This window comes from Pseudomonas sp. PDM21 (assembly GCF_014852505.2).
Taxonomy (GTDB): Bacteria; Pseudomonadota; Gammaproteobacteria; order Pseudomonadales; family Pseudomonadaceae; genus Pseudomonas.
The window spans coordinates 3,919,088-3,976,610 of the sequence record NZ_CM181223.1 but is presented as its reverse complement, the minus strand read 5'-3'; the positions used below and the strand labels follow the sequence as shown (position 1 = coordinate 3,976,610).

The 57,523-nt window shown below is 66.0% G+C and carries 47 protein-coding genes (1 of these 47 only partly in view); 26 read left to right on the top strand and 21 right to left on the bottom strand.

Features of this window, described 5'->3' with window-relative positions; translation table 11 throughout:
- Nucleotides 1–990: the 3' portion of a DUF1254 domain-containing protein gene (locus tag IB275_RS18120; RefSeq protein WP_192294759.1), read on the top strand. Its footprint begins 402 nt before the window's first position; the window shows 990 of its 1,392 coding nt (coding positions 403–1,392); its start codon lies off the left edge, out of view; the stop codon is at nt 988–990.
- A 180-nt stretch (nt 991–1,170) separates the two neighbouring features.
- A complete protein-coding gene (locus IB275_RS18115) occupies nt 1,171–2,160 on the top strand; it encodes an AraC family transcriptional regulator (RefSeq protein ID WP_192294758.1) in 990 nt (329 codons plus the stop codon).
- Here IB275_RS18115 and IB275_RS18110 read toward each other — a convergent pair.
- The 3 genes from IB275_RS18110 to IB275_RS18100 form a co-directional block, all read right to left on the bottom strand.
- Complete coding sequence (locus IB275_RS18110; protein WP_192294757.1) at nt 2,157–2,690, bottom strand: GNAT family N-acetyltransferase; 534 nt, start codon at nt 2,688–2,690, stop codon at nt 2,157–2,159. The two genes, IB275_RS18115 and IB275_RS18110, sit on opposite strands and share 4 nt — an antisense overlap.
- Before the next feature lie 93 nt (nt 2,691–2,783).
- A complete protein-coding gene (locus tag IB275_RS18105) occupies nt 2,784–4,070 on the bottom strand; it encodes a glycosyltransferase (protein ID WP_192294756.1) in 1,287 nt (428 codons plus the stop codon).
- 86 nt (nt 4,071–4,156) lie between these two features.
- Nucleotides 4,157–5,089 carry a GntR family transcriptional regulator gene (locus tag IB275_RS18100; RefSeq protein WP_192294755.1) on the bottom strand — a complete coding sequence of 311 codons (933 nt, stop codon included), beginning with the start codon at nt 5,087–5,089 and terminating at the stop codon, nt 4,157–4,159.
- 199 nt (nt 5,090–5,288) lie between these two features.
- Here IB275_RS18100 and IB275_RS18095 point away from each other — a divergent pair, with 199 nt between their 5' ends.
- The 9 genes from IB275_RS18095 (at nt 5,289) to IB275_RS18055 (ending at nt 14,009) form a co-directional block, all read left to right on the top strand.
- Nucleotides 5,289–6,338 (top strand): polyamine ABC transporter substrate-binding protein, encoded by a 1,050-nt coding sequence (locus IB275_RS18095; protein ID WP_192294754.1) that lies wholly within the window; start codon nt 5,289–5,291, stop codon nt 6,336–6,338.
- A 182-nt stretch (nt 6,339–6,520) separates the two neighbouring features.
- A complete protein-coding gene (locus IB275_RS18090; RefSeq protein ID WP_081518266.1) occupies nt 6,521–7,393 on the top strand; it encodes an ABC transporter permease in 873 nt (290 codons plus the stop codon).
- Nucleotides 7,386–8,192, top strand: coding sequence for an ABC transporter permease (locus IB275_RS18085; RefSeq protein ID WP_192294753.1), 807 nt, complete (start codon nt 7,386–7,388; stop codon nt 8,190–8,192). Before IB275_RS18090 ends, IB275_RS18085 begins: the two co-directional genes overlap by 8 nt.
- On the top strand, nt 8,185–9,264 hold the full coding sequence (locus IB275_RS18080; protein WP_151187414.1) for an ABC transporter ATP-binding protein: 1,080 nt from the start codon (nt 8,185–8,187) through the stop codon (nt 9,262–9,264). The genes IB275_RS18085 and IB275_RS18080 overlap by 8 nt, the downstream gene beginning before the upstream one ends.
- Nucleotides 9,265–9,312: 48 nt before the next feature.
- Nucleotides 9,313–10,617 (top strand): nucleotide disphospho-sugar-binding domain-containing protein, encoded by a 1,305-nt coding sequence (locus IB275_RS18075; RefSeq protein ID WP_192294752.1) that lies wholly within the window; start codon nt 9,313–9,315, stop codon nt 10,615–10,617.
- Entirely contained in the window at nt 10,610–10,990 is a 381-nt protein-coding gene (locus IB275_RS18070; protein WP_151187413.1) for a cupin domain-containing protein, read from the top strand. Before IB275_RS18075 ends, IB275_RS18070 begins: the two co-directional genes overlap by 8 nt.
- A gap of 118 nt (nt 10,991–11,108) precedes the next feature.
- Entirely contained in the window at nt 11,109–11,453 is a 345-nt protein-coding gene (locus IB275_RS18065) for a cupin domain-containing protein (RefSeq protein WP_081518261.1), read from the top strand.
- 4 nt (nt 11,454–11,457) lie between these two features.
- Nucleotides 11,458–12,510, top strand: coding sequence for an aminoglycoside phosphotransferase family protein (locus tag IB275_RS18060; RefSeq protein WP_192294751.1), 1,053 nt, complete (start codon nt 11,458–11,460; stop codon nt 12,508–12,510).
- Nucleotides 12,507–14,009 carry an aldehyde dehydrogenase family protein gene (locus tag IB275_RS18055; RefSeq protein ID WP_192294750.1) on the top strand — a complete coding sequence of 501 codons (1,503 nt, stop codon included), beginning with the start codon at nt 12,507–12,509 and terminating at the stop codon, nt 14,007–14,009. The genes IB275_RS18060 and IB275_RS18055 overlap by 4 nt, the downstream gene beginning before the upstream one ends.
- Nucleotides 14,010–14,016: 7 nt before the next feature.
- Here the strand turns inward: IB275_RS18055 and IB275_RS18050 are convergent, their stop codons facing one another.
- From IB275_RS18050 to IB275_RS18035, 4 genes are all read right to left on the bottom strand, one after another.
- A complete protein-coding gene (locus tag IB275_RS18050; protein WP_192294749.1) occupies nt 14,017–14,613 on the bottom strand; it encodes a GNAT family N-acetyltransferase in 597 nt (198 codons plus the stop codon).
- 111 nt (nt 14,614–14,724) lie between these two features.
- Nucleotides 14,725–15,399 carry a polysaccharide lyase family 7 protein gene (locus tag IB275_RS18045; RefSeq protein ID WP_081518257.1) on the bottom strand — a complete coding sequence of 225 codons (675 nt, stop codon included), beginning with the start codon at nt 15,397–15,399 and terminating at the stop codon, nt 14,725–14,727.
- A 98-nt stretch (nt 15,400–15,497) separates the two neighbouring features.
- The gene (locus tag IB275_RS18040) at nt 15,498–16,178 is read right to left on the bottom strand and encodes a response regulator (protein WP_192294748.1); all 681 of its coding nucleotides are present in this window, start codon (nt 16,176–16,178) and stop codon (nt 15,498–15,500) included.
- Nucleotides 16,179–16,232: 54 nt separating this feature from the next.
- Complete coding sequence (locus tag IB275_RS18035; protein ID WP_192294747.1) at nt 16,233–17,555, bottom strand: CapA family protein; 1,323 nt, start codon at nt 17,553–17,555, stop codon at nt 16,233–16,235.
- A 283-nt stretch (nt 17,556–17,838) separates the two neighbouring features.
- Between IB275_RS18035 and IB275_RS18030 the strand changes: the two genes are divergently transcribed.
- The 6 genes from IB275_RS18030 to IB275_RS18005 all read left to right on the top strand — a co-directional run bounded on the left by IB275_RS18030 (nt 17,839) and on the right by IB275_RS18005 (nt 26,097).
- The gene (locus IB275_RS18030; protein ID WP_192294746.1) at nt 17,839–19,692 is read left to right on the top strand and encodes a DUF1302 domain-containing protein; all 1,854 of its coding nucleotides are present in this window, start codon (nt 17,839–17,841) and stop codon (nt 19,690–19,692) included.
- Between the two features lie 27 nt (nt 19,693–19,719).
- Nucleotides 19,720–21,078: a DUF1329 domain-containing protein gene (locus IB275_RS18025; protein ID WP_192294745.1), complete on the top strand. Its 1,359-nt coding sequence runs from the start codon at nt 19,720–19,722 to the stop codon at nt 21,076–21,078.
- Nucleotides 21,079–21,423: 345 nt separating this feature from the next.
- Nucleotides 21,424–22,341: a LysR family transcriptional regulator gene (locus tag IB275_RS18020; RefSeq protein ID WP_138216980.1), complete on the top strand. Its 918-nt coding sequence runs from the start codon at nt 21,424–21,426 to the stop codon at nt 22,339–22,341.
- Nucleotides 22,342–22,450: 109 nt separating this feature from the next.
- Nucleotides 22,451–23,659, top strand: coding sequence for a M20 aminoacylase family protein (locus tag IB275_RS18015; protein ID WP_192294744.1), 1,209 nt, complete (start codon nt 22,451–22,453; stop codon nt 23,657–23,659).
- Nucleotides 23,656–24,930, top strand: coding sequence for an MFS transporter (locus IB275_RS18010; protein WP_192294743.1), 1,275 nt, complete (start codon nt 23,656–23,658; stop codon nt 24,928–24,930). Before IB275_RS18015 ends, IB275_RS18010 begins: the two co-directional genes overlap by 4 nt.
- A gap of 57 nt (nt 24,931–24,987) precedes the next feature.
- Nucleotides 24,988–26,097, top strand: coding sequence for a M14 family metallopeptidase (locus tag IB275_RS18005; RefSeq protein WP_192294742.1), 1,110 nt, complete (start codon nt 24,988–24,990; stop codon nt 26,095–26,097).
- Here IB275_RS18005 and IB275_RS18000 read toward each other — a convergent pair.
- The 6 genes from IB275_RS18000 to IB275_RS17975 all read right to left on the bottom strand — a co-directional run bounded on the left by IB275_RS18000 (nt 26,067) and on the right by IB275_RS17975 (nt 33,070).
- Nucleotides 26,067–26,582 (bottom strand): GNAT family N-acetyltransferase, encoded by a 516-nt coding sequence (locus IB275_RS18000; RefSeq protein ID WP_192294741.1) that lies wholly within the window; start codon nt 26,580–26,582, stop codon nt 26,067–26,069. The genes IB275_RS18005 and IB275_RS18000 overlap by 31 nt on opposite strands.
- A gap of 96 nt (nt 26,583–26,678) precedes the next feature.
- Nucleotides 26,679–26,858 (bottom strand): hypothetical protein, encoded by a 180-nt coding sequence (locus IB275_RS17995; protein WP_024762799.1) that lies wholly within the window; start codon nt 26,856–26,858, stop codon nt 26,679–26,681.
- A 165-nt stretch (nt 26,859–27,023) separates the two neighbouring features.
- A complete protein-coding gene (locus IB275_RS17990; protein WP_081518247.1) occupies nt 27,024–27,470 on the bottom strand; it encodes a hypothetical protein in 447 nt (148 codons plus the stop codon).
- Nucleotides 27,471–27,799: 329 nt separating this feature from the next.
- Nucleotides 27,800–29,593, bottom strand: a complete 1,794-nt coding sequence (locus tag IB275_RS17985) for an acyl-CoA dehydrogenase family protein (RefSeq protein ID WP_192294740.1) — start codon at nt 29,591–29,593, stop codon at nt 27,800–27,802.
- A 229-nt stretch (nt 29,594–29,822) separates the two neighbouring features.
- Entirely contained in the window at nt 29,823–31,190 is a 1,368-nt protein-coding gene (locus IB275_RS17980; protein ID WP_192294739.1) for a DUF1329 domain-containing protein, read from the bottom strand.
- A 23-nt stretch (nt 31,191–31,213) separates the two neighbouring features.
- Nucleotides 31,214–33,070 carry a DUF1302 domain-containing protein gene (locus tag IB275_RS17975; protein ID WP_192294738.1) on the bottom strand — a complete coding sequence of 619 codons (1,857 nt, stop codon included), beginning with the start codon at nt 33,068–33,070 and terminating at the stop codon, nt 31,214–31,216.
- Between the two features lie 269 nt (nt 33,071–33,339).
- On the opposite strand from IB275_RS17975, the gene IB275_RS17970 reads away from it, so the two are divergent.
- The gene (locus tag IB275_RS17970; RefSeq protein WP_192294737.1) at nt 33,340–35,745 is read left to right on the top strand and encodes a helix-turn-helix transcriptional regulator; all 2,406 of its coding nucleotides are present in this window, start codon (nt 33,340–33,342) and stop codon (nt 35,743–35,745) included.
- Here IB275_RS17970 and IB275_RS17965 read toward each other — a convergent pair.
- Nucleotides 35,742–38,333: a winged helix-turn-helix domain-containing protein gene (locus IB275_RS17965; RefSeq protein WP_192294736.1), complete on the bottom strand. Its 2,592-nt coding sequence runs from the start codon at nt 38,331–38,333 to the stop codon at nt 35,742–35,744. The genes IB275_RS17970 and IB275_RS17965 overlap by 4 nt on opposite strands.
- A 317-nt stretch (nt 38,334–38,650) precedes the next feature.
- On the opposite strand from IB275_RS17965, the gene IB275_RS17960 reads away from it, so the two are divergent.
- From IB275_RS17960 to IB275_RS17930, 7 genes are all read left to right on the top strand, one after another.
- Nucleotides 38,651–39,778 carry a CaiB/BaiF CoA transferase family protein gene (locus IB275_RS17960; RefSeq protein ID WP_192294735.1) on the top strand — a complete coding sequence of 376 codons (1,128 nt, stop codon included), beginning with the start codon at nt 38,651–38,653 and terminating at the stop codon, nt 39,776–39,778.
- A 126-nt stretch (nt 39,779–39,904) separates the two neighbouring features.
- Nucleotides 39,905–41,092 (top strand): lipid-transfer protein, encoded by a 1,188-nt coding sequence (locus IB275_RS17955; RefSeq protein ID WP_192294734.1) that lies wholly within the window; start codon nt 39,905–39,907, stop codon nt 41,090–41,092.
- Nucleotides 41,093–41,102: 10 nt separating this feature from the next.
- Nucleotides 41,103–41,543, top strand: a complete 441-nt coding sequence (locus tag IB275_RS17950) for a MaoC family dehydratase N-terminal domain-containing protein (RefSeq protein ID WP_192294733.1) — start codon at nt 41,103–41,105, stop codon at nt 41,541–41,543.
- An 11-nt stretch (nt 41,544–41,554) separates the two neighbouring features.
- On the top strand, nt 41,555–41,974 hold the full coding sequence (locus IB275_RS17945) for a MaoC family dehydratase (RefSeq protein WP_192294732.1): 420 nt from the start codon (nt 41,555–41,557) through the stop codon (nt 41,972–41,974).
- A 39-nt stretch (nt 41,975–42,013) separates the two neighbouring features.
- Nucleotides 42,014–42,844, top strand: coding sequence for an SDR family NAD(P)-dependent oxidoreductase (locus IB275_RS17940; RefSeq protein ID WP_081518236.1), 831 nt, complete (start codon nt 42,014–42,016; stop codon nt 42,842–42,844).
- Between the two features lie 14 nt (nt 42,845–42,858).
- A complete protein-coding gene (locus IB275_RS17935; RefSeq protein WP_192294731.1) occupies nt 42,859–44,010 on the top strand; it encodes an acyl-CoA dehydrogenase family protein in 1,152 nt (383 codons plus the stop codon).
- Nucleotides 44,011–44,212: 202 nt separating this feature from the next.
- On the top strand, nt 44,213–45,781 hold the full coding sequence (locus IB275_RS17930) for a long-chain-fatty-acid--CoA ligase (protein WP_192294730.1): 1,569 nt from the start codon (nt 44,213–44,215) through the stop codon (nt 45,779–45,781).
- 44 nt (nt 45,782–45,825) lie between these two features.
- Here the strand turns inward: IB275_RS17930 and IB275_RS17925 are convergent, their stop codons facing one another.
- From IB275_RS17925 to IB275_RS17910, 4 genes are read right to left on the bottom strand one after another with little or no spacing between them, the layout of a single operon-like run.
- Complete coding sequence (locus IB275_RS17925; RefSeq protein ID WP_192294729.1) at nt 45,826–46,422, bottom strand: GNAT family N-acetyltransferase; 597 nt, start codon at nt 46,420–46,422, stop codon at nt 45,826–45,828.
- Nucleotides 46,419–47,486: an alpha/beta fold hydrolase gene (locus tag IB275_RS17920; RefSeq protein ID WP_225607781.1), complete on the bottom strand. Its 1,068-nt coding sequence runs from the start codon at nt 47,484–47,486 to the stop codon at nt 46,419–46,421. The genes IB275_RS17925 and IB275_RS17920 overlap by 4 nt, the downstream gene beginning before the upstream one ends.
- A gap of 3 nt (nt 47,487–47,489) precedes the next feature.
- Nucleotides 47,490–47,903, bottom strand: a complete 414-nt coding sequence (locus IB275_RS17915; protein WP_192294728.1) for a hypothetical protein — start codon at nt 47,901–47,903, stop codon at nt 47,490–47,492.
- Nucleotides 47,904–47,920: 17 nt separating this feature from the next.
- Nucleotides 47,921–49,183, bottom strand: a complete 1,263-nt coding sequence (locus tag IB275_RS17910) for an alpha/beta hydrolase (protein ID WP_192294727.1) — start codon at nt 49,181–49,183, stop codon at nt 47,921–47,923.
- A gap of 317 nt (nt 49,184–49,500) precedes the next feature.
- On the opposite strand from IB275_RS17910, the gene IB275_RS17905 reads away from it, so the two are divergent.
- Entirely contained in the window at nt 49,501–52,164 is a 2,664-nt protein-coding gene (locus IB275_RS17905; protein ID WP_192294726.1) for a winged helix-turn-helix domain-containing protein, read from the top strand.
- Nucleotides 52,165–52,203: 39 nt separating this feature from the next.
- Here the strand turns inward: IB275_RS17905 and IB275_RS17900 are convergent, their stop codons facing one another.
- Genes IB275_RS17900 through IB275_RS17890 form a run of 3 tightly spaced genes read right to left on the bottom strand, consistent with a single transcriptional unit; the run spans nt 52,204 to nt 57,367 of the window.
- Nucleotides 52,204–53,388 carry an acetyl-CoA C-acyltransferase gene (locus IB275_RS17900; protein WP_192294725.1) on the bottom strand — a complete coding sequence of 395 codons (1,185 nt, stop codon included), beginning with the start codon at nt 53,386–53,388 and terminating at the stop codon, nt 52,204–52,206.
- 46 nt (nt 53,389–53,434) lie between these two features.
- Nucleotides 53,435–55,546, bottom strand: coding sequence for a 3-hydroxyacyl-CoA dehydrogenase NAD-binding domain-containing protein (locus IB275_RS17895; protein ID WP_192294724.1), 2,112 nt, complete (start codon nt 55,544–55,546; stop codon nt 53,435–53,437).
- A gap of 36 nt (nt 55,547–55,582) precedes the next feature.
- Nucleotides 55,583–57,367, bottom strand: a complete 1,785-nt coding sequence (locus tag IB275_RS17890) for an acyl-CoA dehydrogenase (protein ID WP_192294723.1) — start codon at nt 57,365–57,367, stop codon at nt 55,583–55,585.
- Between the last annotated feature and the right edge of the window lie 156 nt (nt 57,368–57,523).

Genomic DNA, 57,523 nt, shown 5'->3' with positions numbered 1-57,523 from the left:
AGCAAGGCCGGGCGCTTCCTGATCGCCGGCCCGCACTGGCAGGGCACTCTGCCGGAGGGCATGCAGCTCATCCGGGTGCCCACGCAGATGGCATGGATCATCGGCCGCTTCAAGAGCCACGGCCCGAGCGACTACGCCGAGATCAACGCCCTGCAACGCCAGTTCGACCTGCGCCCGCTTGGACAGGAGCAGAACTCCGATGCTCCCGCGCAAGCCAGCGTGGCTATGGCCCATCTGCCAAGGCTGAGCGCCGACATTCCGCCGGACCAGCAACTGCAGACATGGACCCAGAATGAGTTCTTCTCGGCCTTCTGCCAGTTGCTCGCGGACAACCCGCCCAGTGGCATTGACGACGCGCAGATGCGCCGCATCAGGGATGCCGGTCTGATCAGTCAGGATTGTCAGCCGCATCAATCCGCCTGGCAGCGCCTGGGCAGTCGTTTCGGCTACCGCAAGGTCATCGACCTGATGGCGCATGCCGAGGAGTTGCGTGACAAGCTGCCCGCCGTCAACGGCTGGAGGGTCAGCTACGACATGGGGGCATACGCGGACCGTTATGCCCAGCGAGCGCTGGTGGCGAAAATGGGCCTGGGTGCCAACACGGCGGACGACGCGATCTATCCCAATACCCGTGCCGACAAGGATGGCCAGTTGCTCAGTGGACGGCATCGCTACCTGATCCACTTCGACAAGGCACAGCTGCCACCGGTGAAGGGCTTCTGGTCGCTCACGCTGTACAACCCCCAGTTGCTGCTCGCCGACAACCCGCTGAATCGCTATGCCGTCGGCGACCGTGACGACCTGCACTACAACGCCGACGGCTCGCTGGACCTGTACATCCAGCACGAAGCGCCCGAGCGCCCGGAGTTGCGCAACAACTGGCTGCCGGCGCCGGACAGCGAGTTCAGCCTGTTCCTGCGCCTCTACTGGCCGAAGCCCGAGGTCCTCCAGCGGGACTGGCAACCGCCGCTGGTGCAGCGGGAGTCCTGATTCATCGTGCGACCGCTCCTTTGTGCCCCGGCCCCCACCGGGGCTTTTTTTGCAGGGGAGGTTGAATGCGCTGCGCGCCGCGGCCATGCTCGTTTCAGAGCCACCGTCCGTCAGCCGATCATGAAGCGCACCTTCCCTGTCTCACTGCCGCCCAGCACACAGGCCACTGTCGTGCGCTGCATGGCAACCACCCTGGGCCAGCACTACGGGATCGACCCCATTCCGGTGCTCAGGCGCGCAGGGATCGATCCGGGCATCATGCAGGAGGTCGACGCACGCCTGCCCATCACCTCGCTCAGCCCTCTGTGGCTGCTCTGCGCAGAAGTGACTGGCGATGCGAACTTCGGCATCCGCGCGGCACGTTACCACCAGTCCGCCAACCTCTACGGGATGGACCTGGCGCTATACGCCTGCACAACGCTCGGCGAGGCTGTGCAGCGCCATGTGCAGCTGGTCAACCTGGCCAGCACCGTGGGCCAGCCGCTGTTGATACAGGACGAGCGGAGTGACTGGAGGATGGAGTTCCACCTCAATGGTGGTTACACGCCCACCGACATTGCCCGCGACTTCTACTGGCATTTCCACGTACGCATGTTCGAACGCCTGACGGGAAAGCCGGCTGCCACATTCATGCGCGGCATCGAGCTGGCCCGGACGAGCCCGGCGGACCGGCAGGAGTGGGACGCGCTGAATGTACGGGTCAGCTTCGATCAGCCGCTGAGCGCCTTTGTGTTCCACAATACTTCCTGGGATTTGCCTCTGCCGGGGGCCAACCCGCGCCTGCTTGCCCAGGTGGAACGCCCCATTCTGCAGTACCTGGCCCAGCACGGCATGCCGCTGCCGCTCAGCGCCCTGCGCGCGCGCCTGGCGGAATTGCTCACCGGCCCGAGTTCACTGGAGGAGCTGGCGGGGCATCTGGATATTGCCCGTGGGCAGCTCGAGACGGCCTTGCAGCAGCACGGCCTGAGCTTTACCCAGCTGCTTGACCAGACGCGGGAGGCGCAGGCGCTGCAGCTGCTACGCGATCCACAGTGGTCGATGGAGCAGATCGCCGAGCGAATCGGCTTCAGCAGCACCAGCAGCCTGATCCGCGCCTTCCGCCGCTGGCAGGACTGCACGCCGCTGGCTTGGCGCAAGCGCTGGCTGTCGCAGGAGTCGGGGCGGATCTAGGCGCTGCCCCAGCGCTGGCGCGGCAACTCATAGCAGAGCCAGGATGCGGGCGTGCCGGAGAGGTCCAGGTCCGCTTGATAAGACAACCTCGCGCCCAGCTTGGCCGTGCCTTTCTGCGAGCGGATATTGCTCGGCGCGATGTGGAACCACACGCGCTCGAAATGCTGGAAGGCATGGCCGAGCATCAGCGTCTTCAGCTCGCGGTTGGTCGCGCCGCCCCAGTAGCGGTGGTTGATGAAGGTGAAGCCGATGCCGATGTCGGCCGGCTGGTCCGGCACCGGGTAGTAGCGCGAGCAGCCGATGGCCTCGCCCGTCTGCCGGTCGAGAATCAGCAGGCAACCGCCGGCCTGCACCAGGAACTGGAAGTAGGGCTCGAAAACTTCGCGGCGATAGCGCTCGGTGGCCGGGTGGCCGGCCCAAGTTTCCGGCGCACTGGCAGCGGCGAACAACGAGTCGAAATCATCGGCGCGCAGCGGGCGCAATTGCAGGGTGTGGCCGAGCAGGGTCGGCTGGTCATCGAAGGCGGTCATGCCGGGCTCCAGGGTGGCTGGAGCCCAGCTTAAGGGGGGAATGGTCCGTCGCCGAGTGCCAATCGCCAGTACTTCGACAGAGCCAATCCGTTGTCAGTCGGCGCAGATGCGGAGGATCGCCCGCGCCGCCGTTTCGGTGCCGCGCGAGGCCTGCATCTGCTCGCGCACGGTGCTCAGGCGTTGCGCCATGGCCTTGTCCGCGAGCAGTTCGGCAAGGGCGGCGGGCAGCGCCGCCAGCGGATCCTCGAAGCGCGGCAGGTAGCGCGCCACGCCGACTTCCTCGGCGCGCCGGGCATTGTCGTGGCCGTCCCAGCAGTAGGGGATGATCACCGACGGCAGGCCGAAATACAGCGCTTCGCAGAAGCTGTTGTTGCCGCCGTGGTGGATGAACAGCTGGCACTCGCGCAGCACCGCCGGCTGCGGATACCAGCTGTCGAGGTAGACGTTGTCCGGCACCGTGTCGTAGTGCTCGCGGTAGGCGCCGACGTTGATCAGGAAGCGGTAGGGCAGCTGCGCCACGGCTTCGATCAGCCGGCGCATCATCGCCACGTCGGCGGCGCCCAGGCTGCCGAAGCTCACATAGATCAGCGGCGCGTCGTCATGCCGGGGGAACTGCGGCGGGATGTACGGCGCCTCGCTGCGCACGCAGCCATCGAGGTACAGGTAGCGCTCGGCCGGTAGCGGCTTCTCGCGCTCGTAGCGCACCGGCGTCGGCGACAGCAGCAGGTTGAGCCAGGGCGAGTCCTCGAGGAACTGGCCGGCGGGCAGGGCGGGGTGGCCGCACTCGGCGAGGAAGCGGGCGAAGCGCTCGTGTGCCGGCCTGGTCGCCTGCAGGTAGTGCTCGCGGTAAGTCGAGCAGGCCTGAGCATCGCTGCTGCTGGCGCCGGACAGGTAGGGCGGTACGGCGGCGTCGGGCAGCTCGGTTTCCGCGCAGGAGACCATGCGCACCCAGGGGCAGCCGGCGGCGGCGATGGCCGGGAAGCTGACCACGTTGTCCAGCACGATGGCGTCGGGCTTGAGCCGGGCGAGCAATTGCTGCAGCGGCTTTTCCGACTCGATGGCGGTGTCGATGATGGCTTCCCAGGCCGGCGCCACGTAGCTGTCGATCTGCGCCAGGGGCGGCTGGTCGAAGTACGGCACGTTGCGCTCGATGAAGCGCTCCCAGTAGTGCTGGTGGTCGGCGGCGGAGAGCGGCGAGTCCAGCTGCAGTGGGTACTCGGCGAAGCCGTACTCGGCGAAGATGCCCTGGAAGTGCGCATGGCAGATGAACACCGGGCGGGCGCCGAGCTCGCGCAGGGCCTGGGCGATGCCGATGCAGTTCAGCGCGGCGCCGAAGCTGGCCTCGGGGAAGAAGGCGATGGTTCTTGTTCTTTGCGTCATGGGCACATCCGGGTGTTGCTCACGGGCACTGCGTGAAACTGATACTGCATTTTTTCGTTAAAAAAAACACCGTGAGAGAAAAATAATCAGCGACGGCCCATGGCGAACGACTGTGGAATCCCGCGGTTGGCGGTCTGCGGGCGTTGTGCGAAGGACAGCCGCAGGTGCAGGCGCATCAGGTCGGCGGCGACTTCCAGCTGGCCGCGTTCGATCTGCTCGATGATCCGCAGGTGCTCGCGCAGGGCTTCCTGCAGGCGGTGCACGCTGACCATCGGCAGCAGATTGGGCAGGCGGCGCAGGCGCTGGTGCTGCAGCAGGGCGTCGCCGACGAAGCGGTTGCCGCAGCCCTGGGCGATCAGCTCGTGGAAGCCGATGTCCAGCTCGCGAAACTGCGCCACGTCGAAGCGTTCAATGGGCGCGCCGAGCAGGTCTTCCATGGCGCCGCGCAGCAGCGCGAGGCGCGCCAGATCGGGGTCGAAGCCGGGCGCCAGCAGCGCTTCCGGCTCCAGGATCAGGCGGTAGCGCAGGCTGTCTTCCAGCGCCGCAAGGTTGTTCAGCAGCGGGCGGAACGACCAGCTCTGCCCGGCACCGCGCTCCAGCACCTGGTCTTCGCTGAGTTGCGCGAGCACCTTCTGCGCGGCGGCGCGGCCGATGTCGTAGCGGCGCATCAGCTCGCTGGCGCTGAGGCTGTTGCCCAGCCGCCCGGCCATGCGGTCGCGCAGTACCGAGGCGGCCAGCGCCTGTTCCTCGGCCTGGGGCAGGGCGGGGCCGAGTACCTGGGCGGACGGGTCGGCGGCGAGGCGATAGCCCTTGCCCGGCTCGTGGGCTACCAGTTGCTGTTCCAGCAGCAGGTCCAGCCCTGCGCGAATCAGTGTGCGCGATACGCCGAAGGTGCGCGCCAGTTGCTGCTCGGACAGGCCGTCGCCGTCTCCCAGTCCGGTGTCCTGGGCGTGCTCGATGATCCGCCGGGCCAGTTCCAGGTGGTTGGTGCGCGGTCTTTTCTCGGTGTCCTTGCTCAAGCGGCTTTTCTCCAGCAGGCCCCGGCAGGCGTGTCGCCGCAGGGCGACCCCTTATGCCACAGCGTGGGTGGTCCAACAAGAATGCAAGAAAAGGTTGACTTCGCCAGTGGTTCGGTTTTTATTTTGAAAAAAAGACATGTAGTACGCTTTTTGTTCCGCTGCCGTCGACACAACAACAACCAATCGTCAGGTGCGCAAGATGAAGCTGAAGACCATGCTCTACGCAGGGGCAACCCTCGCGCTCACGCTGTCCGCCACCACGGCCAGTGCCAAGGATCTGGTGATCTCCATCTGGGATGGCTACATGGCCCCGGACAACCTGGAGAAGTTCCAGAAGGCCACTGGCCTCGAAGCCGACAAATCCCTCCACGCCACCAACGAAGAGATCATGGGCAAGCTCATGGCCTCCGGCGGCGAAGGCTATGACGTGGTGTTCGTGTCCTCGCCCTTTGCCGAGATCCTGCACAAGCAGGGCCTGCTCGCCGAGGTCGATCCGGCCAAGGTGCCGAACCTGAAGAATCTCTACCCCGAAGCGCAGAAGCTCGAATACGACGTCGGCAACCACTTCTCCGTGCCTTACACCTGGGGCACCACCGGCATCTGCTACCGCTCGGACAAGGTCAGCCCGGCGCCGTCCAGCTGGAGCGACCTGCTCAAGCCCTCCGATGCCTTGAAGGGCAAGACCACCATGCTCGCCACCGACCGCTGGCTGCTGGGCGCCGGCTTCCTCGCCAACGGCTGGTCGGTGAACGACGGCAATCCGGACCAGATCAACGCGGTACGTGACCAGCTGATCGCCACCAAGAAGCGCCTGCTGTCCTTCGACGACACCACCTTCTACTCCAAGCTGGCCTCCGGCGAGGCGCTGATGGCCCACGCCTGGGACGGCTGGTGCAACTACGGCACCCAGGCCAACGAGTCGATCAAGTTCGTCGTGCCCAAGGAAGGTTCCGACCTCTGGGTGGACACCATGGTCGTGCTGAAAAGCTCGAAGAACCCCGACGCCGCCTACCGCTTCATCAACTACATGCTGGAGCCGGCGAACCACGCCTGGGTCGCCGAGAACATCCTCTACAAGGTGCCCAACCAGGCGGCGATGGCGACCTTGAAGCCCGACCTGCTGGCCAAGTACCCGAACCTCACCACCACGCCGGCCGAGTTGGTCAAGCAGCAGCAGTTGCGTGACGTCGGTGGCTCGACGCAGAAGGCCTATACCCGCGCCGTGACCGAAATCATGGCTGCACAGTAGGGCCGGCTGCGCGTCGGCGATGCTGCGTTGAGAACAAGCGCGGGCTTGCTCATTTAGCGGCCTAAACTCCGCGCCCACGCTTGTTCTCGCCTTGCCTCGCTCTAGCTCGCTCGCCCCAGAAGTTCACTGTATTCAATAACCCTGAAGCACCCCCGCCTGGCGTGGGGTTGGGGGAACTACGCATGACCGCTTTGTCCGCCGACCGGAAACTCTCGGCCTGGCTGCTCGCGCCCGGCCTTGGCTGGCTGGCCCTGTTCCTGCTGCTGCCGTGCCTGCTGGTGCTGGTCTACAGCTTCCTCGAGCGTGGTGCCTATGGCGGCATCGACTACGTGTTCACCTGGGAAAACTACCGCCGCGCGGTGGACCCGCTGTACCTCGACATCCTCCTGCGCTCGGCGAAGATCGCCGGCCTCGCCACGCTGTTCGCGGTGCTCATCGGCTACCCGGCGGCCTACGCCATTACCCGAAGCACTCCGCGCCGGCAGGCGGTGTTCCTGTTCCTGGTGATGCTGCCGTTCTGGAGCAACTACCTGATCCGCACCTACGCCTGGATCGTCCTGCTCAACCGCGAAGGCCTGCTCAACCGGCTGTTCAATCTGCTCGGATACAGCGGCGAGCCGATCAGCCTGCTGTACACCGACGCCACCGTGGTGCTCGGGCTGGTCTACAACTACATCCCCTTCGTCATCCTTGCCATCTACAGCTCGCTGTCGCGCATCGACAACGAACTCTGGGAAGCCTCGCGGGACCTCGGCGCTTCCGGCTGGACCACTTTCCGCCGGGTGATCCTGCCGCTGTCGGTGCCGGGTGTGGCCGCCGGCGCGGTGTTCGTCTTCGTGCTCTCCATCGGCAACTTCATCACCGCCGACCTGCTGGGCGGCAAGCAGGTGCAGATGGTCGGCAACCTGATCTACGCGCAGTTCCTCACCGCGCGCGACTGGCCGTTCGGCGCGGCGCTGAGCTTCTTCCTGATCGGCATCATGATGCTGCTGCTGTTCATCCAGGCCATGGTCTCGCGCCGGGCCCAGGGTGCGGAGGGCGAACGCCATGCGTAGTTCATCAGGCATCGCCCTCGGCGCGCACCTGTGGCTGGTGTACGCCTTCCTCTATGTTCCGATCCTGGTGCTGATCCTGCTGTCGTTCAACGCCAGCGGCCTGCCCACCGCCTGGGGTGGCGCGTCGCTGAAGTGGTACGCCAAGCTGCTGGCCAACGCCTCGATCCAGCACGCGGCACTGAACACCCTGATCGTCGCGCTGACTTCCACCTTTATCGCCTGCCTGCTCGGCACGCTGCTTGCCCTCGGCGTGGAGATGCGCGCCCGCAACAACCCCGGCAAGAAAGGCGCGAACCTCGCCGACACGCTGCTGATGGCGCCGATGATCATCCCCGACATCGTCCTGGCCATCGCGCTGCTGAGCTTCTTCAACCTGCTGAAGATGAGCCTGGGGCTGCACTCGATCATCCTCAGTCACGTGGTGTTCAACATCGCCTTCGTCTGCGCGGTGGTGCGCACGCGGCTCAAGCATTTCGACTACTCGATCCTCGAAGCCTCCATCGACCTCGGTGCCGGCTGGTTCACCACCGCGCGCCGCGTGCTGCTGCCGGCGATCTTCCCCGGCGTGATGGCCGGCGGGCTGCTGGCGTTCACCCTGTCGGTGGACGAATTCATCATCGCCTTCTTCAACTCCGGTTCCGGCAGCGCGTCCACTACGCTGCCGATGCAGATCTACTCGATGATCCGCTTCGGCGTGACCCCGGAAATCAACGCCCTCGCCACCCTGGTGATGCTGGTCAGCTTCACCGCGCTGTTCGCCTCCCAACGTCTGAACAAGGTGCCCAAAGCCCATGACTAAGTCATCCGACCTGCTCGTGCTGGAGCAGGTGAGCAAATCCTATGGCGAGGGCCTGACGGCGGTGGACCAGGTGTCGCTGAGCATCCGTGAGAACGAGTTCTTCGCGCTGCTCGGTCCCTCCGGCTGCGGCAAGACCACCCTGATGCGGATGATCGCCGGCTTCGAGACGCCCAGCTCCGGCGCGATCTATCTCAATGGCCAGGACATCTCGCCACTGCCGCCGAACAAGCGCCCGCTGAACCTGATGTTCCAGTCCTATGCGCTGTTTCCCAACATGACCGTGCGCGGCAACATCGCCTACGGTCTGGAGATGGAGAAGCTGCCAGCCGTGGAAATCCGCCAGCGCGTCGATGCGGTGCTGGAGACCGCGCAGCTCGGCCCGTTGTCCAACCGCCGGCCGGACCAGCTCTCCGGCGGCCAGCGCCAGCGCGTCGCCCTGGCCCGCGCGCTGGTCAAGCGTCCGCGTGTGCTGCTACTGGACGAACCCCTCGGCGCGCTGGACAAGAAGCTGCGCGAGAAGATGCAGTTGGAGCTCAAGCGCCTGCAGCACGAGAGTGGCATCACTTTCATCATGGTCACCCACGACCAGGAAGAAGCCCTGGTCATGTCCGACCGCATGGCCGTGCTGCGTGACGGCAAGGTCTGCCAGTGCGGCAGCCCCAGTGAACTCTACGAGAACCCGGGCAGCCGCTTCGTTGCCGACTTCATCGGCGTCAGCAACCTGATCGAAGGCCGCCGCGTGGGCACCAATCGCCTGCAGGCCGGCGACCAGGTGCTGAACATCGAGACCACCGCCGAGTCCAGCCCGGAGAGCGTGACCCTGGCGCTGCGCCCGGAGCGTTTAAGGGTTCTCACCGACGCCACGCCGGCCACCGACAACCAGATTCACGGCGAGGTGGCCGAAGTGGCCTACCACGGCCTGGACACCAACCTGCACGTGAACACGGCGCTTTCCAGCAAGCCGCTGATCGTCCGCGTGCCGTCCTCGGACTACGACTTCTTGCGCCTCGCCGCCGGCATGCCGGTGCGCCTGGGCTGGGATGCGCGGCACGGCCGCGTGCTGACTCACTGATCGCCTAAGAACAAGACTAATGGGCCTGCCCCATGAACGGAGAGCACCATGAGTAGTGAACGCAAGGTCATCGCATTCTTCCCCGAGGCCGCCTACGGCCCGGCCCTCAACTCGGTAGGCATCGCCCAGGCCTGCGAGGCGCTGGGGCACAAGGCGGTGTTCCTCACCGATCCGGGGATGACCGGGGTGTACTCGGCCTACGGCTTCGAGGAGCATTACGTGAACATGTCCGAGCCGATGCCGGCCGAGGAGATGGCGCGCTACTGGACCGACTTCATCAACGGCCACATCCCCAACTTCCGCAAGGCGCCGATCGACCAGCTCGACAACTACGTGAAGGAGTGCTGGGAGGCCATCGTCTCCACCTCCAAGTGGGCGCAGAAGGAGCTGCCGGCGATCCTCGACCGGATCAAGCCGGACCTGATCTGCGTGGACAACGTGATCCTGTTCCCGGCCATCAAGCACTACGGCAAGCCCTGGGTGCGGATCATCTCCTGTTCGGAAAACGAAGTGCACGACCCGGACATCCCGCCGTACCTGTCGGGCATGAGCGTCGACGACAAGGACGGCCACGCACGCTTCCAGAAACGCTTCGAGGAAGTGATCGCGCCGATCCACGCCGACTTCAACGACTTCCTCGCCGAGTGTGGCGAGCGGCCGTATCCGCTGGGCACCTTCTTCGAAGAGTCGCCCTACATGAACCTGCTGCTCTACCCGGACCCGGTGAAGTTCGAACGTCGCCATCCGCTGCCGGCGCGGCAGTTCCATTACCTGCAGGGCTGCGTGCGCACCGACAAGCCCTATGAAATCCCGCAGTTCAAGGCGCACAACGACAAGCCGCTGCTGTATGTCAGCTTCGGCAGCCTGGGCTCGGGCGACGTCGAGCTGCTCAAGCGTCTGGTCACCACCATCGGCAAGCTGCCGTACCGCGCACTGTTCAACGTCGGCGAGCACGTGGAGAAGTACACCGACCTGCCGGACAACGTGATCGTCTCCAACTGGTACCCGCAGCCCTCGGTGATCGCCCAGGTCGACGGGGTGATCCACCACGGCGGGAACAACAGCTTCACCGAGTGCCTGTTCTTCGGTAAGCCGGCCATCGTCATGCCCTATGTCTGGGACGGCCACGACAACGCCATGCGTGCCCAGGAAAGCGGCCACGGCCTGCGCATGGACCGCTACGACTGGAGCGAGGAAGACCTGGCGCGCAACATCGCCCAGCTGCTGGGTGACCAGCTGATGCAGGGGCGCCTGGCGCGCACCAGCGACTACATGCGCTCGCGCAAGGGCCCGGAAGACGCCGCGCGCATCCTCGACCAGTTGGTGCAGGGCAAGGTGGTGAACCATGCCTGAGTTCAAGGCCGCGTCCTTTAATGGAGAGAGCACTGCGCCGCACATCCGCGGCGCCCGCGACTACGACGACCTGGTGGACTGGGGCGTGCAGTCCGACGCGCTGGAGGGCGTCTCGCACTCCAGCGGCCGGTTGCTGTTCAAGGGCCCGAACAACAGCCCGGAAACCGGCCTGTGGGTCTGCACCCCCGGCCGCTGGCGGCTGTCGATCCCGCGCGACGAGCTCTGCCACTTCGTCTCCGGCCGCGCCACCTACCGCTCCGACGAGGGCGAGGTGATCGAGGTCGAGCCCGACACCCTGGTGCTGTTCCCCGCCGGCTGGACCGGCGAATGCACCGTGCATAGCACCTTGCGCAACCTCTACATGCTGGCCTGAACCCGTAGGGCGCATAACGCCACGGGCGTTATCCGCCGTCGATTTCCACCCGAACCCACCGGCGGATAACCGCAAGCGGTCATTCGCCCTACATGCTTCGACTCATCAGGAGTGAACGATGAAGACCCCCGTTATCTACCGCCCCCTGCAGGTCACCGAACTCAAGGACTGGGGCGTGATCCCGACCATGCTCGAGGGCGAGTCCCATGTCAGCGGCGTGGTCCTGCACAAGGGGCCCGAAGGCCAGTCCGAATGCGGCATCTGGCATTGCACGCCGGGCAAGTGGTTCTGCCACGTGACCAGCGACGAGTTCTGCCACTTCCTCGAGGGCCGTTGCACCTACGTGCACGAGTCCGGCGAGGTGATCGAGATCGAGCCGGACACCGCGGCCTTCTTCCCCAAGGACTGGAAGGGCGTGTGCACCGTGCACGAGACCATCAAGAAGGTCTACATGATCCGGTGATGCCATGAACCTGCCCTGCGAAACCACCCGTGCCGCTGCCCGCGAGACCTTCCTCGCCGGCAGCGGCCTGGACGGCGCGGCCATCACCGCGCTGCCGGCGGACGCCTCGATGCGGCGCTACTTCCGCCTCGACGGCAAGGGACTGCTGCTGATGGACTCGCCTCCCGGCGCCGAGCCGCTGGCCCCTTACCTGCGGGTGGCGCAGCTGCTGCGCGACTGCGGGTTGTCGGCGCCCAGCGTGCTGGCCGCCGACCGCGAGCTGGGTCTGGCGCTGGTGGAGGACTTCGGACAGGCCACCTATACCCGGTTGCTTGCCGACGGCCATGACGAGGTGGCGCTGTACCGCCTTGCCGTGGATGCCCTGGTGCGCCTGCACCGCGCGGGCCCCCAGGCCGCCGAAGGTGTGGCGGCCTACGACGGGCAGAAACTGGGCGATGAAGCGGCGCTGTTCATTGACTGGTATGCGCCACTGCTGGTGGGCGAGCAGGCTGCCGCGAAGCTGCGCGAGCGCTATCTGGCGGAGTTCGCCGCGCTCTGGCGCGATGTCTCGCTGCGCCGTGAAGTGCTGGTGCTGCGCGACTACCACGTCGACAACCTGATGCTGCTGGAGGGCAGGGCGGGCGTGGCGGCGTGCGGGCTGCTGGACTTCCAGGACGCGCTGTTCGGCGCGCCGGCCTACGACCTCATGTCCCTGCTCGAAGACGCGCGCCGCGATATTCCCGAAACTCTGCGCGTGACCCTGCTCACCCAGTACCTCAGCCAGCGACCGGAAGTGGACGGCCGGCGCTTCATGGCCGACTTCCAGGTGCTCGCCGCACAGCGCCACGCCAAGGTGCTGGGCATCTTCGTGCGCCTGGCCAAACGCGACGGCAAGCACGGCTACCTCAAGCATCTGCCGCGCGTGCTGCGGCTGTTCCAGCGCGCGCTCGACAGCGAACAGCTGCGCCCGCTGGCGACGCTGCTCGACACCCATCTGCCGAACTGGCGCCAGGGGCTTGAGAGCGACGTGATCGCCCAGCGCCTGGCTTCATCCGATTCCCTGCGGAGCATTCCATGACCGACTTTCACGTTGATCTGCCCCTGCGTTTCATCGGCCCGGATTACCAGGGCGTGGCGACGCAGCGCCGGCGCGACATCGTCAACCCCGCCGACCTCACCCCGGTCGGACGCATCGCCCTGTGCGAAGCGGAAGACGTGGACGCCACCATCGACGCGGCCAACGCCGCCCAGCGCGAGTGGAAGCGCGTGGATGCGAAGTCCCGTGCGGCGATCCTTCACCAGTTGGCCAACGCTATCGAAACCGACCAGGCCACCCAGCGTGAAGTGGCGCGGCTGATGACCCTGGAAATGGGCAAGCCGTTCCCCGAAGCCATGGGCGAGCTGGCCAACTGCGCGCCGATTTTCCGCTATTACGCCGAGATGGCCCGCGACGAGGCCGGCAAGGTCGCCGGTACCACGCAGCTCGGCTCGTTCCAGCATGTGCGCTACGAGCCCTACGGCGTCAGCGTGCACATCATGCCGTTCAACTTCCCCATCCTGCTGATGTGCTGGACCCTGGCCGCCTCGCTGGCGGCGGGCAACGCCTGCATCGTCAAGCCGGCGGAAAGCACCACGCTGTGCACGCTGAAGTTCATGCAGCACTTCAAGGTGCTGCCGGCGGGGATGGTCAGCTGCGTGCCGGGCGATGCCAGCACTGCGCAGCGCCTGGTGCAGTCCGAGCGTACCCACGCCGTGGCCTTCACCGGCAGCGTCGCCGCCGGCAAGGCGGTGGCGGTGGCCTGCGCCGAGCGGATGAAACCGGCGGTGATCGAGGCCGGCGGCAGCGACCCGATGATCATCTCCCGCCACGCGCCGCTGGAAGTCGCGGCGGCCGGCGCGGTGACCGCGGCCTTCCACCTGAGCGGGCAGATCTGCACCTCGGCGGAGCGCTTCTATGTGGTCGATGAGGTGCATGACGAATTCGTCGCGCGCTTCGCCGAGCGTACCCGCGCGTTGCGCATCGGCCACGGCCTGGAGCGTTCCGAGATCGGTCCGATGGTCAGCGAGGCGGCCCGCGCCAAGGTCATCCGCCTGGTGGACGACGCCATCGCCAAGGGCGCCACGCTGGTCTGCGGCGGGCGCATCCCCGAGCAGTTCCCGGTGGGCTGGTATTACGAGCCGACCATCCTCACCGACGTCACCCCGGCCATGGCGATCTTCCATGAGGAGTGCTTCGGCCCGGTGGCGGCGATCTGCAAGGTGAAGGACTTCGACGAGGCGGTGCGGCTGGCCAACGACTCGCCCTTCGGCCTGGGCGCCTCGCTGTTCTCCACCGACCTGGCCGAAGCCATGGAGGCGGCGGATCGCCTGGAAGCGGGGATGGTCTGGGTGAACAACCCGCTGATCGACAACGATGCGTTGCCGTTCGGTGGCTGGAAGATGTCCGGCATGGGTCGCGAGCTGGGCCGCCAGGGGCTGGATGCGTTCCGCCGCTCGAAGATGGTGATCATCGACCACCAGCCGCAGATCCACTCCTGGTGGTACCCGTACAGCGACGAGGTGTTCTACCAGGGCTGAGCGGCCATCAGGTCGGGGCGCGGCCGAGCCTTTCCAGCAGCCGTGCCTTCACCTCCGGCCACTCGCTGTCGATGATGCTGAAGCGCACCGAGTTGCGCTTGCGGCCGTCGGGCATGATGCGCTCGTGGCGGACGATGCCTTCCTGCACCGCGCCCAGGCGCAGGATGGCGGCGCGGGACTTCTCGTTCAGCTCGTCGGTGGTGAACTGCACGCGCACGCAATCGAGTTCCTCGAAGGCGTAGGTGAGCAGCAGGAGCTTGGCCTCGCTGTTGATCGGCGTGCGCTGCGCCGACAGCGCGAGCCAGGTGTGGCCGATCTCCAGCTTGCGGTTGGCGCGGTCGACCTTCCAGAAACGGGTGCTGCCGACGATCCTGCCGGTGCGCCGGTCGAGGATGGCGAAGGGCAGGACGCTGCCTTCCTCCAGGCCCTTTTCGGCCTTGGCGATATAGCCCGCGACGGTATCCGGGCCGGGTACCACCGTGACCTTGAGGTTCCACAGTTCGCCATCGGCGGCGGCGTCGAGCAGCGCCTGTGCGTGTTCTGCCCGCAGGGGCAGGAGTTCGACGTGCTGGCCTGTCAGATGGGGGCAGGTGAGGGCGGGCATACGGATGGGCTCTGGGTGCGACGATCCCACAGCCTACCGGATGCCAGCGCTTTTCTGTAGGAGCGGGCCATGGCCGCGAACAGCGCCTGTAAGGCGCCGCTGTCCCCGCACTCACGCATGCCTGATCTGCAGGTCCTTGATCACGCACACCGACGCATCGCTCGCCAGGGTCGTGTCGGTGAAATCGATCTGGTTGTAGACCCCGCCGTGGAAATCGAACACCCGTGCAGCCCAGCTGACATCCAGCGGCATCGACGGCACCGCCGAATTACGCCCGTTGCAGCTGGCCTGCACCGTCAGCATCAGGCTGGACGTGGCGAGGATCAGGATGTCGAACTCCGCCCCCAGCGGCACGTTGTCCAGCACTGTGCTGTTCACCGGCGTGGTCTGGTTGAAGTTCTGGCGGAAACCCATGGTCAGCTTGCCCTTCTGCCAGAACACCTTGAGCAGCGGGCTGTCGTCGTCCTTCACGTGCATCTGCGCCACCACTACCTTCTGTGCCGAGTTCACCTGGGTGACCTTCATCAGTTGGTGGTTCACATGCTCGGTGGCGCCGCTCAAGGCCCAGTAGATCGGTTCCTTCCATTCGCAGCGGGTGCGGTGGACGCTCTTGCTTGCCACGCCCTTGGTCGGCGCGGTGAGTTGCAGGCTGCCGTCCGGCAGGCGGGTGACCAGGTTCGGGTACTGCGCCAGCGCCTGCGGGCCGGGAATCTCGATGGAGACGGTATCGGTCGGGGTCTTGCCCACGGGCAGGGCGATATTGAGGTTGTCGATGCTGACGGTCATGCCGGGCACTCCTGCGGCGGTGAGGGTGCCTGGTTTGACTGGACGGAGTTCCCCGCGCGACGAATTTTCGGCTGGGCGGTCATGCTGACGAAGCGCTGTCAGCCGACAAAGCGATAGCCCTTGCCGCGCACCGTGACGATCAGCGGCCTTGGCGGGTCCTGGTCCAGCTTGGCGCGCAGATGGGCGACGCGTACGTCCACCGAGCGGTCCAGGCCGTCCCAGGTGATGCCGCGCAGTGCCAGGAGCAGGTCGTCGCGGCTGAGGGTCTGGCCGGCGTGGGCGACGAGTTGCCAGAGCAGGTCGAACTCGGCGCCGGTCAGGTCGATGCGCGAGCCGTTGCGCCGCACTTCGCGCTGGCGGGCGTCGAGGGTCAGTCCCGAATGCTCCAGCCGTTCCGCCGGCTCGGCGGCGCTTCGCGGGCGGCGCAGCAGGGTCCGTACGCGGGCTAGCAACAGGCTCGGGCGCACTGGCTTGCAGACGTAATCGTCGGCGCCGTTCTCCAGACCGTCGATCTGCTCGGTGTCTTCGGAGCGGGCGCTGAGCATGAGGATCGCGCCCTGGTACTGCGGGCGGAGGCGCCGGCAGATGGACAGGCCATCTTCGCCGGGCAGCATGCGGTCGAGGATCACCAGGTCCGGGCGTTCGTCCAGCACCCGCTCGGCGGCGCGTGCGCCATCGGACTCGATGACGGCGGTCAGGCCATGGTGTTCGAGGAAGTCGCGGGTGAGGGCGGCAAGGCGCAGGTCATCCTCGACGATGAGAATGCGGGTTGTGGTCATGGGTATGGGAAGAAGAGGGCGCCGGGCAGCTTGTGGCCGCCCGGCGCTGCGGCATCAGAGTGTGACGCGCGCAATCGAGCCGTCCACCGACAGCCGAGTACCGTAAGGTTCCGACAACGCGGCGAAGCGCTGCAGGATCGCTTGTGCGTGTTCGCCTTCGGCCAGGCGTGGGCGGCCACGGCGGTGTACCGCCTCGCCCAGGCCCAGGCTCACCGGGTACAGTTCAATGCCGGTGAGGCGGCGGCCGTCGAACTGGCAGACCGGCACCAGGCTTTCCCAGAAGCGCGCATCGGAGGGGAAGCTGCGGGTGTCGTTCTGGGTGCGCTGCAGGAACACCTTCGAAGGCGTCTGGTTGCGGTCCACGCGGAATTGCTCGTAGCTGTCCGCCGGCAGGCGCTCCACCAGCTCGTTCTGGCCGATGAAGTTGCCCAGGCTGTAGAAGATCGGCTTGCCGTTGTAGATCTCCATGCCGCGCAGCAGGTGCGGGCCGTGGCCGACCACGATATCGACGCCGGCGTCGATCATGCGCCGGGCTACCGGCTGGATGAATTCGGCGGCCACTTCCAGGTCCCACTCACCCTTGGCGTCGTGGCCCAGTTCGTGGGCGTGGATGCTCAGCACCACCACGTCGGACAGCGTACGTGCTTCCTCGACCCAGCGCAGGATGTCGTCCATGTCCTTCTTGCGCGGCAGGGTGCGCAGGCGCGCGCTCTCGCCCTGGCGGAACAGCAACGGGGTGAAGGGGCCGAACACCGCCAGCGACGGATCGGGAATCGGGTGGGCGAAGCCCAGGTCCACCGCGCCCTGGTACAGACGGTCCAGGCCGAGGCTGGCGATGATGCCGCGCATGGCTTCCATCTGTGCGCCGTCGAGCTGGTGCACGGTGTCGTAGCGCAGCGGGTTGAGCCCGGGGCGGCCGGGCATGTCGCGGGTCTGCTCGCTGGCTTCCTGGCCTTTGCCGAAGGTGGAGGTGCAGGCCAGCAGCGAGACGGTGCCGGCAGGCTTGGTGCAGTACACCGGGCGGCGAGCCTCTTCGAGGTTGCGGCCGGTGCCGGCGAACAGCAGTTCGCGCTTGTCCAGCTGGGCGTGGGCGGCCTGCAGGCCGGCGATCCCATAGTCCAGGCTGTGGTTGTTGGCGGTGGAGAACAGGTCGATGCCGCCTTCCACCAGCTCGTCGAGCACCCACGACGGCGCACCGAAGTGCGAGCCGCCGCTTTCCAGCACGGCATCGCCATGGAAGTCGTTGGGCAGCACTTCCAGGTTGGTGAAGCTGACGTCGGCGTCGCGCAGCAGGTCGAACAGCGGGAGCAGGGTTTGGTCTTCGCGGCTGTTCAGGCGGCGCTGCAGGATGCTGTCGCCGGTCAACGCAATCTTCATGGTCCACCTCAGGGTCGGGGAGTCGCTGATGGCGGCGGACTTTAGGGCAATGCGCGGCCCGGGTCGGCTGAATCCTGGGTATCGCGATAGCCGTCGGTTATCACCCGCAAAGCCTCGCGCGCTGTTGATGTGCTGGCGTTTTCATTCTGGCTATGGGCATCACTTTTTTTCAGAAGTCAGCCATGTGACAGCGCTCTAACCTGCGCTCGCCTCCCGGCCCAAGAGCCGCGGAGCAGGGGTGGCACGGCTTGCCGTGACCAGCACGATCCAGGCGGAGAGCAGCATGAAAAAAACAATAACCGGCGCCGCAGGCTTCAAGCCGCACGCGCTGGCGCTGGCTACCAGCATGGCCCTTGGCGGGGCATCTTCGGCTCAGGCAGTGAGCTTCAACGTGGGGGAAATCGAGGGTCGCTTCGACTCGACCCTGTCCATCGGCGCGAGCTGGGCGATGGACAGCCCGGACAAGAAATTCATCGGCACCCGCAACGGCGGCACGGCCTCCAGCCAGACCTCCGATGACGGCCGGCTGAACTTCAAGCGCGGCGAGACCTTCTCCAAGATCTTCAAGGGCCTGCACGACCTGGAGCTGAAGTACGGCGACAGTGGCCTGTTCCTGCGTGGCAAGTACTGGTACGACTTCGAACTGAAGGACGAACACCGCCCGCTCTATGACATCGACGACAGCGGCCGCGATACCGCCGCCCAGTCCTCCGGCGCCGAGCTGCTCGACGCCTTCCTCTACCACAACTACGAACTGCAGGACCGGCCGGGTACCGTGCGCGTGGGCCGCCAGGTGGTGAGCTGGGGCGAGAGCACCTTCATCCAGAACGGCATCAACTCGATCAACCCGGCGGACGTCGCCGCGCTGCGTCGCCCCGGTTCCGAGGTGAAGGAAGCACTGATCCCGGTGAGCATGCTGTATTTCAACCAGGGGCTCACCGACACCCTGTCCATGGAGGCCTTCTACCAGCTGGAGTGGGAGAAGACCGTGCCGGACAACTGCGGCACCTTCTTCGGCAGCGACGTGGCCGCCAAGGGCTGCGACATCAACATGGCGGTGAACGGCAGCGACTTCGACCGTGACATAGACGGCACCGGTATCAAGGGTGGCTATGGCTACGTACCGCGTGGCAAGGACCACGACGCCCGCGACGGCGGCCAGTTCGGCGTGGCGCTGCGCTGGATGTACAACGACACCGAGTTCTCCGCCTATGCGATGAACTACCACAGCCGCACGCCGACCAGTAACTGGGTGGTGGGCAAGGGCGCGCTGGCCGACCCGGTCGGCGGGCTGATCGGGCAGGGCGGCGTGAGCACCGCGCGCTGGTACCTGGACTACCCCGAGGACATCCGCCTCTATGGCCTGGGCTTCAACACGACCTGGGGCAGCACCGCGGTGCAGGGCGAGATCAGCTACCGGCCGAACATGCCGCTGGGCATCAACTCCAGCGACGTCTCCGGCGCCGCCACCCTCGGCTCGGCGGCGACCAGCCCGCTGGTCAACGGTGGCCTGCCGATCTTCTCCAGCGGCTGGGCCGACTCGGCCTACGGCTCGCTGATCCAGGGTTACGAGCGCAAGCCGTTCACCCAGGCGCAGATGACCTTCACCAACACCTTCGACCAGATCGAACTGATCGGCGCCGAGCGCCTGACCCTGGTGGGCGAGATCGGCTTCAGCCACATCGCCGACCTGGGCTCTACCGACGGCTCCGACCTGCGCTTCGGCCGCAGCAGCGTGTACGGCAATGGCGAGCTGGCCAGCGCCGGCACCTCGGCGCTGCTGGGGCTGTCGGGCAACGCGATCTGCCAGAAGGTGGTGAACACCGCCAACCCCGGCCAGTGCGATGACAAGGGCTTCTACACCCAGAACTCCTGGGGTTACCGCGTGCGCGCGGGCCTGGAATACAACGACCTGCTCGGTGGCGTTTCGCTGCGCCCGAACCTGGCGTTCTCCCACGACGTGCAGGGCTACGGCCCGACCTTCAACGAGGGCGACAAGTCGGTCAGCGTCGGCGTCGACGCCGAATACCTGAGCCGCTACACCGCCAGCATCAGTTACACCGACTACTTCGGCGGTGATTACAACGTCAACACCGACCGCGATTTCCTCGCCGTCAGCATGGGCGTCAGCTTCTGATGCCCGCCAGCCCCCTGAGGTAAAAGCATGAACAACAAACAATGGTTGCAGGCCGGCTGCCTGACGCTGAGCCTGCTCGCCGGGCAGGTCATGGCCGCGGTCGGCGCCGACCAGGCCGCGCGCCTGGGCAATGAACTCACCCCGATTGGCGCCGAGAAGGCGGGCAACGCCGACGGCAGCATCCCGGCCTGGACCGGTGGCCTGGCGCTGAACGCCGGCAAGGCCGATGCCGGCGGCTTCCTCGCCGACCCCTATGCCGCGGACAAGCCGCTGTTCACCATCACTGCGCAGAACGCCAGCCAGTACCAGGACAAGCTCACGCCGGGGCAGCTGGCGATGTTCCAGCGCTTCCCCGAGACCTACCGCATTCCGGTCTACCCCAGCCACCGTAGTGCGAGCTACCCGCAGGCGGTGATCGACGCGGCGAAGAAGAACGCCACGGCGACTTCGCTGGCCGAGGGCGGCAACGGGCTGACCCATTTCAGCATGACCATTCCGTTCCCCATCCCGCAGAACGGACTGGAAGTGATCTGGAACCACGTCACCCGTTACCGGGGCAACGCGATGCTGCGCACCACCGCGCAGATGAACCCGCAGACCAACGGCGCCTACACCATCAGCTACATGAAGGAGCAGTTCGCCTTCCCATTCGGGCTCAAGGACTACGACCCGGCGAAGATGGACAATATCCTCTACTACTTCCGCCAGGAAATTCTCTCGCCGCCGCGTCGCGCAGGCAGCGTGATGCTGGTGCTGGAGACTATCGACCAGGTCAAGGAACCGCGCATGGCGTGGATGTACAACGCCGGCCAGCGCCGCGTGCGCCGTGCCCCGCAGGTAGGCTACGACAGCCCCGGCGCGGAAGGCATGCGGACCTACGACGACTTCGACATGTTCAACGGCGCACCGGACCGCTACGACTGGAAGCTGGTGGGCAAGAAAGAGCTGTACATCCCCTACAACAGCTTCGCGCTCGACTCGCCTGGGCTGAAGTACGACGACATCGTCAAGCCCGGCCACCTGAACCCGGACCACACCCGCTACGAGCTGCACCGCGTGTGGCACGTGGTGGCGACCCTGAAGCCGGGCCAGCGGCATATCTACAGCAAGCGTGACCTGTACATCGACGAGGACAGCTGGCAGATCGCCGAGGCTGACGCCTACGACGGCCGTGGCAGCCTCTGGCGGGTGTCCGAGGGCCATGCGCGGCCGTTCTACGACCAGCAGTTCACCTGGCTGACGGCGGAGACCCACTATGACGTGCTGTCCGGCCGCTACACGGTGTCCGGCCTGCGCAATGAGGAGAAGAGCAGCTACGACTTCGCGGTGAAGGCCAGCAGCAACGACTTCACCCCCAACGCCTTGCGCGCCACCGGCATCCGCTGACGGCGGACCCGACTCGCGCTCACCGGCGCTCCGATGTGTTTATCAGCGGCCTTCGGGCCGCTTTTTTTGTGGGTCGCGCGCCCACCTGCAGGAGCGGGCCATGCCCGCGAACCCGTCCGCAAGCTCAGGGGCAACAGGCGTGACTCGTCGTAGGGTGGGTGGAGCGCAGCGATACCCATGCTGGCAATGCACGAAACTCCCATAAATGCCCACCGCCTGAATCAGCCGGCAAAAACACCCCCGCGACCCACCAGTCCACCCGCGTTTACCAACCGTTACTCACGCCGGCCTCGATTTTGCTTTATGTTCCGACCTGTTACCGATCCCCGAGCCGACGACCACTCCATGAAGTTGCATCAACTCCGCGCCATCGTCGCCATCTGCGAAAGCGGCAGCATCCAGGAAGCTTCGCGCCTGCTGCACATCTCCCAGCCCGCCCTGTCCAAGAGCATCAAGGAGCTGGAGGCCGAGCTGGGCGTGCCGCTGCTGGTACGCTCCAACCGTGGCATTACCGCTACCGAATACGGCGAGCGCCTGGTGCGCCGCGCCCGCCTGGTGGTGGAGGAAGTGCGCCGCGCGCGGGACGAGATCGAGACACTGAAGGGTGCCATGGATGGCCGCGTGGCCATTGGAGTGTCACCGGTGACGCCCAGTCAGCAGTTCGCCGCCAGCCTGCTGCGTTACCGCAAGCGCTACCCCAAGGTGCAGCTGCAGATCAACGAACTACGCCCGGCCAAGCTGCTCGAAGGCCTGCGCGAAGGCCAGCTGGACCTGGTGCTGACCTCGCAGCCGTCATCGCGCAACGTCGACGGCTTCCACTGGCAGGAACTCTATGCCCAGCCCACCACGCTGGCAGTGCGCAAGGGCCACCCGCTGCGCAACGCGCGGTCGCTGCACGAATTGCTCGACGAGGAGTGGCTGGTTCCCGACTCGCTGGACGTTTCCCTCGCCGGGCAGATGTTCGAGCAGTACCAGGTGCGCCACCCCGAGCGCGTCATCGAGTGCGCCTCGGTGGTGCTCTACGCGGAACTGGCGGCCAACACCGACGCGGTGAGTTTCTGGTCGCGGCGGGTGTTCGACCTGCCGATCATTGCCGGCACCCTGGAGGCGCTGGACATCGCCGAGACTGTGCCGGGAACCGACATCTCGCTGGTCTGCCGCCCGCCGGAACTGATGACCCGCGAGGCGCAGACCCTGGTGGACGAACTGGTCTACGCCTTCAAGGGGCCGCACCTGCGCAAGGCCGACGGCAAGGCCGATTGAAAGCAGGCGTCGATAACCAGCCTTGATAAGCATGCGCGAAGGTCATTATTCAGCGCCTCGCGCGTGGGGCATCCTGCCGGCCACATCAGAACAATGAGCAGGATGCGGCATGAGTCAGCACCCCCTTACCCAGCACGAGACAGTCGAAAGACTATTCGCTTCCCAGGAAGCCTTCGCCCGGATTCGCCGGGACCTTCACCAGCATCCCGAGCTGGGCTTCGAGGAGGCGCGCACTGCCGCCATCGTTGCCGGCTACCTGCGCGAATGGGACTATGAAGTCCATGAGGGCGTGGGTGGCACCGGCGTGGTCGGTGTGCTGCGACAGGGCAGCAGTGCGCGCAGCATCGGCATTCGTGCCGACATGGATGCATTGCCTATCGACGAAGCCAGCGGCGTACCTTACGCCAGCCAGCACGCCGGCCGCATGCACGCCTGCGGACACGATGGCCACACTGCCATCCTGCTCTGCGCCGCCCGCGACCTGGCCGAGCAGCGCCACTTCGACGGCACCCTCAACCTGATCTTCCAACCCGCCGAGGAAACCCTGGGTGGCGCCGTGGCAATGATGGACGACGGCCTGTTCGAGCGTTTCCCCTGCGACGCGGTGTACGCGCTGCACAACGCGCCGGGCCTGCCGGTGGGCTGCTTCCTCACCCGCGAGGGCGCGCTGACGGCATCCTCGGACCGCGTATCGATCCGTCTGACCGGCGTCGGCGGCCATGGCGCCATGCCGCACCTGACCAAAGACCCGATTGTCGCCGCCGCCGAACTGGTGCTGGCGCTGCAAAGCATTGTGGCGCGTAACGTGCCGTCCACCGAAGTGGCTGTAGTGACCGTGGGCATGCTCAAGGCAGGGGAGGCGGCGAACGTGATTCCCGACCATGCCGACCTGCGCCTGAGCGTGCGCGCCACCAAGCCGGAAGTGCGTGAATTGCTCAAGCGACGCATCGGCGAGATCAGCCGTGGCGTCGCCGCCGTGCACGGCATGGAACTGCACTACGAGTACGAGGAGCTGGTGCCGGTGCTGGTCAATACGCCAGAAGAAACCCGCCTCGCGCGCCAGGTGCTGACCGAACTGGTCGGCCCGCAGCGCCTGCTGTCCGAGATCCCTTCGGGCTTCCTCGGCAGCGAGGATTTCGCCTGGATGCTGGAGCGCCGCCCCGGTTGCTACATCGCCCTGGGCAACGGCAACAGCGGCCCCAGCGGCTGCATGGTCCACAACCCCGGCTATGACTTCAACGACGGCGCCATTCCCTTCGGCGCGGCGCTCTGGGTGCGGCTGGTGGAGACTTCTCTGTCGAGAGAGGAGCAGGCATGAAACAGCGCACCGTAGTCCTCATCCTGCTGATGCTGGTGATGGTCATCAGCGTGCTGGACAAGACCATCTTCGCCTTCGCCGGCGCGCAGATCATCGACGAACTAAAGCTCTCGCCAACCGAGTTCGGCTTCATCGGCAGCGCGTTCTTCTTCCTCTATTCGATCTCCGGCGTGCTGGTGGGCTTCCTCGCCAACCGCTTCCCGACACGCTGGATTCTCGCCGGCATGTCGGTGGTCTGGATGGCCTCGCAACTGCTGGTGGCGCTGTCCAGCGGCTTCGCCGCGCTGGTCGCCGGGCGCCTGCTGCTGGGCGCCGGCACCGGGCCGGGCACGGCGGTTACCCAGCACGCCTGCTTCAAGTGGTTCGGCCCGAAGGAGCGTGTGCTGCCCTCGGCGCTGATCCAGGTGTCGATCATGCTCGGCGCGGTACTTGGCGCGCTGAGCCTGCCGCTGGCGATCCAGCACTTCGGCTGGCGCACCGCGTACTTCCTGCTGGCGCTGCTCGGGCTGGTCTGGCTGGTCGTCTGGCTGATCTTCGGCCGTGAAGGCCAGCAGACCGAGGAAGAGGGGCCGGGGTCGTCACTGCGCCTGCCGTACAGCCGCCTGCTGCTCAACCGCAGTTTCATCTGGATCACCCTGATGGGCTTCCTCAGCTACCTGCCCACTGCGCTGGTGTACAGCTGGGTGCCGGTGTACCTGCAGAAGGGCCAGGGCATGACGCCCATGCAGTCGGGCTACACGGTGATGGTGGTGACGGTCGGGGTGATCCTTGCCAACCTGCTGCTCTCCACGCTCTCCCAGCGGGCGATGAAGCGCGGAGCCTCGGTGCAGCGCGCCATGGTGCTGCCGCCGATGGCCTTCGCAGCGGTCGCCGGTGTTGCTTTCTGCGCGCTGACCCTGCTGCACGGCGATCGGGTGGCGATCCTGGTGCTCTACGCCCTGGGCGCGATCCTGGTGAACGTCCTGCCGACCTTCTGCAACACCCTGGTCGCCTACATCGCCCCGAGTGCCCAGCGTGGCTCGATGCTGGCCATTCACATTGGCGGCATGACCAGCGCCGGCATGCTCGCGCCCTGGATCGTCGGCCAACTGGTCGAGTTGCGCGGCGGTGACATCGCCCATGGCTTCGAGACGGCGCTCGGCCTGTTCGGCGTGCTCACCGTGGTCGGTGCCATCCTCGGCTGCCGGATCATCGCCCCCGAGCGCACCCGCCAGTCCTTGCAGGGCGAGCACAGCGAAGCGCCGCTGCCCGGTGCGGTCGGCCACGCCTGATACTCCCCGAAGGGCCCGCCCAGCGGGCCCTGCAACATCCAATCATCCGGAGCGGTGATGAACCCGTCTGCCTGTTTTTCCCAGAGCTACGCCGAAGCGCGTGGCAAGTTTCTCGCCGCGTGCCTGTCCGCCGGCCTGGTCGTCGAATCCCACCGCCACCCGCTGGCCGGCCGCGATGGCGAGCCGCTCGCGCTGGACGTGGCGCGCAGTGGTCCGCGCGATGCGCAGAACCTGCTGATCATCAGCAGCGGCTGCCATGGGGTGGAAGGCTTCTGCGGCTCGGCGGTGCAGATTGCGCTGCTCAATGATCCCGACTGGCTGGAGCAATGTGCCAAGGCCGATTGCGCAGTGCTTTACCTGCACGCGGCCAACCCCTACGGTTTTTCCTGGTGGCGGCGCTGGACCCACGAGAACGTCGACCTCAACCGCAACTTCATCGACTTCTCCCAGCCGCGCCAGCGCAACCAGGCCTACGCGGCGCTCGACCCGATCCTGATCCCGCGCCGCTGGCCGTCCTTCGCCAGCCACCTGCGCCTGCTGCGCTACGCCATGCGCCACGGCCGCAAGCAACTGCAGGCAGCCATATCCAGCGGCCAGGACAGCCATCCCAACGGCCTGTTCTACATCGGCGCCAAACCGACCTGGAGCAACCAGGCTGTGCGCCAGGTGCTGCGCCAGCACGCCCGGGACTGCGCACGACTGGGCTGGATCGACGTGCACACCGGCCTTGGGCCCAAAGGCCACGGCGAGCGCATCTATGTGGGCGGGAACGATCCGCAGACGCTGGCGCGCACGCGCCGCTGGTGGAGCGATGAGGTGACTTCGGCGCACGAAGGGGGATCGGTGTCGGTGCAGCTGCAGGGGCAGATGATCCTCAGCGCTGCGAGCGAGTGTCCGCAGGCCGAGCTGACCGCCATCGCCCTGGAGTTCGGCACGCTGCCGGGGCTCAAGGTGCTCAAGGCGCTGCGCGCGGACCAGTGGCTGGCCAACAACCCCGGCGTACCGGCGGAGAAAGCCCTGCGCATCCATCGCCAGCTGCGTGATGCCTTCTACGTGGACGAGGACGGTTGGAAGCGCCAGGTGCTGGAGCAGGCCGGCGAAGCGGCACGGCAAGCCCTCGCCGGTCTGGGCGAAGCTCAGGCGGCGCCGGTTCGCGCGTCCAGGTAACAGATCGTCGTGCGCCGCGACCCATTGGGGCGGCGCTGCGGGTCGGCGAAGGTTTCCAGCTCGTCGAAGCCGGCCTTGCGCATCATCCCGGCGGAGCCGGGGTTCTCCTCGTGGCGCTCGATGTAGATGTCGGGCAGGCCACGGGCGAGCAGATCGGCAATGGCCGCGCGCAGCAGGCGCGTACCCAGGCCGCGCCCGGCTTCGCTGCGATGCACCGTGGCCTCGGCGATATAGGCGTGACGCGGGCGCCCTTCGTGCTGGAAGCGGCCGAACGCAGCGCTTTCATGGAAGGTCACCAGGCCGCGCAGCTCATCGCCATCCACTGCGACCAGCGCCCAGACCGTCCCCGCGGCGATGCCCTGGAAGTGCTCGCGAACCGGACCTTCGGGCAGGAAGTTCCAGTCGTTGGGGCCGTGCTCGAAGATCAGGTCCAGCATGGCCGGAACGTCATCGGCGGTGGCGGGGCGAATCTGCAGGTCGGCCATGGTGCTTTCCTTGAAGTCGGGACGAACGACTCTAGCCACGGTCGATGCCCGGTTGCAGGCACAGTGGCGCAGGAAAACTGTACGGGTGGGTGCGGATCAGCGGCCGGGCAGCATCGGCGTCAGGTGCAGGATGTTCAGCAGGTGCGGAACGCGCAGCGGGTAGCAGGCCTGCAGGCGCACGCGCGCCTCGGAGAGGGTCATCTGACGGGAAAACGAGCGCAGCACGGTCTTGCCCAGGCAGTGACCGTCCTGAAAATGCACGAGGAATTCATTCATGGCGAAGCGACAACGAGGAAACACGCACGAGGTGGCGCACAGGGCGCGAATAATAGCGACTTCGACGCGTTCATCGTTGCCATAAATCATCCTTTGCAGGAACTGTCCGACGGAACGCTCGTTCCGCCACCGGCCGAACCGACGGCCGGCAGCGTCGGAAAAGGCCTATAGCCCAGAAGCATGCTCGTAAGAGTAGTCCAGGCGCAGCACGTTGTAGTCCAGCCGCATGCCAAAGGCGTGCATGAAGAAGGCTTCCAGCTGCAGCTCCAGCGAGCGCGAGGTCAGCGTCGCCAGGCGCGCACCCTGGCGACGCGTGCGGCGGTTCACCGCTGTGAACTCCTCATGGACTATGCCCTGGGCGGCCGGGTCGGCGATCAGTCGGTAGCAACTGTCCGGAAGGTCATCGCGCTGGGTAGCGCTAAGGCTGAGTTCGGGGTGGCCGTCAGCGTTGGTGATCAGTTCCACGCTACAGCGCAGGCCTCGGTCGCGGGCGAAGCGCGAGGCCTCTTCGAAGGCCGGCAGGGCCTTCTGCAGGACCTGGATCTCGAAGGCGAGGAGGAATTGCTCGTCGAATTCGACGTCCTGGGTGTTCCGGGCTGCCTGGTTCAACATCGCCGGCATCTCCTGTGTCGATGAAACGAGAAAACTTTCGTAAGCGAGTCGGGATCGCCAAAGTTTCGTCATCGCGGCATTGCAGGACACAACGCACACACAGTCGGCCAGCAATGCCATTTGCCTGAACGAAAGGCCATCTCACTGAAGCGGCGGACGACTGTCAACGAGCATTCCTGCATAACGGCGCCCCCCTGCAATAGCCAAGCATGCACACGCCTGGGGCGCGGCCTGTTGTTGCCACCGCCGGCAGGATCGAAGGCAGGTGTAAAGCTGTCGTTACGGATGGCGCCCGCCCGCCGAGACTTCGGACGGGCGGGCATGTCCGCTCAGAAGGCGAAGTCCTCCATCGCCAGGGCAGCGTCGCCACCCTCGACAATGGCCTGCGCCAGACCCGGCGCGCGGGTGAGGAAATGCCCGGCATAGAACTGCGCAGTACGCAGCTTGGCCCGGTAGAACGCGGCGTCGCCGCTGTTGCCGGCCAGGCGCTCGCGGGCCACCTGGGCGGAGCGCGCCAACTGCCAGCCGCCGGTGACGATACCGAACAGTTCCAGCAGCGGCACCGAACCGAGCGCCACCTGGCGCACATGCTCATCGTAGTGGTTCACCACGTAGGTCACCGCGTCATCCAGGGCGTTGATCGCCGAGAACAGACGATGACGAATCGCGGCCAGTTGCGGGTCGTCGTCCGGTAGCGCCAGTTGCGCTTCACGCAGGCGGGCGATCAGGGCGAAGGCGGCCGCGCCCTTGTCGCGGGCAATCTTGCGACCGATCAGGTCGAGCGCCTGGATGCCCGTGGTGCCCTCATAGATCGGCGTGATCCGAGCGTCGCGCAGATGCTGGGCGGCACCGGTTTCCTCGATGAAGCCCATCCCGCCATGGACCTGCACGCCGAGGGAGGCGATGTCCACCGCGCTTTCGGTGCACCAGCCCTTGATCACCGGAATCATCAGGTCGACGAAAGCCTGCCGTTCACGGCGAACGGCTTGGTCGGGATGGGCATGGGCCAGGTCGGTCGCCAGCGCCACTTCGCAGGCCAGCGCGCGCATGGCCTCCACCCGTGAACGCATGGACATGAGCAGGCGGCGCACGTCGGGGTGGCGAATGATCGCGGCCTTTTCACGGCCCGGTACGCCAATCTCGGTGCCCTGGATGCGCAGCCGGGCATAGGCCACCGCGCGCTGGTAGGCTCGTTCGGCCAGGCCGATGCCTTCGATGCCAACGGAGAAGCGCGCCGCGTTCATCATGATGAACATGTACTCCAGGCCGCGGTTCTCTTCGCCCACCAGCCAGCCCGTGGCGCCGCCCTGGTCGCCGAAGGCCAGCACGGCGGTCGGGCTGCCGTGGATACCGAGCTTGTGCTCGATGGAGACGCAACGCACGTCGTTGTGCTCGCCCAGGCTGCCGTCGGTGTTCAGCAGCACCTTGGGCACCACGAACAGCGAGATGCCTTTCACGCCATCCGGCGCGCCCGGTACACGGGCCAGCACCAAGTGGACGATGTTGTCGGTTAGGTCGTGCTCGCCGTAGGTGATGAAAATCTTCTGCCCGAATACCCGGTAACTGCCGTCCGCCTGCGGCTCGGCGCGTGTACGCACGGCGGCGAGGTCTGACCCGGCCTGGGGCTCGGTCAGGTTCATGGTGCCAGTCCATTCGCCGCTCACCAGTTTCGGCAGCCAGGTCTGCTTCAGTTCATCCGAGCCACGCAGATCGATGGCCTCGATGGCGCCACGGGTCAGCATCGGGCACAGGCCGAAGGCGACGTTGGCGGCGTTCCACATTTCCTCCACCAGCGCCGAAACCAGTCGCGGCGCGCCCTGGCCACCGAAGTCCGGCGGGCAGGAGAGGGCGTTCCAGCCGTTGTCAGCGAATCGTTCGTAGGCCTCGCGCCAGCCCTCGGCCGTGCGCACATCGCCGTCCTTCCAGCGTGCTCCCTGGCGGTCGCCAACGACATTCAGCGGCGCCAGTTCGCCCTGGGCGAAGCGCGCGGCCTCGTTGAGGATGGCGTCCACCAGCTCGGCGTTCATCTCTTCCTGGCCGGGCAGTTGGTTCAGCCTGTCGAGCAGTTGCAGGTCACGCAGGACGAACTGCATGTCGCGCAGTGGGGCGATGTAGTCACTCATGTTGGAACTCCTGTGCAGCCAACGGCGCGGCCTGATTGTGCGAAGTGCGCCATTGAAGCGAGGCGGGCGCAGTGCCGCGCCCCTCTCTTCGAGTGGGCGCCACTTCAAACAGGGTCATGCAGTGGACCTGTCCTGGGCGCTGGAAGTTTTGGTATCGATGTGCGGAAGAGCGGGGAGGGTTGAAGCGAAAACGGGAAAAGGGCGCCCGTTGAGGGGCGCCCGATGGTGCTCAGCGGATGCCGGAGTTGCGCAGGGCGGCAGGGGTGAAGTCCGAAGCGGTGTACTTCATGTCGTAGCGGGTGCCTTGCTTGGCTTCGTTGATCAGGTTCATCGCCAGGTAGCGGCCGGCGATCAGGTCATAGAGCGTCTGCGCGGCGTACAGGGCGACGCCCTGCTGATAGTCGTTCGCCTGGTGGCCTTCGGCTACGCGCCAGAGCTGGCCGCGGCTGTCGTAGTGATCGACCTCGGCGAGCATCCAGGTGTCCTCGTCGAAGTACATGTGGCGCTTGGCATAGACGTGGCGGGCGCCGGGTTTCAGGGTGCCTTCCACTTCCCAGACTCGGTGCAGCTCGTAGCGGGTGTGCTCGGGATTGATGTGGCCTGGGCGAACGATGTCGGCCAGCTTGAGTTTCGGCGACATCAGCTGGTAGCTGTTGTACGGAATGTAGATTTCCCTCTTGCCGATCAGCTTCCAGGTGTAGCGGTCCGGCGAGCCGTTGTAGAGGTCGGAGTTGTCAGCGGTGCGCATGCCGTCGGCGGCGCTGCCCGGACCGTCGTAGGCCACTTCCGGAGCGCGGCGAACGCGGCGCTGGCCGGCGTTGTAGGTCCAGGCCTGGCGGGGTTCCTTGATCTGGTCGATGGTCTCGTAGGCGAGGTTCACGGTGCCGGTGAGACGCGACGGGGCGATGATCTCCTGCTTGTAGTAGTAGAGGATGTTCGCGCTCTTGGCCGGGTCGACATCGCTCATGAACTGCGGGAAGCCGGTGTTTTCCTTGAAGCCCACGGCGGTGAAGTCGCCATTCACCTGTGGCACGACCTGGGCGCTGTAGCGTTCGAGGCTGGTGCCGCGGTAGCGACCCTCGTGGTTCCAGACCACTTCCACGCCGCTCTTGGGGATGGGGAAAGGCGTGTAGCGGGTCTCGAAGTGGGCCAGGGCGTTGCCGTCGTTCGCCAGCTCCACCTGTGTTGCGCCCTTCTTGATGGCGTCGTAGACCGCCTGCGGCGCCGAGGCGCTGCGGTGAGTGGGATAGACCGGGATCTTGTAGCTGTCCGGGTAGCGCTTGAACAGCGCGAGCTGGCCGGGCGTCAGCTTGTCCTTGTACTGCTCGGCGTTCGCCGCAGTGATGATGAACAGAGGCTTGTCGCTGGCGAAGGGGTCGCCGAGGAAGCCGTTGTCCACCGGCGCGGCGCCGGGCTTCAGGCCGCCGGTCCAGGCGGGAATGCTGCCATCGGCGTTACCAGCTTTCTCTGCGCCGGTCGGGGTCAGTTTGGCGCCGCCGAGTTGTTCGGCCTCCTGAGGAGAAATGGCGGCCAGCGCGCCACTGGCCAGCAGGGACAGCGCCAGTGCGCCGCCGCCGAGGGTGAGGTGCTTCTTCATGGTGTGCGTCTCCGTGATGATCGTTAGAAGTTCACGCCCAGGCTCAGCGAGACGAAGTCGCGGTCGGTCATCGTGTTGTATTGGCCGTCGAAGTAGGTCGTGTAGTTGACCGCAGCGGTGTAGGTGTTCTGGTAGTCGGCGTTCAGACCGAGGCTGGCGGCCTTGGCACCTTCCTCGAAGTTCGGCCCGGTGCCTTCCACGTCGTGGGACCAGGCGAGGTTGGGTGAGAGGTTGATGCCGGCGATGGCGTTGGGGTAATCCAGCTGACTGCGGATGCGGTAGCCCCAGGAGTTGGCGGTATAGAAGCCGTGGCTGTTGCACTCTTGCGCGGGATTGCTGGCGTTGGGCAGGCCTACGTTGGTGCCGCGGCAGGTGGCGGCACCGGTAGCACCGGGCAGGATGCCGGAACCGAAGGCGGGGCTGCGGCCGAAGCGCAGATCGGTTCCGTCGGTATCGCCCAGGCCGTTGATACGGTTGTAGCCCACTTCACCGACCACGGTGAGGCGGTCGGCACCCAACACCTGGTTGAACAGCTTGGTCACTGTGGTCTGCACCTGCAGCACCGGCTTGCGGTCGTAGCCGTTGATCGTGTCACCGGCCGGTGTGCCGCTGGAGAAACCGGTGGTGAACAGCGGGGACGGCGAGCTGCGGCCGACCGGGGTCAGGGTGGCGCTGACCAGATCGGCGGTGTTGAGTTGCAACGGCATATTCGGCCGGTAGCTCAGTTCACCGCCCCAGGAAACGCCCGCAAGGTTAGTCGCGAAGCTCAGGCCGTAGAGACGGATGTCCTCGGGGTAATCGATGAAGTACTTGGCGTCCCGGATCGAGGCCAGGGAGTTGGCAGCGCTGGCACTGGGGTTGGTGGTGCGCACGGTGCTGAGGAACGGGCTGCGGCTGTGGTACTTCATGGCGTAAGCGCCAAACTCGGTTTCGTTCAGCTCCGGCACGAACCAGCGCAGGGCGAGGCCGTACTGGCCGCTGTCGCGCGGATCATTGTCCTTGGCGCGGGGGATGTAGGCGTCGTCGCTCATTGCCGCCAGGGCGGCCGCGCCACCGGTGTTGGTCGCGTCACCCGGGGCCAGGTCATAGCCGGCGGTGACGAGGCGGTCGTCGCAGCCTTTGGCCACGCCGTCGGCGCCGAAGAAGGTGCCGCAGTTGTCGGTGACGGTCTTGTCCCATTTGAACTGGTAGAAGGCTTCGGCGGTGATGTTCTCGGTCAGCCCCTGGGAGACGTAGAACATCTGCACCGGCACCAGACCCTCCTTCACCTCTGAACCGGGGCGGCGCAAGGCGGCGACGTCGAGCGGGTTGATCGAGCTGATGCCGTTCTGGATGAAGGTGCTTTCGCCCCAGTTCACCACCTGCTTGCCAAGTCGGACGTTGCCGGGCAGGTCGCCGAGGTTGTAGTTGTGGTAGACGAAGGCGTCGAGGAACATCGCCCCGGAGCTCTTGGCGGCCTGGTCGCGGCCGTGGTCGTCGATGTCGTAGAAGTGCTGGTGGCCGTCCTTGAGTTCGAAGTCATACCAGTACTTGCCACGCAGGAAAGCGCCGCTGTCCCCGTATTTCAACTCGAGGTCGTGCAGGCCCTTGACGATGGTCGAGATGTTCTCGCCGCTCTTGAAGTTCAGGCGGTTGTCGTCGGTGGTGCGAGAGGAGGACTTGCCGCCGTGCACGCCCATCGAGTTGTTGTTCGAGATGAACTGCTTGTCGGGCGCGGTGGTGGACCAGCTGGTGCCGAAGGTCAGCGACGAGTCGAACTTGCCTTCGATTTCCCCGATGTTGAAGTCGACAGCTCCGGCCTGCGAGCCGCAGGTCATGGTGACGGCGATAGCCAGGAGGCGCGGCTGGAACGCGCCGCTCTTTGTTGTTCTTGTAGTCATGCGGTACTCCAATGAAACGCTTGGTGAGTCAGTGGAGTGGCCATGCTAGGGAGTCGAGTGAGGGGCCTGAATTGCCTGTTCAGGTAATTTCGCGGATTACCCGGTGTGCCGGAGACCTGTGGGTGTCGCTGAAGTGACTGGAGCCCGGGCGCCTGAGTAGAGAAAGGTAACTAGAGCTGTCACCGTTCGGATCGAATACCTCGAATGGTTGATGGTGCGACGTCGCAAGGCTGGCAAGGATCGACTGACAGTCAGTCCGGTGTCCGCTCATGACGCTTTCCAGCCTCCTGCCCCTGAAGGTTTCCAGCCCGGCCATTCATCTGCCCCGCGAGCGTCTGAGCGGGCAGGTGCTGGCAGAGCACCGGCTGTGTCTGCTCGAAGCACCGGGCGGCTTCGGCAAGACCGCCTTGCTGCGCGAGAGCCTGGCGCAGCTGCCGGCGGACACCCGCTATGCCTGGCTCGCCCTGCATGGCCGGCCGGTGTCGCCGGCGCAGCTTTCCGGGTTGCTGGCGCGCCAGCTGGGCCTCGGCCGGGAGGCCGCGCCGGAGGTCCTGCTCGATTGCCTGCGCCACGCCTCCGCGCCGCTGTATCTCATCCTCGACGACTATCCGGCCCAGGCATCAGAACTGGATACCTGGCTGATCGGCCTGCTGGAAGAGGACGCCCCCGTGCGCTTCTGGGTCAGCGCTCGCCAGCGTCCGTGCTGGCCGTTGGCGCGGCTGTCGCTGGAAGGCGACGTCATCGCGTTGGGGGCGGACAGCCTGGCGCTCACCCGTGAGGAATTCGCCCGCCTGCTGCCGCTGATTGCAGGCAGCCAGTCCGAGGACTTCGCCGATGAACTGTGGGAGGCCACGCTGGGCTGGTGCGCCATGGTGCGGCTGGGATTGCAGGGAAGGGATGATCCGGTCCGGCCGCCGGTGCTCAGGCGCCGCGAGTATGTTCGCGATGATCTCCTGTCGCGCCTGAGCGATGCGCAGCGACACATGCTCCGCGGCATTGCGCACCTGCCCAGGGTGTCTGCCGCCTTGTGCGCAGAGTTCTGGCCGGAGCTGGATGCCAGCCGGCAGTTTGCCTCGCAGTTGCTCTCTCTGGGGATGTTGTCACCCCTGGACGCCGAGGCACGCTGGTGGCACCTGCATCCTGTGGTCGCGCGGGCGCTGGCCGATGAGTTGCCACCCCGCGAGGCCCGACGTCTGCGCCTGCAGGCCTGTCGCTTGCTGCGCGAAGCCGGCTTCGTCGGCGATGCAGTGGAGCTGGCACTGCAGGAAGGGCAGGTGGATACCGCGGCCAGCTATATGGAGCGAGTTCCGTTGGCCTGGCTGTTCGCCGGCCAGCACCTGCACAGCTGGTTGGGTTGGCGCGAGCGGCTTTCGGCGAACCTGCTGGAAAGCACGCCTTTTCTTATCTACCTCAATGCCCAGGCACTGCTCATTGGATGGCGGCTGGATGAGGCGCAGGCCTGCATCGATCGCCTCGGCTGGCAGCTGCCGCAGCCCTGCGCACAGCATCAGCGGCGCATGCTCGCCAACTGGGAGGCATTGCAGGGCACGCTGTTCGGACTGCAGGGACATGGTGAGCGAGCGCGGACACACTGCCGGTCCGCCCTGGAGGACCTCGATTCACGGGATTGGCATTCGATCCACCTGTGCTACTCGACACTGGCACGCATCGCTCTGTCGCAGGGGCAGGTCGAGCAGGCCGAATCCCTGCTCGGCAAGGTGGTGGGCCTGGCGCGCCGGCAGGGTTGCCTGGCCAGCGAGGTGCTGATCGACACCGATCGGATTCGCTTGCTGATCCTGACCGGAGAGTGGTCGCGGGCGGAAGAAGTGCTCAGTCTTGATTTCGAACTGCTCCGCGACCACGACGCGGAATACCCACTGTTGCTTGGCAGGCTGCTGCTCCTGCAGGCGGAACTGGCAATTCTCAATGGTGATGCGGAGCGGGGTGAATCGCTCTATCGACGCGGATTCGGCTATGCACGTCGCTGCAGTGATCCTTTCATCCTGCATGCCGGCCTGGGGCTTTCGGAGGCGGCGATCTACCGAAGCGACCTGATCCAGGCCGAGGCCCATCTGCTTGAAGTTCGCCGGCATCTGGAGTGCCTGCGGGCGGACGAGTTGTGCTATGAGCCAGTGCTCGGCGTGCAGGCATTGCGGGTCATGGCCCGTCAGCAGCGCTGGCCGGAGATGCTGGGGCGCGCCCGGCGTGCAGTTGAAAAACTGTCAGCCCCGGACGTCCTGCCGCCGCTGAATGCACCTTCGTTGCGCTATCGGGCCCAGCAGTTGCTCGCTCTCACGCTCGAAGGGCTGGGCGACAGAGCCGCGGCGCTGGAGGCTTCGCGCCAGTGGCGGGAAACCTGCGAGCGGCTGGGGTTTGCCGGACTGATTCGCACGCGACCCGAAGCCAGTCACTTGGCACGAGCGGGCTGCCTGGAGTCGAGCTGGGGCAGCGTCGCTGAGCTTCCGGATGCGACCCTGGCGCGGGTGCTCACGCCACGGGAGATGGGCGTGCTGAGGCTGATGGCCGAGGGCCTGACCAACCAAGAGATCAGCGGGAGGCTGTTCATCTCGCTGAACACGGTGAAGGCCCACACCATTCACATCAATCACAAGCTCGGTGTGAAGCGCCGGACCCAGGCGGTCCGGCGAGCGCGCGAACTGGGCCTGCTGGCCTAGTCGATCAGGCGGCGAGCGCGGGCGATGGCGATGACTTCAGTACGCCCTTCGGCGCCGAGCTTGCCACTGATATTGCGCAGGTGAGTCTTCACCGTATGCAGTGACAGGCACAGTTGGTCGGCAATGGTCTGGTTGCGTCCGCCTCCGGCCAACAGGCGCAGTACGTCCAGCTCGCGGGGGCTCAGTGTCGGCGTGTCGTCACTGTCGCCGCCTCCGGCCTGGCCGGCTTCCTGTAGCAGGCGGTGGAGGAAGTCTGCGGAAACATCCAGGCTGCTGCAGGCTGGCCCCAGCTTGACCATCCACTGTCGCAGCAGTTGGGCGAGGCGGTCACCTTCCTCGCGGAAGGTCTGGACGAAGCCTTCACGGCTGGCCCATCGCAACGCCGGCAGCAAGGTGTCGAAGGCATCGTCCTGCCTGCCCAGGCCGTCCAGCGCCATCGCGAGCAGCAGGTGCAGTTTCAGCGCCCGGCGCTGACGGCCTCGCTGTTGTGCCTCTTCCAGGGCCCTACGCAGGTCGGTGATGGCGGGCGCGTACTCGCCACGGGCAATGCGCCAGCGTTGCCGACCGATGAACAGGGTATCGACGTCGCAGCTGTAGAGCGCGATGCCTGGCTGGTCCCAGCCATTGTTGAACTCCGCCGAACGCAGCGCCTGGGCGGCCTGGTCCAGATGGCCCTCCATCGTGGCAACGCGCGCGCGCTCCAGCCAGGTGGCGCAGAGCAGACGGCTCGGGCCGCCCTGGCGACCCAGTTGTTCAAGGCCAGCCAGATGATGCATCCATGCGGCGCGCTCGCCTTTCATGCCGGCGATGCGCGCGAGCGTGATGTGGCTGGTGATCAGGACATCCGGCCCGGCGCTGAGGGCTGCGGATAGTGGCGTCTGGGTGAGGATGTGCCGAGCCGGATCGAGTTCGCCGGACTCGTAGAGCGTCAACGCGCGCATGGTATCTACCGAGATGCGTCCGGCCAGCCATTGTTCGTTGGAGTTCTGCAGATGGTGGTGGGCCGCCGCATCTACGCGTGTACGGGCGGCGAGGAGATGTCCTTGCAGCAGATCGATCACGCTTTCGATCACGTCGGACACTGACTGGACCACCACCATCGCCATTTTTCCCGCGCATTGCGCCAGCTGGGCCAGCACCTCGCGGGCTGCATCGGGCTGATCCATGGCGACCAGACAATAGGCCAGGCAGCCGCCGAGCAGGCCGCGATGGTGCGATTGCACCTGGGGCAGGCTGGCGAACAAGGGGCGGGCAGCGGCGCAAGCCGCGTGGAGTTGATCGCTGAAGGCCAGCAGCAGGCAACGGATGATCTCGCTCTCGCTGGTGCGCGGATTTCGCTCGACCACTTGCAGCGCCTGCTGGTAGCGGCGCGCCATGAGCAGCGTCCAGGCGTGCACCAGCGCCAGGCGCGGGCGCTGGTCGATCTGCGCTGGCGGCAGCTGGTCCAGGCACCGCAGCAGAGCGCGATAGCGCCCGCTGTCGAGGAGGGCATCGAGGTGGGCTTCCAACTGGTCGATGGCGGCGCTGGCGTCATCCACCTGCAGCAAGTGTTCGATGGCTGCCAGCGGCGAGCCGTGGCGAAGCTGCCAGTCGGCGGCTGCGCGGTGCAGTGGTCCGAGCAGTTCCGGGTGACGGCGGGACAGCACATCGCGGAGAAAACCGGCGAACAGCCGGTGGAAGCGGAACCACTCGCCATGCCCGTCCAGGGCGATGAGGAACAGGCCCTGGCGCTGCACCTGTTCCAGCAGGTTGGCGCTGTTCTCGCCCCCGCAGACCACGTTACAGAGTGGCGCGTTGAAGCGATCGAGCAGGCTGGCTCGCAGGAGGAACCCGCTCATGGCGGGCGGCAACCGGTCGAGGATGTCTTCGGTGAGGTACTCGGCCAGTTCGTGCTGCGATCCGCTGAAGGTGGCGACGAAGGCGCCGGGGTCGCGACGATCCTGCAGGGACAGCGCGGCCAGATGCAGGGCCGTGATCCAGCCTTCCGTGCGTGTGTGCAGCGTCTGGATGGCGTGTTCGGAGAGGCTCGAGCCCAGCCGGTCATTGAGGTACTGACGGGTTTCGGCGAGCCCGAAGCGCAGGGTCTCGGCGGTCAGTTCGAGCAACTCGCCGCGAGCCCGAAGGTTGCCCAGTGGCAGGTTCGGCGTACTCCGGCTGGCGATGACCAGCTGGCTGCCGGTGGGAAAGGCCTCCCACAGGTCGCGCAGCAGCTCCAGGGCCTCGGCGGATTGCAGCACTTCGAACTCGTCGAGGAACAGGGTGTGGGGCTTGCCGGTGGCTGCCAGGCGCGCCATGAGCTGTTCCAGCTCGGTCCGGAAGGACGTATCCGCTTCGACGGTCGGCGTCCTGTCGCCGAGCAGTTCCCGCAGGCCCAGGGACAGGACTTGGGCCAGCTGCCGTGCATCGTTGTCGCTGGAATCGAGGCTCAGCCAGGCGCACCCCTCGCGGGAGGCGAACAGCTGAGCCATCAAGGTGGATTTGCCGAAACCGGCCGGCGCGCGGATCAGCACCAGACGGGCACTTCGCCCTTGTTCGATACGAGCCAACAGGTGGCTGCGCTGCAGTTGAGCCTTGACCTTCGTGGGCATCTGAAGCCGACCCGAGAGCGCTTCGATACCGTTCGCCGATGCCGCCCCGCCGCCCGATCCGGCCGGGTCGATGGGCTTTCGCACCAATAGCGTCAGGAGGGGCTGCTGCTCGGCCATGAGGTAGGGCTCCGACAATCCGAATCAGGGGCTGCGCGCAGTGTGCCACGCGGCTCGAACCTTGCCACGGGAAGAATCAACCTGCCTCAGCCATTCGAGCGATTGCTCCTGCCCCGATGCCATTTAGTGTTCCTCTTCGCAGCGGCATACGCCGTTGTTCGCCCTTGCGGCGATATCAGAACAATAAAAGAGGACATGGCATGGCCGGGCCTTTGGCGGGCGTCAGGGTAGTGGAGATGAATGCGATCGGCCCGGCGCCGTTCGCCACGATGATTCTGGCGGACATGGGGGCACAAGTCATCCGGGTGGACCGCCTGACCTCGGGCTTTCTCAATGGCGACGACAGCGTGGTCGGCAGGGGCCGTCGCAGCCTCGCCATTGACCCGCGCAAGCCCGGGGCAACCGAAGTTCTGTTGGCGCTGATCGATGGCGCCGATGTGCTGGTCGAGGGGTTCCGCCCCGGCGTGATGGAGCGCCTGGGGCTGGGGCCGGAAGTCTGCCTGCAGCGCAATCCGCGCCTGGTCTACGGGCGCATGACCGGCTGGGGGCAGAGCGGCAGCCTCGCCCCGGTGGCCGGCCATGACCTCAACTACATCGCCCTGACCGGCGCCCTGCACGCCATGGGGCACGCGGACCGCGAGCCGACGCCGCCGTTGCACCTGGTAGGTGACATGGGTGGCGGCGCGCTGTTCCTTGTAGCTGGTGTACTGGCTGCGCTGTTCGAAGCACAGCGCTCCGGCAAGGGGCAGGTAGTGGACGCGGCAATCACTGATGGCGTGGCGCTGATGTCGACGATGTACTACGAGTTCCGCCGCCAGGGCGAATGGCGCGAGCGTGGCAGCAATATCTTCGATGGCGGTGCCCCTTTCTATGGTTGCTACACCTGCGCCGACGGTCGCCTGATCTCCATCGCCTCCATCGAGCCGCAGTTCTACCGACAGTTGCTGGAGCTCTGCGAGATCGACGATCCGGAGTTCGAGCAGCAATGGGATCGCTCGCGCTGGCCAAGCCTGCGCAGCAAGCTGGAAACGATCTTCCGCACTCGCACCCGCGAGCAGTGGAGCCAACTGCTCGAAGGCACGGATGTGTGCTTCGCTCCGGTGCTCGATTTCGCCGAGGCGCCGAACCATCCCCATCTGCGCGCCCGTGGGACTTTCATACACGACGAGCAAGGTGTTTATCCGGGTCCAGCGCCGCGTTTCAGCCGTACGCCCGCCACGGCGGGCACCCGTGGCCGCAATGGTGGACAGACGATCGAGGTGCTTCGCGAGCTGGGCCTGGACGACACGGCCATCGCCACGCTGCGCGCGGCCGGCGCTATCGCCTGAGGGGCGGGAAGGGGTGGGTTTCCCACTCCTCCTGGGCGGGATACAGCCCGGCCGGCTTGCAAGACCATGGCTGCAAGGTGCGCCGGTCCTGGCGCGCCCCTTCACTCACAGTCACTGGAGAGCGCGATGTCGCAGAAAACCTATGTAGCCGGGGTGGGCATGATCCCCTTCGCCAAACCCGGCGCCAGCGGCTCCTACATCGAGATGGGCGCCGAAGCCGTGCGTCTCGCGCTGAAGGATGCCGGCCTGAACCTGGACCAAGTGCAACAGGCCTACGCCGGCTACGTCTACGGCGATTCCACCTGCGGCCAGTCGGCCCTGTACGAAGTCGGCATGTCCGGCATTCCCGTCATCAACGTCAACAACAACTGTTCCAGCGGCTCCACTGCACTCTACCTGGCTCGCCAGGCGGTGGAGAGCGGCATGGTCGACTGCGCGCTGGCGTTCGGTTTCGAACAGATGCAACCCGGCGCGTTGAAGAACCACTGGACCGATCGCCCGATCACCACCGGCAAGGGCTTCGAGGCCGCCGCCAGGGCATTCCCCGAGGGCGTCGGCATGCCGGGCGCGCTGATGTTCTTCGGCGGGGCCGGCAAGGAACATATGGAGAAGTACGGCACCCGCATGGAAACCTTCGCGGCCATCCGCGCCAAGGCCAGCCGGCATGCCGCGAACAATCCGATGTCGGTGTTCCGCAAGGTGGTCACTACCGAGGACGTGATGGCCGACCAGGTGGTCTGGGAAGGCGTGATGACACGCCTGATGGCGTGCCCACCGACCTGTGGCGGCGCCGCGGCGATCCTGGTCTCCGAACGCTTCGCGCGCAAGCACGGGCTGCGTACCGACGTGACCATCCTGGCCCAGTCGATGGCCACCGACAAACCCGAAGCCTTCGATCCGCCGTCGATGATCAACATCGTCGGTGTCGGCATGACCCACGACGCCGCCTACGAGGTTTACGAGAAGGCCGGTGTGGGGCCGGAAGACATCCGTGTCTGCGAACTTCACGACTGCTTTGCCCACAACGAACTGCTGACCTACGAGGGCCTCGGGTTCTGCAAGGTGGGCGAGGGCGAGCAGTTCGTCATGGACGGTGATAACACCTACGGCGGCCAGGTGGTGATCAATCCGTCCGGCGGTCTCCTGTCCAAGGGGCATCCGCTGGGCGCCACCGGCCTCGCGCAGTGCTACGAGCTGACCCATCAGCTGCGCGGCACCGCCGACAAGCGCCAGGTGCAGGGCCTGCAGCATGCGTTGCAGCACAACCTCGGCCTGGGTGGCGCTGGCGTCGTCACCCTGTACGGGCGTGGCTGAGGAGGCGGGCATGGCAGACAAATCTCTGATCGGTCGCTCCACCGGGGTGACCTCCAGCGAGGTGGAGAAAGGCCGCCTGCGCTTCTTTGCCAAGGCGATCGGTGAGACCGATCCGGTCTATTTCGATGACGAGGCTGCACGAGCCGACGGCTACCCGGGCATCCCGGTGCCGCCATCCTTCCTCATGTGCCTGGAAAGCGAAGGCCGCAATGCCCAGTCCATCGTCGAAGACATCCTGGGCTTCGACCTCGGCCGCATCCTGCATGCCGAGCAGGAGTTCGACTACCACCGCATGGCCTTCGCCGGCGATGTGCTGACCTTCGATACGCGCATCGTCGATGTCTACGAGAAGAAGGGCGGGGCGCTGCAGTTCGTGGTCCAGGAAACCCGTGTCACCAACCAGGATGGCGATCACGTGGCCGACATCCGTTCCTCCCTCGTGCAGCGTTGAGGTAGCCGCCCATGAACACTCCTCTCTACAGCGACGTGCAGGTCGGCGACACGCTACCGCTGCTCAAGCTGCGCCCGATCAACCGCACCATGCTGGCGCTCTACGCCGGCGCCTCGGGCGATCACAACCAGATCCACATCGACATCGACTTCGCCCGCAAGGCCCGCCAGCCCGATGTGTTCGCCCACGGCATGCTGTCGGTTGCCTACCTCGGCCGGCTGCTCACCCACTGGGTGCCGCAGCCGCAACTGCGCCGGCTGGCGGTGCGCTTCGTCGGCATCACCCAACTGGGCCACATCCCGCACCTCAGCGGGCGGGTAGCGGAAAAGTTCGAGCAGCACGGCGAGAAGCGCGTGCGCCTGGAGATCCAGTGCGCCAACCAGTACGGCGAGCCCAAGGTCATCGGCGAAGCCGTCGTGGCGCTGGCCTGAGTTCCCATCCGACCCATTTCACTGCAGGAATAGAACGACATGCACAAGCTTGAAGGAAAAGTGGCGCTGGTGACCGGCTCCGGTCGCGGCATCGGCCGTAGCGTGGCGCTGAAACTGGCCTCCGAAGGCGCGCGGGTGGTGATCAACGATCTGGATGCAGGGCCGGCCGAAGAGGTGGTGGCGGAAATCCGCGCCGCCGGTGGCGACGCCGTGGCCTGCATCGGCAGCGTCACCGCGGTGGACTTCGCCGATCGCTTCGTCAAGACCGCACTGGAGAGCTTCGGCGGCATCGATATCATCGTCAACAACGCCGGCTACACCTGGGACAACGTGATCCAGAAAATGACCGACGAGCAGTGGTACGCCATCATCGACTGCCACCTGACCGCGCCGTTCCGCATCCTGCGTGCGGCCCAGCCGCACATCAGCGCCATGGCCAAGAAGGAAATCGCCGAAGGCAAGGCTGTCTACCGCAAGGTGGTCAACATCTCCTCCGTTGCCGCCGCCGGCAGCGCCGGCCAGGCCAACTATTCCACTGCCAAGGCCGGCATCCTGGGCATGACCAAGACCCTGTCCCGGGAGTGGGGGCGCTACAACGTCAACGTCAACGCGGTTGCCTTCGGCCACATCGAAACCCGCATGACCCAGGCGCTGGCCGGCGAGAACAGCAAGACGGTCACCATCGAGGGCCGCGAGATCAAGGTCGGCATCCAGGCCGCGGCGATCGAAGCGGGCAAGCAGATGTGTCCGCTGGGTCGGCCGGGTACTCCGGATGAAGCGGCAGGCGCGGTGTACCTGTTCTGCCTGCCCGAATCCAACTACGTTTCGGGCCAGGTGCTGGTCTGTGGCGGCGGCCTCGGCACGGTCTGACGGAGGGTATCGAGATGAGACTGGAAAACTACCGTTCCCCCTGGATGGACGCCGACCTGGATGCCTTCCGCGACAGCGTCCGTCGTTTCATCCGCGAGCAGCTGCTGCCCCACGAGGACAAGTGGCGCGAACAGCATCGCTCCGACCGCGAAGCCTGGAGAGCCTGTGGCGAGATGGGCATGATCCTGCCGGACATGCCGTCCGAGTATGGCGGCGTCGACGGCTCGCCGGCCTACTACGCGGTGGTCATGGAGGAGCTGAACTATGCCGGTTCGGTGAGCATCGCCCTGGGCATCAACCACATCGTCGGGCACTACATCCTCGCCAGCGGCACCGAGGAACAGAAGCGCCAGTGGCTGCCGGGCATCGCTTCCGGGGAGATCATCACCTCCATCGCCATGACCGAGCCGGGCACCGGTTCCGACCTGCAGGGCGTGCGTACCCGCGCGGTGAAGAAGGGCGACAAGTACGTCATCAGCGGCTCGAAGACCTTCATCAGCAACGGCCAGAACAGCGACATGGTGGTGGTGATCGCCAAGACCGACACCGAGGCCAAGGGCTCCAAGGGCATTTCGCTGTTCATCGTCGATACCCGGACGCCGGGCTTCATCCGTGGGCAGTGCCTGGACAAGGTTGGCCTGCCGGGCCAGGACACCTCGGAAATGTTCTTCGACGAGTGCGAAGTGCCGGCCAGCAGCCTGCTGGGCGGTGTCGAGGGCAAGGGCTTCTACCAGCTGATGCAGCAACTGCCCTACGAGCGCGCGGAAATCGCCATCGCAGCGGCGGCGGCCATGGAACGGGCCTTCACCCTCACCGTCGACTACACCCGCGAGCGCAAGGCCTTCGGCAAGTCGATCCTGGAGTTCCAGAACACCCGCTTCCAGCTGGCCGAGATCAAGGCCATCGTCATGGCCTCGCGGACTTTCTGCGACCTGATCGTGCAGCGCTGGGTGGACGGCACCCTGGATACCACCATGGCCTCCATGGGCAAGTTCTGGCTGACCGATCGCCAGTGCGAGGTGGTAGACCGCTGCCTGCAGTTCTTCGGCGGTTTCGGCTACATGAACGAATACCCGATTGCGCGAATGTTCTCGGATTCGCGGGTGGCGCGCATCTACGGCGGGGCCAACGAAATCCAGCGCGAGCTGGTCGGGCGTTCGCTGTAACGAGGGCCCTGGCGAGGAAAGAACGGTGGCGTCTACTGGGCGCCACCGTTCAGTGCATTTCAAGGACGGGAAGGGTGAAAGCCAGTACCCGGTCTCGCTTCCTTGCCTATCCGACGGAGCGCACGCCACTGGCGCGCAAGGAAGGGCAGCCAGTGCCATCCTGCGACACGCACTCCCTACAAGAACAAGACAGGAGAACGACATGTACATCACCCAGGGCTTGCATCGTCACCTGCAGCAGCGCCCAGGCGCGACTGCCGTCCGCTACCAGGGCCGCAGCGTCACCTTCTTTGAACTGCATAACCGCATCGCACGCCTGGCGGGGGCGCTGCACAAGCTCGGCATGGGCAACGGCGATTGTGTGGCGATGCTGTCGCGCAACTCGCAACGCTACATCGAATACGTCTTCGGCGTGCCCTGGGGCGGCGGCGTGCTGAACCCGGTGAATACCCGCTGGAGTCCCGCGGAAATCCTCTACTCGCTGGACGACTCCGAATCGACCCTGCTGATCGTCGACGACGCCTTCGCAGAGGTCGGCCGGACGGTCGCCGAGCGCGCCGGCAGCGTCCGTGCGGTGATCTATGCCGGCGACGGCGAAACCCCGCCCGGCATGTTGTCCTACGAGGGACTGCTGGCAAGCGCGGCCCCGGTGGAAGACGTTCGCCGAGGCGGTGATGCATTGCTCGGGATCTTCTACACCGGCGGTACCACCGGTTTCCCCAAGGGCGTGATGATCAGCCACAACAACCTGGCTTTCGCCAGCTACGCCGCCATGTCAAAGGACTTCTATCGCCAGGAGACGGTGTTCCTGCACGCCATGCCGATGTTCCATCTGGCCGACTTCTCCGCAATGTACGGGCTGATGGTCAGCGGCGGCGTGCACGTTCCGTTGCCGGCCTTCAGTGGCGAGGCAGCTGTGCGCACTATCCTGGCCGAAGGCGTCACCGATGTGATGCTGGCGCCGACCATGATCCAGATGATGCTGGATGCCCGCGATGCCAGCCCGGAACTCGCCCAGGTCCCTCTGGGACATATCCGCAATGTCATCTACGGCGCCTCGCCGATTTCGCCGGCGCTGCTGAACCGTGCCTGTCCGGCCTTCCCGGCAGCCGGCTTCTTTCAGGGCTATGGCATGACCGAGCTGACCACCGGCGGCACCATGCTGGATGCCCAGTACCACTGCGCCGAGCACCAGGCCAGCGGCAAGATGTACTCCGCCGGGCGGCCGGTGGCCTGCGCCGAAGTACGCATCATCGACGCGGAGGGTAATGAGGTGCCGACGGGCACGGTGGGGGAGATCGCCGTTCGCGGACCGCAGGTGATGCTGGGCTACTGGAAGAAACCCGAAGCCACCGCCGAGGCACTGCGCAATGGCTGGATGCACACCGGGGACGGCGGCTACATGGACGATGAAGGATTCGTTTACATCGTCGACCGCCTCAAGGACATGATCGTCAGCGGTGGCGAAAACGTTTATTCGGCCGAAGTGGAGAACGCCATCGCCAGCCATCCCGCCGTCGCCCAGTGCGCGGCCATCGGCATCCCGTCAGACAAGTGGGGCGAGAGCGTGCATGCCATCGTCATCCTCAAGCCGGGCGAAGAGGTGCCGACGGAGCAGATCATCGAGCACTGCCGCAAGCGCATAGCCGGCTACAAGTGCCCGCGCAGTGTGGAATTTCGCACCAATCTGCCGCTGTCCAGCGTCGGCAAGGTACTGAAGAACGAGTTGCGCAAGCCCTTCTGGGAAAAGCACTCGCGCAACATCGCCTAGGTCCGTTGTGCCAACAAGAAGGGCAGCTTGAGCTGCCCTTTTTTCTAGTCGCTCATCGCAGTGGCCATACCCCTGCCGGAAGCTCGGGCGACCAGCTCGTTGACTTCCAGGCTCAGCAGGGCAAGGTCATAGGTGTGGCCGTCGTGATCCTTCACGTGGTTGCGCAGCACTGATTCGGGCTGGAATCCCAGCTTTTCGAAGGCGTTGATCGCAGCGCTCTGGTCCACCGTCATTTGCACGGTCAGCTTCTCGAGTCCCTGGTCAACCGCCAGGTTGACGCATTCCCTGATCAGCACCCGGCCGAGACCGTGCCCCCTCCATTGCGGTGCCACAAGGATGCGCAGGTCGCCGACATGGGGTGACCAGGAACAGCTGTCGACCACCACGGCGCTGCAGCCCACCAACTGGTCGTCGTCATAGGCCACCAGGCTGGTAACGGAATGGCCCAGTGCGTCCAGCCAAGCCTTGATGACCTTGGGATGGCTGACATTGCGTCGGACGAACAACAGGTCGTGAACTGGCAGCTCGGCCATGAACTGGCTGAGCGCGGGGCCATCGTCCGCGGTCATCAGGCGGAAGTCGACCGCCGTGCCATTGAGGTCGAGACGTCGTGGATAAGAGCGGGGAGCAGGCTTTTTCATACGGAGCGTTTCCCTAACCAGCGATCCAGTGATGGCCACATGCGTTTAATGGCCGAGGGGCCGGCGACCAGACTGACGTGGCCGCCGGGAATGATCAGTTCTTCCTTGTCGGTGGAGCCGGCCAGCGTCATCAGCGCTTCCCCGCTGGCAGGCGGCACCAGGCTGTCGTGCTCGGCCAGCACGTGCAGCAGCGGTACCGTGATAGCCTCCAGGCGCACCGGCCGTCCGCCGAGGCGCAGGGTGCCCTCGACCAGGCCGTTCTTCCACACCAGTTCCTTGACGATCTGCCGGTAGTAGTCGCCGGCCAGCGGCAGGCCATTGGCCCCCCAGCCCGTCATCATCCGGTAGCCCTTGACGTACTGTTCGTCCCACAAGTTGTCCCACAGGCGGATCTGCCCGGCGACGCGACCGGCCGGGCGCAGCAGGTCGAAGGCGTCCTGGATCATCTTCGCGGGAATGATCGGCAGGCGTTCGACCAGCTCATCGACGTCGAAATTGTCCGGGTTGGTCAGGGCGCGAGCCCAAGTGATCCGGCTCCAGTCGATAGGCGTGGTGAAGCACACCAGGTTCTTCAGCGGCCCCTTCGGGTGCAGCGCCGCGTAGAGGCAGGAGAGGATTCCCGCCATGCAGTAGCCGATCAGGGTGACGTCTTCCACGCCGGCATCCCGCTGCACACGGCGCATGCAGTCCGGCAGGAAGTCGAGTACGTAGTTCTCGATCTTCAGGTGCTGCTCGGCCAGGGTCGGCGGATTCCAGTCGATGACGTAGACGTCGTAACCGCGGTGCAGGAGGAACTCGATGAGGCTCTGGCCCTTGGTCAGGTCGAACAGGTAGGCGCGGTTGGTCGTGGCCATGACCAGCAGCACCGGCACCCGGTACACCTCGTCCGCGATGGGAGTGTAGTGGTACAGGCCGAGGGTGCCACGGCGGTACAGCAGGCGCCTGGGGGTTTCACCAACGGCTGGGCCGGGGGAACTCAGGTAGTTCAGGGCGTTACGCCGGCGCTGCAGCATTCGCCGGGCTTCGGTTTTCAGGCGCTCCGTGAAGCTTTGCTGGAAGGGCATCGTTCAGGACCTCCCCTTGGGTTTTGCGGCGGGTCGCTTGGCCCGTTGCCGGGCCTTCGACAGCGCCTCGCCAGGTTCCATTTGCAAGGGCCGCCGACTGCGCGGCGGGCGAGGTGCAAGGGACTGGGGTACCTGCTCGGGAAGTAGTTGGCCGAGCTTGTCCTCTATGCGTCGCACCGCATCGGCCAGGCACTGCAGTTCCTGTCGGCTCGGCAGGTCGAGGCGCTCAAGCAGCCGGGCGACCGAGCGTTCCGCCAGATAACGCGCGCCGCTGGACACGCGGGTGCAGGAAGAAACCGTCTGGGAGAACTCGGGCGATTCCATCTTGCGTGAGGCTAGCCCGTTGATACCGCTCTCGAGTTTGTTCAGCGCTTCGCGGCACAACTGCAACGGATCGGGAAAGCGTGACGTCGGCATGCTGGTCTCTCCTGGGGTCAGGCACTGGCGGGATAGGTTTGTACCGCCTGGTGCGATGCCTCGTCCTGCAGGCAGCGGCGCAGGGGAAGGGTCGTGGCCGCATACGGGCGCAGGGCCCAGCGCGTGACGCGGGCAAGGCGCGGGTTGACGCGGGTCAGCAGGGCGTCGCGCCAGCCGTCGGTGGCGTTCCACAGGTTCAGGGTGGTGGCGCGACCTTCGCCAAGCAGGCTGCGATCCGACGCAGGGTCGGCCATTTCCAGCGTGACGTCGGGGTGTTCGCCAGCGAAGGCCTGCACCAGCGCCGTGGCGATGCGCCGAAGGGCGTCGGCGGCGGCGCCGTTGATCGCATCGAAATTGAGGAAGCCATGGAACTGCCCGGGGTAGTGCAGCAGTTGCACCGGTACCTGGGCCTTGCGCAGCCGTGTGGTGTAGTCCAGTCCATCGTCACGGATCGGATCGAAGCCGGCGCTGACCACGACGGCGGGCGTCAAGCCACTCAGGTTCCTTTCGCGCCGAGGCGATAGCCAGGGAGAACCCAGGTCCAGATGGCTGACGGCGCCGGCGACGGTGCGCTGGATATGGCCGAGCATGTCGGCGGTGATCATGTAGCCGTCGACGTTCTCGCGCAGGGACGGGAAGGACTCTTCCAGTTCGGTAGCGGGATAGACCAGCACCTGCAGCGCCAGCTCAAGCTCCCGTCGCCGGGCTTCCTGGGCCATCACAGCCGCGAGGTTGCCGCCGGCCGATTCGCCGCCAATGGCCAACCGGCTGGCATCGATGCCCAGCTCCTGGGCGTGCTCGATGACCCAGTCCAGGCCGGCCAGACAGTCCTCGCGGCTGGCGTCCAGACCATGTTCCGGGGCCAGCCGGTAGCTGAGCGCGACAGTGATGCAATCCGCCTCCAGGGCGATGTTGCGGCAGATCGAGTCCGCCGTGTCGAGGCCGCCGACCATAAAGCCGCCGCCGTGCACCCAGAGGAAGGCCGGGCGCGGAATATCGTCTTCGCGGGGTTTGTAGACCCGCACCAGGAGCTGGCCGCCGGGGCCTTCGAAATGGTGCTGGTGAACGCTGGGCAGCTCCGGCCGATGGCTCAGGGCAAGAGTGGTCAGGCGCCAGAGCTCGCGGATGTCCTCCAGGGAATAGGCGTCGAAGGGTTTGACGCGTGTAGCCAGGTTCAGCATGCGCAGGAAGGCGCTGGCGTCGCGGTCCGGCTGGTCCGCGCGCCAGGTGATCGGCAGGCCTTCGCCAGTCGGGCGGGGCAGGGGGGTACGGTGGGGCACGACAGGACTCCTTGTGGTGTCGAGAACAGCGACCATGCTAGGTAACGGGCCGGCTGGCGCGCCCCCCTCCTGTGGAACGGGACGGACGCGCGGTCCACTCCCTTCCCGACTGCCAGGCCTCGATGGTGCGCGGCACGCCGTGCCCACCCACCCCGCTCGAATGGAGTGGGGTGGGCGATCGGCGCGGATGGTTGAATCGACGGGTTACCCGATCCGTCAGCGATCGGTCGGAGTGTGCGTGCCGTCGTCTGGACAGCTCGCGCGCCATTGCTCACGATGCCTGGTACGGCCGCAGGCCCGGGACTTCCCTCCAGCAGATGACGGCGACCCCCACCATGATGCTCAGCACCAAGTTCGCGCCACCCCGCATCAGCAGTCACTGCGTCCCCCGCGAGCATCTGCTCGAGCGGTTGCAGGAGGCCGGCCACAGCCGGCTGTTCCTGGTCACCGGCGGTGCGGGGTTCGGCAAGACCACCCTGCTCGCGCAGTGGCGCCAGGCTCTGCTGAAGGAGGGCGCCGCTGTGGTGTGGCTGACCCTGTCAGCCGACGACAACAGCCTCGAGGCTTTCCACGCGAACCTGGTCGGGTCGCTGCGTCAGGCCGGGGTGCTCGACGATACCGAGGTCTATCCGGCCAGCGTGCTGGACGAAGGCGCGCAGCTGATTCCGGCCCTGCTGATCAACCAGCTGGCGCGCATTGGCGACGAGCTGTACCTGATTGTCGATGACTTTCATCTGGCCACTGACGCGCGCATCGCCCGACTGATCCAGGCGCTGCTGGACAGCGCGCCGCACAACCTGCATCTGGTGCTGTCCACCCGCCAGGCGCCGGAACTGCAACTGGGGCGGTGCCGTGCGCGCGGCGATCTGTGCGAGCTCGACTGCGCGGAGCTGACCTTCGATTTCCGCGAGTCGCATGCCTTTTTGCGCGCCAACCTGGACCCGGCCATCAACGTCGATGCCGCCCACGCGCTGCACGAGCAGACCAACGGCTGGCCGATCGGTCTGCAGTTGCTGTCGATCTCCCTGAAAGCCAATCCACGTAGACGTTTGCCCACTACATCGGGCAGCGCCGAGCTGGGCGCCTATCTGGTGGAGGACGTGCTGGCGGACCTGCCGGTGGAGCTGCTGGAGTTCCTGCAGAAGCTTTCCATCCTGCGGCGCATCAACGTCGAGGTCGCCGAGTTCGTCACCGGGGCCGCCGATGCCGAGGACATGCTGCGCGGTATCGAGGCGCGCAACCTGTTCCTGCTGCCGGTGGACGTTCCCGGTGAGCATCACTGGTTCCGGCTGCACCCGATGTTCGTCGAGTTCCTCACCCTGCGCCTGGACCGCACCGCTGTCGACCAGCGCGTTCTGCACCGTCGCGCCGCCGAGTGGTTCGAAGCCGCCGGCCTGGTCAGCGAGGCGATGAGCCACGCACTGCTGACCTGTGATTTCGACTATGTAGTGGAGCTGCTGGGCCGCGTGCCGCCGCCGCTGAACAACATCACCCAGCTCAACCAGTTCATGCACTGGCTGGAGCGCGTGCCGCAGGACTCCCTGCTCAATCATCCGGACCTGTTCCTGCTCGGCATCTGGGCCTGCGTGCTGACCCTGCGCATCGAAAAGGCCCAAGCCTGGGTCACCGCCCTGGGGCGGACCGAACACGGGCAGCGGTGGTCGGTGCAACTGGACTTGATCCGTGCGGCGCTGGCCCTGCAGCGAGACGACCCGGAAGAAAGCCTGAGCCTGCTCACCCCGCTGGCGAGCACCGCGCTGGAGAATGCGTTTCTCGAGCAGGTTCGCTACAGCGTCTACGTCAACGGGTTGGCCTCTGCGGGGCGCTATACCGAGGCGCGGCGCTTTGGCCACTCGACGCTGGCGCGGGCCGTTCGCCAGAGCCAGGACGAAATGGCCTTCATCGCCATGACCTCGTCGATCATGGTGTCGCTTTACGAAGGCAACATGCTGGAGGCCGAGCGTACTGGCGCCCGGCTGCTGCTGGAAGCCGAGATGGTGCACGGGCGCCGATCGGTGAGCGCCTGCAGTCTGGCGGCCCAGGTCGCCCCGGTGTTCTACGAGTTGGGCCGTCTCGACGACGCCCGCGAGGCGCTGGCCAACCGCCTGGATGTGCTGCGGCTTTCCGCGCCGCAGTACATGATCAACCTGGCCCGCTGCCACGGTCGTCTGCAATGGCTGCAGGAGGGGCCGCGGCAGGCGCTGGCCTACTTCAAGCAGAAGGAAGAGGACTTCCGCACTCTTGGCTACGAGCGGGGCGTCGCGCACATGCTGGCGGAGCAGATTCGCATTGCGCTGGCGGGCGGTGACTGGCGTTTCGCCGAAACCCTGCAGGTCAACCTTGATGACCTGCGTCGCGACCAGTGCCAGCCGGGCCCGCACCAGGCGGAAGTCGCCGTGCTTGGCGTATGGTCCACGGCGCGGGTCGCCATGGCTCGCCGCCAGCCGGAAATGGCCTTGCGCGTGCTGGACGAGGCCGACCACCTGGCCGCCGACTACAGCCGAGGGCTGTGGCGCGTGCAGACCGAAGTGCTGCGCGCCCTGGCACTGGCTCAGTCGCTGCGTGAGGAGGAGTCGCGCGAGTGCCTGCGCGCGGCTTTGGCCATGGGATATCGTCTGGGGTTGCAGCGCACCTTCATCGATGAAGGAGAACCGTTGCGCGGGTTGCTGGCGAGGTTGGGGACGAGCGGCGATACCGAGCTGGACGGTTATCTCGCCGGCCTGTCAGGAGAGTCTGCCGAGGCGCAGGTGCAGTTGGCGACGGAGAGTGCGGCGGTCAGCCGGGTCGACTCGCTGCTGACCAAGCGCGAGCGGGAAATTCTCGGACTGCTGGAGCAGTCCATGTCGAACAAGCGCATCGCACTGACCCTCAATCTCAGCCTGCAGACGGTGAAGTGGAACCTGCGCAACATTTTCTCGAAGCTTGAGGTGTCGAGCCGATATGACGCGATCCTCGCGGCGCGTAAGCAGGATCGCGGTTGACTGCCCGCAGCGGCACTGCCGCCGCTGCGGGCAACTCCATCAGAGCACTTCGAACAGCCCGGCGGCACCCATGCCGCCGCCGACGCACATGCTCACCACGACATAGCGTACGCCCCGGCGTTTACCTTCCAGCAGCGCGTGGCCGACCATTCGCGCCCCGCTCATGCCGTAAGGGTGGCCGATGGCGATGGCGCCACCATTGACGTTCAGTTTCTCGTTGTCGATGCCCAGCTTGTCGCGGCAGTAGAGCACCTGGCAGGCGAAGGCCTCGTTGATTTCCCAGAGGCCGATGTCGTCGACCGTCAGGCCGTGCCGCTTGAGTAACCTGGGGATCGCCAGCACGGGGCCGATGCCCATCTCCTCGGGCTCCAGGCCGGCAACGGCGATGCCACGGTAAAGCCCCAGTGGCTGCAGGTTGCGCTGCTCGGCGAGGCGCGCATCCATCAGCACGCAGGCGCTGGCGCCGTCGGACAGCTGGCTGGCGTTGCCGGCGGTGATGCACCCGTCTTCGAGCACCGGCTTCAGCCGGGCCAGGTCGTCCAGGGTGGTCTGTGGGCGGTTGCCTTCGTCCAGGCTGAGGCTGACCTGTTCGCGGCTTATCAGTCCGGTTTGCTTGTCGGTGACTGACTTGCGCACTGACACCGGGACTATCTCCGCATTGAACAAACCAGCCTGCTGCGCCCGCGCGGTGCGCTGCTGCGATTGCAGGGCGTAGGCATCCTGCGCCTCGCGGCTGATGCCGTAGCGCTTGGCGACCAGCTCGGCGGTCTGCAGCATCGGCATGTAGGCGTGGGGGACGTTGGCCAGCACCCGGGCGTCGTGGTGCTCGCCGACCCAGTCCATATGGCGGTTCTGTACCAGGCTGATGTGCTCCTGCCCGGCACCGAGGGTGACCTGCATGCCATCCACCATGATCTGCTTGGCGGCAGTGGCGATGGCCATCAGCCCGGAGGCGCACTGCCGGTCCAGGGTCTGGCCGCTGACCGACACCGGCAGGCCGGAGGCCAGCACGCTCATGCGGCCGAGGTTCCAGCCGGCGGTGCCGGCGGGCATGCCGGTGCCCATCACCAGATCCTCGATTTCCGCCGCCTCGATTCCGGCGCGCTGCACGGCGGCGCGGATGGCGAAGGAGGCCATGCTCGGCGAGGTGGTGTCGTTGAAGGCGCCACGAAACGCCTTGCCGATGGGCGTGCGGGCGGTGGAGAGAATGACGGCGTCGTTCATTGCGGTTCCTTGTCGGTAGAGGCCGCCCCATGGGCGGCCGCGAAGGTCAGAGCTTTCCGATACGGGTCTTGCCGGCGGCGACCAGTCGCTCCAGCAGTGGGGCGGGCTGGAACCACATCCGGCCGTAATCGCCGAGGGTGTCGCGGTAGTGGCGGATGCCTTCGAGAACAGGTTTCAAGCCCAACTGTTCGGCGTAGTGCATCGGGCCGCCGAGCCAGGCCGGGAAGCCGTAGCCGTTGATCCATACCAGGTCGATGTCGCCGGCGCGCAGGGCGATGCCTTCGTCGAGCAACTGGATGCCTTCGTTGATCAGCATGAACAGGCAACGGTCGTGGATTTCCTGCTCGCCGATGGCGCGACGCGGGACGTGCAGCTCGCCCGCGAGTTTTTCGGCGATGGCAATGACCTCCGGGTCATCCTGGCGCTGGCGTCCTTCATAGAGATAGAACCCACGCGCGGTCTTCTGACCGAAGCGACCCAGCGCGTAAAGCGCGTCGCCCAGCTTGTAGTAGCTCGGGTCATGGGCGAACGCCGCGCGGTTGGCGTCGCGCACCAGGAAGTTCACGTCGACGCCGGCGAGGTCGGTCATCGACAACACTCCCATGTTCAGGCCAAGGCCGGTCAGCACACCGTCGACCCGGGCCGGCGTCGCGCCTTCGAGCACCAGGCGATGGGCCTCGCGGTTGTAGGGTTCGAGCATGCGATTGCCAATGAAGCCGAAGCAGATGCGCGAGACCACGGCGACTTTGCCGATACGCCGGGCCAGCTTGAGCACGGTGGCGAGTACGTCCGGCGCGGTGGCGCTGCCACGCACCACTTCCAGAAGGCGCATGACGTTGGCCGGGCTGAAGAAGTGCGTGCCGACCACGTCCTGCGGACGACGGGTTACGCCGGCAATCTGGTCGACGTCCAGGCTGGAGGTGTTGCTGGCAAGGATGGCGCCGGGTTTGCAGACCTCGTCGAGGGTGCGGAATACCTGCTGCTTGATCTCCATCTTCTCGAACACCGCTTCGATCACCAGGTCGGCGTCGGCGATGTCGGCGTATTCCAGCGTGCCCCGCAGCAGCTGCATGCGCTGCTCCAGTTGCGTCGCGTCCAGCTTGCCGCGTTGCACACTGATCTCGTAGTTCTTGCGGATGTTCGCCAGGCCGCGTTCCAGCGCTTCGGCCTTCTGTTCCAGGAGAATGACCGGGATGCCGGCGTTGACGAAGTTCATGGCGATGCCGCCGCCCATGGTGCCGGCGCCGATGACCGCGACCGTGTTCACTGGGCGCAGCGGGATGGACGCTTCGATGCCGGGAATCCTTGCGGCCTCGCGTTCGGCGAAGAACACGTGGCGCAGCGCGGTGGACTGTGCGGAGGCTTCGGCCTGCTTGAACAGGGTCTCTTCGCGCTTGAGACCGTCATCAAGTGGCAGGAGGCATGCCGCTTCCACGGCAGCCAGTACCAGGCGTGGCGCCAGGCGGTCCTTCCAGCGGGCCTCGTGGCTTGCCAGGTAGGCCGGGAAGAAATCGGTGGACAGGTCGGCACCCGGTCTGGCGAAGCGCGGCGCTGGCTGCGCAGGCGAGTGCTCCGCCAGCAGGCCTGCGGCGAACCTTCGACAGGCCTCAAGCAGTGTCGCGGGCTCGGCAACGACGCGGTCCACCAGTCCCAGCTGCAGCGCGCGTGCGGTGCCGATGGGCTGGCCGGAGATCATCAGGTCCAGCGCCGCCTCCACGTCGATAAGGCGCGGCAGGCGCTGGGTGCCGCCTGCGCCGGGGAGCAGGCCGAGGTTGATTTCAGGCAGGCCAAGGCGGGCATCGCGGCTGGCGATGCGGTAGCCGCAGGCCAGCGCCAGCTCCAGGCCACCGCCCAGGGCGGTACCGGAGATGGCTGCGATAATCGGCTTTTTCAGCTGGGTCACGCACTGCAGCACGTCGGGCAGGGAAGGGGGCGCGAAGGAGGCCTCGCTGCCGAACTCGTTGATATCTGCGCCGGCACTGAACAGGCCGGCAGCACCCTGCAGGATGATGGCGTGCACGGCAGCGTCGCTGCCTGCCTGCTGCAGTGCTGCAAGCAGCGCGGCGCGCAGCGGTTGGCCGAGAGCATTGACCGGAGGGCGGGACAGCGAGAGAAGGGCGATGCCGGCTTCTACTTGGTAGCTGACGAGTGGGTTCATGATGACTCCGCTTGAGGTGATCGAGAGACGCGCCGGTCAGAACCAGGCGTCTTGCATGTCCAGGCTCGCGCTGTTGCCTTCGAGCAGTAGGCGTGCCGTTCCGGCGAGAGGAGCCAGCTCCCAGTCCATGAAGTAGCGCGCGCCCTGCAGCTTGCCCTGGTAGAAATACGCGTCATCGCCCTGGGCGCCATTACGCAGCGCACGGTTGGCGATCAGCGCCATGCGCAACCACAGCCAGCCCACCAGCACGCGGCCGAAAAAGTCGAGGTAAGCACTGGCGTTGCTCAATCCGGCCTCGGCGTGTTTTTCGACCTGCCGTTGCAGCGAATGGGTGACTTCCTCGAGCAGACCCAGGGCAACCTCAAGTTGCGTCATGAGTGGTCGGCAAGGGTTTTCGGAGGAGGCTTGCCGCAGGTCGCTGCGCACTCGCTCGAGGAAAAGCCGATAGCCATCGCCGCCGCGTGGGCCGAGCTTGCGGCCGAGCAGGTCGATGGCCTGGATGCCTTCGGTCCCCTCGTGGATCGGGTTCAGGCGGTTGTCGCGGTAGAGCTGCTCCAGTGGGTATTCGCGGGTGTAGCCGGCGCCACCAAGCACCTGGATGCCCAGGTCCGAGGCCAGGGTGGCATAGCGCGAGGGCCAGGACTTGACCATGGGCGTGAGCAGGTCGAGCAGCTCGGCTGCATCGCGCCGCTGTTCCGGGGTCGGGGCGGTGTGGGAGTCCTCCACCAGGCTGCTGGCGAACAGGCACAGCGCCAGGCTGCCCTCGGCGTAGACCTTCTGCTGCAGCAGCATGCGCCGTACGTCCGCGTGCTCGATGATGCGCACTTGCGGTTGCAGTGGGTCCTTGTTCCCGGGCAGGCGGCCCTGCGGCCGTTCGCGGGCATAGGCCAGCGCATGGTTGAAACTCTGGTAGCCGAGGCTGGCAGCGGCCAGCGCCACGCCGATGCGCGCCTCGTTCATCATCTGGAACATGTAGTTCAGCCCCTGGTTGGTTTCACCCACCAGGTAGCCGACCGCGCCATCGACTTCGCCGAAGCTGAGCACGGTAGAGGTGGTGTTGCGATGTCCCATCTTGTGCAGCAGGCCGGCCAGGGCGACGTCGTTGCGCTGACCGTCCAGCCACTTGGGCACCAGGAACAGGGAAATGCCGCGGACACCGGCCGGCGCGCCCTCGATGCGCGCCAGGACCATGTGCACGATGTTGCCGGTCAGGTCGTGGTCGCCGCCGGAGATGAACATCTTCTGCCCGAACAGCCGGTAGCTGCCGTCCGCAGCAGTGCGCGCGCTGCTGCGCAGGTCGCCGAGGGCCGAGCCTTGGCCGGGCTCCGTGAGCGCCATGGTGCCGCTGCAGCGGCCGTCCAGCATGGCGGGCAGGAAGCGCTCGCGCAGTTCCCGGCTGGCGAAGCTCTTCACCAGGTTGGCGGCGCCGATGGTGAGGAAAGAGTAGGCGGTGGTGGCCACGTTCGCCGCGTTGAAATAGGCCATGCAGGCGCGCAGTACCACTTCCGGCAACTGCAGGCCGCCATCCTCGGCATCGTGATGGGCGGCGAGGAAGCCGGCGTCAGCGAAGGCGTTCCAGGCGTCGCGGGTTTCCTCGATCAGTCGGACGTGCTCGCCGTCGAAGGTGGGCTCGTGTGCATCGGCTTTCTGGTAGTGCGGGGCGAAACGTTCGGTGGCGATGGCACGGGCAGTGGCGAGGGCGCCGGCGAACACCTGGCGATCATGCTCGGCGTAGCGCGGGCGCTGGGTCAGGGCTTGGGTGTCGAGCAGTTCATAGAGCAGGAAGTCGAGATCGCGCTCGTTGAGCAGGGGTACGGCCATATCGTCCTCGTCGGCAACTGACGGTGACCAGCCGGCAGGCTGGTCTGGACGCAGTGAAGCGGAAAGCGTCTGCGCAGGCACCCACCCCGGAATAGTGGGTGGGGTGACCCACTCCTCAGGAGTGGAAGGCAGGCCGTCTGGAATTGGCTAGGTTTG

Coding starts and splice junctions, on each gene's coding strand:
- IB275_RS17970 (WP_192294737.1), top strand. CDS start 33,340: ATGACGCTTTCCAGCCTCCTGCCCCTGAAGGTTTCCAGCCCGGCCATT.
- IB275_RS17995 (WP_024762799.1), bottom strand. CDS start 26,858: ATGAATGAATTCCTCGTGCATTTTCAGGACGGTCACTGCCTGGGCAAG.
- IB275_RS18035 (WP_192294747.1), bottom strand. CDS start 17,555: ATGAAGATTGCGTTGACCGGCGACAGCATCCTGCAGCGCCGCCTGAAC.
- IB275_RS17905 (WP_192294726.1), top strand. CDS start 49,501: ATGACGGCGACCCCCACCATGATGCTCAGCACCAAGTTCGCGCCACCC.
- IB275_RS18115 (WP_192294758.1), top strand. CDS start 1,171: ATGGCAACCACCCTGGGCCAGCACTACGGGATCGACCCCATTCCGGTG.
- IB275_RS18105 (WP_192294756.1), bottom strand. CDS start 4,070: ATGACGCAAAGAACAAGAACCATCGCCTTCTTCCCCGAGGCCAGCTTC.
- IB275_RS17920 (WP_225607781.1), bottom strand. CDS start 47,486: ATGCCCTTCCAGCAAAGCTTCACGGAGCGCCTGAAAACCGAAGCCCGG.
- IB275_RS18075 (WP_192294752.1), top strand. CDS start 9,313: ATGAGTAGTGAACGCAAGGTCATCGCATTCTTCCCCGAGGCCGCCTAC.
- IB275_RS17950 (WP_192294733.1), top strand. CDS start 41,103: ATGGCAGACAAATCTCTGATCGGTCGCTCCACCGGGGTGACCTCCAGC.
- IB275_RS17935 (WP_192294731.1), top strand. CDS start 42,859: ATGAGACTGGAAAACTACCGTTCCCCCTGGATGGACGCCGACCTGGAT.
- IB275_RS18080 (WP_151187414.1), top strand. CDS start 8,185: ATGACTAAGTCATCCGACCTGCTCGTGCTGGAGCAGGTGAGCAAATCC.
- IB275_RS18040 (WP_192294748.1), bottom strand. CDS start 16,178: ATGACCACAACCCGCATTCTCATCGTCGAGGATGACCTGCGCCTTGCC.
- IB275_RS17925 (WP_192294729.1), bottom strand. CDS start 46,422: ATGAAAAAGCCTGCTCCCCGCTCTTATCCACGACGTCTCGACCTCAAT.
- IB275_RS17990 (WP_081518247.1), bottom strand. CDS start 27,470: ATGTTGAACCAGGCAGCCCGGAACACCCAGGACGTCGAATTCGACGAG.
- IB275_RS18030 (WP_192294746.1), top strand. CDS start 17,839: ATGAAAAAAACAATAACCGGCGCCGCAGGCTTCAAGCCGCACGCGCTG.
- IB275_RS18025 (WP_192294745.1), top strand. CDS start 19,720: ATGAACAACAAACAATGGTTGCAGGCCGGCTGCCTGACGCTGAGCCTG.
- IB275_RS17940 (WP_081518236.1), top strand. CDS start 42,014: ATGCACAAGCTTGAAGGAAAAGTGGCGCTGGTGACCGGCTCCGGTCGC.
- IB275_RS18050 (WP_192294749.1), bottom strand. CDS start 14,613: ATGCCCGCCCTCACCTGCCCCCATCTGACAGGCCAGCACGTCGAACTC.
- IB275_RS18045 (WP_081518257.1), bottom strand. CDS start 15,399: ATGACCGTCAGCATCGACAACCTCAATATCGCCCTGCCCGTGGGCAAG.
- IB275_RS18110 (WP_192294757.1), bottom strand. CDS start 2,690: ATGACCGCCTTCGATGACCAGCCGACCCTGCTCGGCCACACCCTGCAA.
- IB275_RS18015 (WP_192294744.1), top strand. CDS start 22,451: ATGAGTCAGCACCCCCTTACCCAGCACGAGACAGTCGAAAGACTATTC.
- IB275_RS17930 (WP_192294730.1), top strand. CDS start 44,213: ATGTACATCACCCAGGGCTTGCATCGTCACCTGCAGCAGCGCCCAGGC.
- IB275_RS18090 (WP_081518266.1), top strand. CDS start 6,521: ATGACCGCTTTGTCCGCCGACCGGAAACTCTCGGCCTGGCTGCTCGCG.
- IB275_RS17955 (WP_192294734.1), top strand. CDS start 39,905: ATGTCGCAGAAAACCTATGTAGCCGGGGTGGGCATGATCCCCTTCGCC.
- IB275_RS18085 (WP_192294753.1), top strand. CDS start 7,386: ATGCGTAGTTCATCAGGCATCGCCCTCGGCGCGCACCTGTGGCTGGTG.
- IB275_RS17890 (WP_192294723.1), bottom strand. CDS start 57,367: ATGGCCGTACCCCTGCTCAACGAGCGCGATCTCGACTTCCTGCTCTAT.
- IB275_RS18065 (WP_081518261.1), top strand. CDS start 11,109: ATGAAGACCCCCGTTATCTACCGCCCCCTGCAGGTCACCGAACTCAAG.
- IB275_RS17945 (WP_192294732.1), top strand. CDS start 41,555: ATGAACACTCCTCTCTACAGCGACGTGCAGGTCGGCGACACGCTACCG.
- IB275_RS18000 (WP_192294741.1), bottom strand. CDS start 26,582: ATGGCCGACCTGCAGATTCGCCCCGCCACCGCCGATGACGTTCCGGCC.
- IB275_RS18005 (WP_192294742.1), top strand. CDS start 24,988: ATGAACCCGTCTGCCTGTTTTTCCCAGAGCTACGCCGAAGCGCGTGGC.
- IB275_RS18060 (WP_192294751.1), top strand. CDS start 11,458: ATGAACCTGCCCTGCGAAACCACCCGTGCCGCTGCCCGCGAGACCTTC.
- IB275_RS17895 (WP_192294724.1), bottom strand. CDS start 55,546: ATGAACCCACTCGTCAGCTACCAAGTAGAAGCCGGCATCGCCCTTCTC.
- IB275_RS17975 (WP_192294738.1), bottom strand. CDS start 33,070: ATGACTACAAGAACAACAAAGAGCGGCGCGTTCCAGCCGCGCCTCCTG.
- IB275_RS17900 (WP_192294725.1), bottom strand. CDS start 53,388: ATGAACGACGCCGTCATTCTCTCCACCGCCCGCACGCCCATCGGCAAG.
- IB275_RS18095 (WP_192294754.1), top strand. CDS start 5,289: ATGAAGCTGAAGACCATGCTCTACGCAGGGGCAACCCTCGCGCTCACG.
- IB275_RS18020 (WP_138216980.1), top strand. CDS start 21,424: ATGAAGTTGCATCAACTCCGCGCCATCGTCGCCATCTGCGAAAGCGGC.
- IB275_RS18055 (WP_192294750.1), top strand. CDS start 12,507: ATGACCGACTTTCACGTTGATCTGCCCCTGCGTTTCATCGGCCCGGAT.
- IB275_RS17965 (WP_192294736.1), bottom strand. CDS start 38,333: ATGCCCACGAAGGTCAAGGCTCAACTGCAGCGCAGCCACCTGTTGGCT.
- IB275_RS17960 (WP_192294735.1), top strand. CDS start 38,651: ATGGCCGGGCCTTTGGCGGGCGTCAGGGTAGTGGAGATGAATGCGATC.
- IB275_RS17980 (WP_192294739.1), bottom strand. CDS start 31,190: ATGAAGAAGCACCTCACCCTCGGCGGCGGCGCACTGGCGCTGTCCCTG.
- IB275_RS17985 (WP_192294740.1), bottom strand. CDS start 29,593: ATGAGTGACTACATCGCCCCACTGCGCGACATGCAGTTCGTCCTGCGT.
- IB275_RS17915 (WP_192294728.1), bottom strand. CDS start 47,903: ATGCCGACGTCACGCTTTCCCGATCCGTTGCAGTTGTGCCGCGAAGCG.
- IB275_RS18070 (WP_151187413.1), top strand. CDS start 10,610: ATGCCTGAGTTCAAGGCCGCGTCCTTTAATGGAGAGAGCACTGCGCCG.
- IB275_RS18010 (WP_192294743.1), top strand. CDS start 23,656: ATGAAACAGCGCACCGTAGTCCTCATCCTGCTGATGCTGGTGATGGTC.